This is a genomic window from Bradyrhizobium sp., from assembly GCF_036009065.1.
In the GTDB taxonomy this organism is placed as follows: domain Bacteria; phylum Pseudomonadota; class Alphaproteobacteria; order Rhizobiales; family Xanthobacteraceae; genus Bradyrhizobium.
This window is the reverse complement of record NZ_DASYMN010000250.1, coordinates 1-42110: the sequence shown is the minus strand read 5'-3', so window position 1 is coordinate 42110 and position 42110 is coordinate 1. Positions and strand designations below refer to the sequence as shown.

General features: G+C 62.7%; 35 protein-coding genes. 9 read left to right on the top strand and 26 right to left on the bottom strand.

What is annotated here, in order from left to right; all coding sequences use genetic code 11:
* The 4 genes from VGP39_RS15230 to VGP39_RS15215 form a co-directional block, all read left to right on the top strand.
* The coding region (locus VGP39_RS15230; RefSeq protein WP_327568932.1) for an ATP-binding cassette domain-containing protein at positions 1–396 on the top strand (396 nt) is incomplete at its 5' end.
* Complete coding sequence (locus VGP39_RS15225) at positions 396–1115, top strand: ABC transporter ATP-binding protein (RefSeq protein WP_327568931.1); 720 nt, start codon at positions 396–398, stop codon at positions 1113–1115. The genes VGP39_RS15230 and VGP39_RS15225, both read left to right, overlap by 1 nt.
* 22 nt (positions 1116–1137) lie before the next feature.
* The gene (locus VGP39_RS15220; protein ID WP_327568930.1) at positions 1138–1440 is read left to right on the top strand and encodes a DUF6166 domain-containing protein; all 303 of its coding nucleotides are present in this window, start codon (positions 1138–1140) and stop codon (positions 1438–1440) included.
* Positions 1440–2552 carry a Zn-dependent alcohol dehydrogenase gene (locus VGP39_RS15215; protein ID WP_327568929.1) on the top strand — a complete coding sequence of 371 codons (1113 nt, stop codon included), beginning with the start codon at positions 1440–1442 and terminating at the stop codon, positions 2550–2552. Before VGP39_RS15220 ends, VGP39_RS15215 begins: the two co-directional genes overlap by 1 nt.
* A 193-nt stretch (positions 2553–2745) precedes the next feature.
* Here the strand turns inward: VGP39_RS15215 and VGP39_RS15210 are convergent, their stop codons facing one another.
* From VGP39_RS15210 to VGP39_RS15135, 16 genes are all read right to left on the bottom strand, one after another.
* Positions 2746–3429, bottom strand: a complete 684-nt coding sequence (locus VGP39_RS15210) for a GntR family transcriptional regulator (RefSeq protein WP_327568928.1) — start codon at positions 3427–3429, stop codon at positions 2746–2748.
* A 70-nt stretch (positions 3430–3499) separates the two neighbouring features.
* Positions 3500–3967 (bottom strand): NUDIX domain-containing protein, encoded by a 468-nt coding sequence (locus VGP39_RS15205; protein WP_327568927.1) that lies wholly within the window; start codon positions 3965–3967, stop codon positions 3500–3502.
* Between the two features lie 4 nt (positions 3968–3971).
* On the bottom strand, positions 3972–5231 hold the full coding sequence (locus VGP39_RS15200; RefSeq protein WP_327568926.1) for a DUF763 domain-containing protein: 1260 nt from the start codon (positions 5229–5231) through the stop codon (positions 3972–3974).
* Between the two features lie 54 nt (positions 5232–5285).
* Positions 5286–5789 carry an alpha-ketoglutarate-dependent dioxygenase AlkB gene (locus VGP39_RS15195; RefSeq protein ID WP_327568925.1) on the bottom strand — a complete coding sequence of 168 codons (504 nt, stop codon included), beginning with the start codon at positions 5787–5789 and terminating at the stop codon, positions 5286–5288.
* A 149-nt stretch (positions 5790–5938) separates the two neighbouring features.
* The gene (locus VGP39_RS15190) at positions 5939–6829 is read right to left on the bottom strand and encodes a hypothetical protein (RefSeq protein WP_327568924.1); all 891 of its coding nucleotides are present in this window, start codon (positions 6827–6829) and stop codon (positions 5939–5941) included.
* 24 nt (positions 6830–6853) lie between these two features.
* Positions 6854–7585 (bottom strand): hypothetical protein, encoded by a 732-nt coding sequence (locus VGP39_RS15185; RefSeq protein WP_327568923.1) that lies wholly within the window; start codon positions 7583–7585, stop codon positions 6854–6856.
* A gap of 8 nt (positions 7586–7593) precedes the next feature.
* A complete protein-coding gene (locus VGP39_RS15180) occupies positions 7594–8448 on the bottom strand; it encodes an MBL fold metallo-hydrolase (RefSeq protein ID WP_327568922.1) in 855 nt (284 codons plus the stop codon).
* Between the two features lie 22 nt (positions 8449–8470).
* Positions 8471–9487 carry a hypothetical protein gene (locus VGP39_RS15175; RefSeq protein ID WP_327568921.1) on the bottom strand — a complete coding sequence of 339 codons (1017 nt, stop codon included), beginning with the start codon at positions 9485–9487 and terminating at the stop codon, positions 8471–8473.
* A 144-nt stretch (positions 9488–9631) separates the two neighbouring features.
* Positions 9632–11272: a hypothetical protein gene (locus tag VGP39_RS15170; RefSeq protein WP_327568920.1), complete on the bottom strand. Its 1641-nt coding sequence runs from the start codon at positions 11270–11272 to the stop codon at positions 9632–9634.
* 61 nt (positions 11273–11333) lie between these two features.
* Positions 11334–13700 (bottom strand): hypothetical protein, encoded by a 2367-nt coding sequence (locus VGP39_RS15165; protein ID WP_327568919.1) that lies wholly within the window; start codon positions 13698–13700, stop codon positions 11334–11336.
* Positions 13675–14730, bottom strand: coding sequence for a caspase family protein (locus VGP39_RS15160; RefSeq protein WP_327568918.1), 1056 nt, complete (start codon positions 14728–14730; stop codon positions 13675–13677). Before VGP39_RS15160 ends, VGP39_RS15165 begins: the two co-directional genes overlap by 26 nt.
* A gap of 28 nt (positions 14731–14758) precedes the next feature.
* Positions 14759–15142: a hypothetical protein gene (locus VGP39_RS15155; protein ID WP_327568917.1), complete on the bottom strand. Its 384-nt coding sequence runs from the start codon at positions 15140–15142 to the stop codon at positions 14759–14761.
* Positions 15143–15165: 23 nt separating this feature from the next.
* The gene (locus VGP39_RS15150; RefSeq protein WP_327568933.1) at positions 15166–15873 is read right to left on the bottom strand and encodes a M12 family metallopeptidase; all 708 of its coding nucleotides are present in this window, start codon (positions 15871–15873) and stop codon (positions 15166–15168) included.
* A gap of 277 nt (positions 15874–16150) precedes the next feature.
* On the bottom strand, positions 16151–17254 hold the full coding sequence (locus VGP39_RS15145) for a tryptophan 7-halogenase (RefSeq protein WP_327568916.1): 1104 nt from the start codon (positions 17252–17254) through the stop codon (positions 16151–16153).
* Between the two features lie 9 nt (positions 17255–17263).
* Positions 17264–18793 (bottom strand): LodA/GoxA family CTQ-dependent oxidase, encoded by a 1530-nt coding sequence (locus VGP39_RS15140; protein ID WP_327568915.1) that lies wholly within the window; start codon positions 18791–18793, stop codon positions 17264–17266.
* A 113-nt stretch (positions 18794–18906) separates the two neighbouring features.
* Entirely contained in the window at positions 18907–20316 is a 1410-nt protein-coding gene (locus VGP39_RS15135; protein ID WP_327568914.1) for a ferritin-like domain-containing protein, read from the bottom strand.
* A gap of 411 nt (positions 20317–20727) precedes the next feature.
* Here VGP39_RS15135 and VGP39_RS15130 point away from each other — a divergent pair, with 411 nt between their 5' ends.
* From VGP39_RS15130 to VGP39_RS15115, 4 genes are all read left to right on the top strand, one after another.
* Entirely contained in the window at positions 20728–20982 is a 255-nt protein-coding gene (locus VGP39_RS15130) for a hypothetical protein (RefSeq protein WP_327568913.1), read from the top strand.
* Positions 20983–21106: 124 nt separating this feature from the next.
* Positions 21107–22708 (top strand): tetratricopeptide repeat protein, encoded by a 1602-nt coding sequence (locus VGP39_RS15125; protein ID WP_327568912.1) that lies wholly within the window; start codon positions 21107–21109, stop codon positions 22706–22708.
* A 20-nt stretch (positions 22709–22728) separates the two neighbouring features.
* On the top strand, positions 22729–23859 hold the full coding sequence (locus tag VGP39_RS15120) for a vanadium-dependent haloperoxidase (protein WP_327568911.1): 1131 nt from the start codon (positions 22729–22731) through the stop codon (positions 23857–23859).
* A complete protein-coding gene (locus VGP39_RS15115; protein ID WP_327568910.1) occupies positions 23852–26224 on the top strand; it encodes a hypothetical protein in 2373 nt (790 codons plus the stop codon). Before VGP39_RS15120 ends, VGP39_RS15115 begins: the two co-directional genes overlap by 8 nt.
* 3 nt (positions 26225–26227) lie before the next feature.
* Here VGP39_RS15115 and VGP39_RS15110 read toward each other — a convergent pair whose 3' ends face one another.
* From VGP39_RS15110 to VGP39_RS15095, 4 genes are all read right to left on the bottom strand, one after another.
* Positions 26228–26962 (bottom strand): class I SAM-dependent methyltransferase, encoded by a 735-nt coding sequence (locus VGP39_RS15110; protein WP_327568909.1) that lies wholly within the window; start codon positions 26960–26962, stop codon positions 26228–26230.
* Positions 26955–27893 carry a glycosyltransferase family 2 protein gene (locus VGP39_RS15105; protein WP_327568908.1) on the bottom strand — a complete coding sequence of 313 codons (939 nt, stop codon included), beginning with the start codon at positions 27891–27893 and terminating at the stop codon, positions 26955–26957. The genes VGP39_RS15110 and VGP39_RS15105 overlap by 8 nt, the downstream gene beginning before the upstream one ends.
* A 41-nt stretch (positions 27894–27934) precedes the next feature.
* Positions 27935–29524, bottom strand: a complete 1590-nt coding sequence (locus VGP39_RS15100; protein WP_327568907.1) for a WbqC family protein — start codon at positions 29522–29524, stop codon at positions 27935–27937.
* Positions 29525–29703: 179 nt separating this feature from the next.
* Positions 29704–30501 (bottom strand): intradiol ring-cleavage dioxygenase, encoded by a 798-nt coding sequence (locus VGP39_RS15095; RefSeq protein ID WP_327568906.1) that lies wholly within the window; start codon positions 30499–30501, stop codon positions 29704–29706.
* Between the two features lie 695 nt (positions 30502–31196).
* On the opposite strand from VGP39_RS15095, the gene VGP39_RS15090 reads away from it, so the two are divergent.
* A complete protein-coding gene (locus VGP39_RS15090) occupies positions 31197–33347 on the top strand; it encodes a PBP1A family penicillin-binding protein (RefSeq protein WP_327568905.1) in 2151 nt (716 codons plus the stop codon).
* A gap of 221 nt (positions 33348–33568) precedes the next feature.
* On the opposite strand, the gene VGP39_RS15085 is transcribed toward VGP39_RS15090, so the two are convergent.
* The 6 genes from VGP39_RS15085 to VGP39_RS15060 all read right to left on the bottom strand — a co-directional run.
* Complete coding sequence (locus VGP39_RS15085) at positions 33569–35119, bottom strand: AMP-binding protein (RefSeq protein WP_327568904.1); 1551 nt, start codon at positions 35117–35119, stop codon at positions 33569–33571.
* A gap of 62 nt (positions 35120–35181) precedes the next feature.
* Complete coding sequence (locus VGP39_RS15080; protein WP_327568903.1) at positions 35182–35964, bottom strand: alpha/beta hydrolase; 783 nt, start codon at positions 35962–35964, stop codon at positions 35182–35184.
* Between the two features lie 3 nt (positions 35965–35967).
* The gene (locus tag VGP39_RS15075; RefSeq protein ID WP_327568902.1) at positions 35968–37263 is read right to left on the bottom strand and encodes an O-acetylhomoserine aminocarboxypropyltransferase; all 1296 of its coding nucleotides are present in this window, start codon (positions 37261–37263) and stop codon (positions 35968–35970) included.
* 327 nt (positions 37264–37590) lie between these two features.
* On the bottom strand, positions 37591–39819 hold the full coding sequence (locus tag VGP39_RS15070; RefSeq protein WP_327568901.1) for an acetate--CoA ligase family protein: 2229 nt from the start codon (positions 39817–39819) through the stop codon (positions 37591–37593).
* 76 nt (positions 39820–39895) lie between these two features.
* Positions 39896–41689 (bottom strand): acyl-CoA dehydrogenase family protein, encoded by a 1794-nt coding sequence (locus VGP39_RS15065; protein WP_327568900.1) that lies wholly within the window; start codon positions 41687–41689, stop codon positions 39896–39898.
* Between the two features lie 28 nt (positions 41690–41717).
* Positions 41718–42110: Bug family tripartite tricarboxylate transporter substrate binding protein (locus VGP39_RS15060; RefSeq protein ID WP_327568899.1), on the bottom strand; the 393-nt coding region annotated here is incomplete at its 5' end.

Sequence of the window (42110 nt, the reverse complement as noted above, 5' to 3'; positions counted from 1 at the left end):
GCCGAGCGCGTCGCGGAAGTTCTGGGGCTGCGCGCCCGGCTCGAAACCCTGGCTTCGACGCTGTCGCAGGGCGAGAAGAAACTGCTGGATATCGCCAGCGCATTTGCGCTCAATCCGTCGGTGATCCTGCTGGACGAGCCGACCAGCGGCGTCTCGACCGGCGAGAAGCACGCGATCATGGAGGTGCTTGTTGCAGCGGCGAAGGCCGCGGGCGTACGCGGCATCGTCCAGGTCGAACACGACATGGACCTCGTCGAGCGGTATTCGCATCGCATTGTCGCATTGCAGGAAGGCACCGTGATGGCCGACATGGCGCCGGACGCGTTCTTCGCCGATCCGGCCATGATTGCCGCCGTGGTGGGAACGCGCCCGCAAGCTCACAGGAAGCTGCCCTGATGTTGAATCTGTCGAACCTGAAAGTCGATATCGACGGCAGCCGCATCCTGGGCGGCATCAACCTGTCGGTGGCCGCGGGCGAACTCGTATGTCTGGTCGGACGCAACGGCGCCGGCAAGACCACGACGTTTCGCAGCATCATGGGATATCGCCGCGCGCAGTCCGGCGGCATCGATTTCGAGGGCGCCGACCTGACCAGACTGCCGACCTGGCAGATCGCGCAGCGCGGCATCGGGTTTTCGCCCGAGGAGTCCGAAGTCTATGCGGATCTGACGGTGGCCGAGAATATCGAGCTTTCGACCTGGACACGGCCCTCCGGTCGCCCGGCCGGCGTTCGCATCGAAGAAGCCTATGCAGTGTTTCCCAAGCTGCGCCAATATCTCGCGCGCGGCGGCGGGCAGCTTTCCGGCGGCGAACGCAAGATGGTCTCGATCGCCCGGGCACTGACGCTCGATCCCAAACTGTTGCTGCTCGACGAGCCGTTCGAGGGTCTTTCCCCGGCAATCATTCCCCTGATCGCGGAGGGCGTCGCTTCGATCCGTGCGATGGGCAAGGGGGTTCTGATCGCGGAATCCAACGTTCATCACATTCCCGACTACGTCGACCGCATCTATGTCCTGGAGCGCGGCGAGGTGATGTTCTCAGGCACGCTGGCGCAGGCGTACCGGGACCGCGACGTCATGCGCGTGATCGCAGGCCAGATCGAAGTCGCCTCGTGACGACCAACCCGGGGAGAGCAGCATGAAGCACTATATGGGAGACCGGACCATCGACGGCGTAAAGGTGACCGTCGATGGCGCGCCGCTCGATCCATGCATGAACGTGATGGAGTTCACCAAGAACGGTTTTGAGTGGAGTTATGAGGGTCCGGAGCCGCGCCAGCTCGCGCTGGCCCTGCTGGTCGATCACCTCGGCGACAAGGCTAAGGCCAAGGCTGCGGTGGAGCCTTTCATGCAGGCGGTGGTCGCCAATTTCGGCAATGAATGGGAGATGACGTCGGCTGACCTCGATGAGGCGCTGGCAGCGCTTGGCAAGGCAGCCTGATGACGTTGCGATATCGTGCCGCGGTGCTGCATGGCGCGCAAACGCCGATGTCGATCGAAACCATCGCGGCCACGGAATTGAAGCCTGCCGACGTGTTGGTTCGAATCCGCGCCGCCGGACTTTGCCACACCGATCTTGAAGTGATCGAGGGCGCGCTGCGCTACCCCATGCCGATCGTGCTCGGACACGAGGCGGCGGGGGTGGTCGAACGGATTGGCTCGGCCGCGCGCGGCGTGAAGATCGGCGACCACGTGGTGCTGTCCTGGAATCCGCATTGCGGGCATTGCTTTTATTGCGACCGCGACGCGCCGATCCTGTGCGAGCAGTATCTTTGCGAAGGGCCGAAGGGCGTGTCGTTCGACGGCGAAAGCCGCGCCAGGCTGGCCGACGGCCGGCAGTTGCAGCAACTGATGTTCCTAGGGGCGTTCGGCGAATATTGCATCGTGTCGGATCAACAGGCGATTGCCGTTCCGAAGGAGATCCCGTTCGACCGCGCCTGCCTGATCGGCTGCGGGGTCATGACCGGCGTTGGCGCAGCGCTCAATCTCGGCGCGATCGCGCATGGCGAGTGCGTGATGGTGATCGGCTGCGGCGCGGTGGGCTTAGCTGCCGTGCAGGGCGCGCGGCTGGCCGGCGCCGGCGCGATTATCGCGGTCGACATCGACCCGGCGAAACTGGTGCTCGCGGCGAAAATGGGTGCAACCCATGGCGTGGATGCCTCGAAGGACGACGCGGTCGCCATCGGAAAACGCGAAACCGGCGGCCGCGGCGTCGACCTCGTCATCGAGGCGGCCGGCAGCGCGTCCGCTTTTCGGATGACCTCCGAGGCGGTGCGGCCCGGCGGTCAACTGATCTGGCTCGGCAAGATCGACGTCAACGCGGATGTGGCGTTTCGCTGGGGGTCGCTGATGCAGGAAAAACGCATCCGCCGTGTCAGCTATGGAAACGCGCGCCCGCGGCGGGATTTTCCGTTGCTGGCGCGCGCCTATCTCGACGGTTCGCTGCTGCTCGACGAGTTGATCTCCCGCCGCATCGCGCTTGACGAAATCAACGATGGTTTTGCGGCACTGAAGCGGGGCGAAACCATTCGCAGCGTCATTACGTTCGATTAGCATGATGAAATCAGGGTTGAAGCGGCTCCTCACCTCTCCCCGCAGGGGAGAGGTCGAAGCCGGAGCGCAGCGCAGGCTTCGGGTGAGGGGTCTCTTCAGGCGTTTGGACTCGCGGAAGCTCCCCTCACCCGGATCGCATCTGGCGATGCGATCCGACCTCTCCCCTGCGGGGAGAGGTGACCAGTCCTCTTGGTCAGGTGTCCAGCGTCTTGCGCGCAAAATCCTCGATGTAATCGATCAGCTGGTCCGATGCGGTCGCCGCTGCCTTGACCTTTTTCTGTGCAACTGCGTTCGCGACCGCGGCGTGCAGCTTGGCGGCGAGCGGAAGGTCCGCGACTTCCTGGTAATGCTGATACCAGAACCGGCGCGACAGCGCGTTCATCAATCCCATGGATCGCCGGGCGAACTCGTTGCGCGCCGCCGTCGCGATCAGGATATTGAAGCGCTGGTCGAGGCGCATGAAGGCGATGTCATCGGCCTTGGCGGCCGCCGCCAGCATGGCTTGCGCCACTTCGGCGAATTCGCGGCGTTCGTCTGACGTGGCGCGCTCGGCCGCCAAGCTCGCCATCAGGCGCTCCAACTCGCGCCGGACCTCGAGCAGCCGCAGCTGCAGCCTCAAATTGATCTCGGAGACCATGATGCCGCGCCTCGGCATGATCACGACCAGGCCGTCCCTTGCGAGGCGTTGCAGCGCTTCCCGGATCGGGGTGCGGCCGATCTTCAGGCGAACCGCAAGCGCCTGTTCCGACAACACCGTTCCAGGCGAGAGTTGCAGCGTAACGATCATCTCTTCAAGTTCGCGGTAGGCGCGATCGGTCAGCGTGCCATCCTCGGTCCCGGTCCCCCGCGAGCGGCGGTTTACTGGCGTTTTTGTCAACTGTTTCCCCATACCGGCAAGCGTCAGCCGGCTCAGCGCACATTCATCCCAAGTGTATATTTACAATATATCACCCCGAATCGGCTGCAAGTTGTTCCAGACGATCAAGCAGGGGGAGCTGGCTCTCGAGGATTTTTGCGCGAGCAACCGGTAGCGAGAACCACTCGGCGCGATCTACCTCCGGGAACGTACGAAGCCGTCCGCTTTTCGGAGGCCATTCCATTTCGAACGTGTTGCTCTGCATGGTCCGGATATCCAGGTCGCCTTCCACAGCGAAGGCGTGAACGCGCTTGCCGCCGCGCTGGCGTATCTCGCCGAGCGGCCGCAGCGGTCCGGCCGGAGCGCTGCCGAGCTCTTCGATGAATTCCCGCCGCGCGACCTGTTCGGGATTTTCACCGGCGCCGATTTCGCCCTTCGGGATCGACCAGGCCCCGTCATCCTTGTTGCGCCAGAACGGGCCGCCGGGATGGACGAGCAACACCTCGAAAGAGGGCCCGCTGCCCCGGTACATCAGGATTCCGGCGCTCGACGCGGCCACGAGGTTAGCGCCGGCCGCGCGGGATAGTGGATTTTTCCGGCATGGCCAGGTCGCGCTCCCATCCGAACACCGAACGGCCGTCCAGCGCCGGCGATGCGGCGCGTTCGGCGGCGATGAAGGATTGCAGCGATGGCCCGTCGGCGGCTCGCTCGAGCCGGCGCGCCTGGTCGTCGAGACGTTTCAGCGCGCCCATCGCTTCATCGCGTCCAAGCTTCGCGTTCTGGACGGCGGATTTCAGGACGCGAATGGTCTCGTCGTAGACCTTGATCGGGACCGGGTAGGGATGCCGGTCCTTGCCGCCATGCGCCAGCGAGAAGCGCGCCGGGTCGCCGAAGCGATAGGGCGCGCCGTGGACGACCTCCGCCACCATCGCAAGCGAGCGCACCGTGCGCGCGCCGACGCCCGGGGTGAGCAGCAATTCCGGAAAATCCACCGGGCCGCGCTCGGCCGCTGCGGCCAGCGTGCCAAGCAGGCGCCTGGAAAACACGTCGCTCGATCGCACGTCGTGATGCGCAGGCATGACCAGATGCGGCAGCATGCCCTGCGCCGGGGTTTGCCCGGTCAGAGCGGCAAGCTCGCAGACGATGCGATCAGGACCGAACCCGGTCAGCAGCTCAAGTTGCGCGGTGCGTGAAATGCCGGCCCGCTTGTCGGTGAGGTTGACGATCTCGCCCTGCGCCGGCCCGTCGATGGCGCTGTGCGGCTCGTCGACGAAACTTGTAAAATTCTCCGAATGCCAGTGGTAGCGGCGCGCCTGTTTCTTGTCGCCGTTCATGCCCTGCTGCACGACGGTCCATTTGCCATCATCGGTGACAAAGAAGCCGTGCAGATAGAGATCGAATCCGTCCTGAACGGCGGCGCTGTCGACCTTGGCAACCAGCCGGCTGGCGCGGGTCAGCTTCGCGCCATCGAAACCGATGCGCTCACCGAGCAGGCGCAATTCGTCGGGCGTCTTGCGCGAGTGCTGGCCACGGCCGCCACAGACATGGATGCCGAGCTCGCTCTCGAGCGGCTTCAGGCCGCGCTTCAGCGCGCCAATCACGCTGGTGGTGATGCCGGAGGAGTGCCAGTCCATTCCCATCACGGCGCCAAACGACTGGAACCAGAACGGATGCGACAGCCGCTGCAGGAATTCGTCGCGGCCGTAATGGTACACGATCGCCTGGGTGATGATGGCGCCGAGCGACGACATGCGCGTCGCCAGCCAAGGCGGCACGCGCCCGCCATGGAGAGGAAGATCGGCACTGCCGGTGCGTCTTGCCATTCGATTCCGAAATTTCTTGATCGCTAGAAGTCTATCAGGCGATTCGTCTGAAGGTCAGGAGTTCCGTTCAGCCATGGTCCGGAACGTGATCGAATACCGCGGCGCCTGCACCGCGGGGATGCTGTGTTCCCACACTTGCCGCGAGGGGCCGGACATCATGTAGAGCGACCGCGGCTCGGCACTCAGCGTAAAACGCCGCCACTTCTCTGCCGCCGTCCTGCGAAACCGGAACTTGCAGGCGGACCCCAGCGACAGTCCGAACACACGGTCGAAATGCGGTTTATCGCGGTGCCAGCCGATGCCGACGCCTGTGTCGTATTCGGTGCAAAGCACCTGGCCGATCCGGGTGCCCGGGCCGCCGAACGCCTCGACCGCGTTGATGGCCGGCCGCAGCCACGCCGGAATCGGATCGGCGTCCTGCAAGCGCCGCAAGCTGTAGTCGTAGCGGAACCCGAACGACGCAACCCGCCGCTTGCCCTCGTATTGGCCGAACTGAAACGGCTGCAGCGGCAGCGCCGCGACTCGCGCGATCAGCTCCCTTTCGGTCTCGGATGACACGAATTCGGGAGCGTAACGAAGTCCCTCGGGTTCGAGGGATGATGGTGCAAAAAAAGCAAGTTGCTCGGACAAACCGGCGGCCCTTCGACGATGCGTTGATCTGCCCAATATGGGATGGCAGCCGCCCGATCGAAAGGTGCCGACGGTCTTCAGAGCGGCAGCGGCACGCGCCAGACTTCTTCGAGGAAGAAGCTGCACATCCAGACCGCACCGTGCCCGACCCTGAGCGCGTCGCCGCCCTTGCCGACATACTGGGCGACCACCTTGTTGGTGGCGGGGTCAATCTGGGTCAGCGGGATGTCGATCATGGTGACCCATACGAATCCCTCGCCAACCGCTATGTCACCGCCTTTGCCGGGAACTCCGGCATCGATGGTCGCGACGACCTTGTTGGTCGCGGCGTCGATACGTGAAACCGTGCCATCGCCCTGATTGAGCACCCAGACATCGGTGGCGGTGCAGGCCATGAACCGCGGTGACGGGCCCACGGGGATGGTGGCGGCGATCGCGGGTTGCGTCGGCTCGATCCGGGAAACCAGGTTGTGCTCTGTTGATGAAACCCAGACGGCTCCTGCGCCGGCGACAGGCACGAAGGAGCCGCTGGCGAGTTGTACATGGCCGTCGATCTTGTTGAGCGCGCTGTCGATCCGCACCAGCTTGCCCTGGCGGTCGGCAACCAGCCAGACAGCCCCGGCCCCCGCCGCGATGCCTCCCTCGCTGTCGCCGATCGGGGTCGGCACCTGGGCCTCGATCGTATTGGACTGCAGGCTGACCCGATCGATGCGATTGTCCTTGCAACTGGGCGACCAGACGGCGCCGAACCCGAGAGCGATGCCCGAGCACGGCCGGCGGCTCACGGCAACGGTCTTCGCGATCTTGTTCGTGGCCGGGTTGATCCGCGCCAGGCTGTCGGCGCGGGCGTTGGAAATCCATACGGAATCCGCCCCAATGCCTACCCAGTCAGGGCTGCCTGGAACGCTGATCTTCGCCGCGATCGGCAGCGTCGAGATCGGCCGCTGTACCGCCGAAAGGTCTGCCATCGGTGCCGTCTCCTGTCTTTCGCGTCAGTTCGCAAGGTCGCCGGTCTCGAGATAAAATTCCGTGGGCAGGGAGAGCGTGAAGGTCTCCGCCGCCTGATTGTCCAGCCGCGTCACCTGGACCTCGGCGCCTTGCTGCAACGGCACGCCGGGCGAATGGCCCGTGCCCGCGACCCCTAGCTCGATCGCCGCGCCATCCCATGCCTTGAGCCAGTCCGGCGCAGGAGTCGTGAATTTCGCTGCCATTATCTGGTCGAAGTCCGGCGCGCGAGCGATCCGATGCGCCACGAAGGCCTCCGCGGGACTGCCGAATATGAGATAGCGAAGATCGGCGGGCGGCGGGGTTTCGGGGGTGAGGCGGCGCGCGTAAAGCACACGCGTGACTTTGGCCTCGACGTCGTCCGCGGTGATGGCGACGCCGCCGCGTTCGAAATGACCGCGGAAGATGCTGCCCATCATCGTCAGCGGAGCCGGCGGATTGGCGGCCAGAACCGAAAGCTGAAAGGGCTTGGGCACCCAGGTGTAGACCTTCTCCATCGAGGCCTTGCGGTCCTTGAGATAGGTCTTGAACGGATCCGACCCCGGCGCTGACAAGGTGGTCTCCAGCAGCATTTGATAGTCGTGCGGCGAGTGAAACATCGGCAGGTGAGACATCAGCACCCGTATCTCGCCGACGATCAGCATGCCATGGACGGCTGGATGTTCACCGTGCGGATGCGCCTGCGGGGAAGAGGCGCCATGGTCGTGTTCGTGCGGCATCGTCATTCCTACGGGTTATCGATGATGAAGTCGTCGTGCACATCGACATGGGGATCGTCAGCCATGGCTTCGCAGGCGTTGTGAAACTCCTCGATATGCGCCGCGGTCAGCGGCAGTACATGCTCGTCCGGCTGGAAGGTCGTGCCGATCTTATAGAGCTGGCCGGGCAGATTTTTCATTTCGATGTGATTGCCGAGCACATGGATGATTTCGTGCGCGTTGGCGAACTTGGCGAGGCGGGTGGCGCTATCGCGATAGTCAGACCATATCTCGATCGTCAGCTTGCCCGCATACAGGGTGTCGCCCGTCAGCAGCCACTTGTTGCGCGGGTCATAGACGGCGATGTGCGACTCCTGGTGGCCCGGGAGGGGAAGGATGGTCAACTCGCGGCTCCCGAGCTGCAGCGTCGCCTCGCCGTTCGGCCAGTTGGGCAGCCCGAAAAAGGTTTTTACAGATTGCAGCGAAGGCCTGACGATGGTGGTGCGCGGACGGTTGTCGAACTCGCGGTCCCAATGGCTGTGGTCGTCGTGGCCGTGGGTGTGCGCCACCACCAGGTCGATGGCTTCGAGGCCGCGTTTCTTCAGCCAGCCGTCGACGATGCCGTCGACGGTCTGGCGAATCGGCAGCACCTTGCCGATGTTCTGCGGCGTCGGCGGGTTGGGTGGCCCGCCGGTGTCGAAAATGATGGCCTTGTTGTCGCCGAACAGCAGGTAGGTGAAGTTGCCCTCGTAGCTGTAACACTTGCTTATTCGCAGGATGAAGCTGTCGTCGTCGAACGCATGCACCTGGATCAGCGGGTCGGTGCTCTGCGCGCAGTCAGGCGCCCCGTGAATCCACTTCACGGCTTCCAGCGGTGTCGTCATTGCCTTTCCTTTCCTGCTGTCCCTAGCGGCCGACGCGCAACGGCCGGTCGACAACATCTCGGACTGAAAGCTCCCTGAGGGCAGGAAGGTCGCCCGAAACCTGCTGCCGGCGACGGCATCCCTGCATCGGCTTCACCTTGCTCTGGCCAAAGCGGGTCGCGACCCCGATAAGCTTGATGTTGATGAAGTCCACGATCTGTGCCGCGAACTCGATCGCGCGCCCCTGGATCGTGATGTCGCCAACCACAAAACCTTTGTCCTGCGGTACTTCATACACGGCGCGGACGGGCTTTTCCGCTGTGCCGCGCAGATAGCGCCAGTACGACATCGGATCCGATCCATCCGGCGTCGCCCATCCGGCGGTCGACAGGCCTGCAAAGTAGAGCCCGACCGGGTTGTCGAGCGTGACATCTGCTTTCTGCCGCGTCAGGCTGTTAACCTGCCCGCCGATGTGCGGATCGCTGTGACGCTCTTCGCCGCCGTACCGACCGCATGCGATCAGCTCCGCTTCGCTCGTCAGCAACCGGCCATCGATCTCGCGCACAACGCTCGAACCGCCCGCAAGCTCGATCTCGGCGCCGAGCGAGTTGTTGATCTGAATGAGGTGCATGGCGCCGCTGGTAGTGCTCGCGTTCCACTTGTTGCGGGCGTTGTAGCGCCCGTTCGCGAGAAAGAGATCTTCGCGTTTGACCTGTGGGCTGATAAATTGCTGATACAGCGCGAGCGCCTTGGCCGGCGCCGTTTCGGCGAGAAAGCTCCAGTATTCCGGGCCTTCGCAGGTGAACGTTACTCGCGTGATCTTGTCGCTCTGGGAGTCCCGTTCGATGCTCCACTCGCAATATTCGTCCTGGACGTCCCGGCTTGCGTCGGCCCGGCGCCAGCGCTGCCGGTCGCCGACCGAGCCGAGGGTGACGTTGCGGGGAAAGGCGACCCACGAGATGTCAAGCCTCTGCGCGTCGGCGGCGGTCTCGACTTTGGTTGGATTGTAGAACTGCTCGCGGGGGCCGTCGAATTCGAATTCGTCGGGATTGCCCCGCACGGCATCATCGAAGGCATCGCTGATGAAATTACTCCAGGCGCGGCGCTGCTCGTCGGTGAAATCATCGAGAAAACCGGGGGGATCAAATTTTTGTAGAAGTGGCATTTATTTCTCTCCTGTGTGAAATGCTCGTATATTTCGATTTCAGTGCAATTCCGCGACGGTTCCATCCTCACGCATCTCAAGAACCGGCGCGTCCAGCGGAATGTTCGTGACCGGCAACGTCAGGCGGAATTCGGCGAGCGGGCGGCGGGAGAATTCGCGCCGCCGGGACTCGGCCAGCCGCACCCAGCCATCGAAGCCGCTCTCCGTCGCTCCTTGAGCGGCGAGCGCTGCGAAATAGGCCTCGATCCGGCGCGCGAACACACTACGCCATTGATCATCCGGAACGCGCCAGTTCTGCAGAAACGCCGTCGCGGCGCCGTCCGCCGGATCGCCCGCCGCCGCACCTTCCGCCGATTTGACGAACAGCGCCTCCAGATTGCTGACGGGTCCGCCGACTGTGGACGGCGCCAGCTGACAGACCGCCGGAACATGGTTCATCAGCGCCTGCCGCCGCGGCGAGAAGATCGGATTTTGAAAGTCGATCATCAACAGGCAGGCGACGAAGCGCTGGCTGACGATCCGCTCACGCAGCAGCAGTGAGAGAACATTGATGTCCTCGAACGCCGGCTCCGGCACCAGAAAGGCAAAATACGTATCACCAGGCTGCCGGTAACCTTGACCATCGGTCAGGGCGAAGCCGTAACGCGTCAGGCTGGTCCGATAGAATGCGCCGGACACAGTCACGGGTGCGATGCCGGGCTCGAGCCCGATCTCATCGATGAAAGCATCGCTGTTGAGAAAGAACGTGGTCGGAAGGCTAAGGCGCTCTTCGTCGCGCACCAGGGCACTTTGCTTGGCAGCACTCACGAGGTTCACAGTGGTGCTTTCCAGCAGCTGTCGCAGGAAGAACGGGACGTCTCGCAACGTGCCGTCCCCGGATTTGGCTCCGGCCATCCGCGCCTTGTTCCAGCGCGCGATGCCTTCGCGGACGACGTCCTGTTCGAGAAAATGTGCGCTTTCACGGTTAACGAAGATGGGCTCGGTACGCAGCGGGTCGTCCGGCGCCAAGGTGGCGTCGGTTATCGACGCTGCCATGCTGTGCCAGTTATTCCATGGCACCCGCAGTTCCTTCATGACCATCGATCCATTGACGTGGCTGTCGAATGGTCCTTGACCGCGTGTCGCAGGCTGCAGGGCATGGTGGGAGTTGCCGGCCCAGATCCAGGTGCCGCCGCGCCGTTCGTAAAAATTGTAGGCCAAATTGGCCGGGTCCCAAGCGATCACCTGAAGGAACTGAGAGGAAGAATCGGGGACCGAGCTCGCGCTGACCATGATCTGCACCTGCCCGGCGCGTGCCCGCACGACAGCGAACCGGAACTGGCGCGCCAGTTGAGCGGTCGCTTCAGACCAGGGGATTTGCCCGCCATCGGCGACCAGGAACGAGTGCTGCTCGGGCAGTCCGCCCGGCTCCCCATTCATCGCATCGAGCGCGGCGAGCAACGCGCGCAACGTGAGCGGGAACGTGCCGGACTTGAGCAGCAGCCCCGCGAACGGGTCGCGCAGCATGGTGCCGACTTCCTCCGCCGCCATTGGTCGCGGCATCTGGTCCAGTCCGAGCACGAAGGCGTGCATGGTGTTCGCGGCAAGGTTGGCTTGCGGCGCTGCGTCGGCCTCCGCAACTGCCGAGCGATACGGGTAGTTGCGGGTCGGAAAATATTGGCGTTCACGCACGACGGCCATACTTCTTGCCTTTCCTTCACAGTTCATGCGCTCAAGACTGACGAATCCCGGCGCAACCGGTTCAACCCACCGCGTCGTTTTTGCCGGGAGCGCTGACGCCACTGGCGAGTGTCTCAAGATTCTTGCTCAGTTGGTCCAGCGCCTCCAGCGACTTGCGGCGCCGTTCTTCGGAGCCATACGCGACGAAGGACGAGTGCAGCGTGATCTCGTTCAGAAGCGGTTCGATCTGAGCCATTGCGTCCGACGCTAGCGGGCGTTTAGCCTCCGGACGCAGAATGTTGACATAGGCCTGCGTGCTGTCATCCGCTTCGTCCGCAAGGGCCGTACGCTGCAGATTCCAAGAGCGCTTGGTGTCCGGGGCAAGCGTCTTCAGCTTGCTGACGCCGAGCGGCCGGGCGGCAATCACCTTTTCCCAACCCCGCTTGGCGCCGCGCCGCTTGTTGTTGCTGCTGAGGTGAGACATGAGCTGCGAAAATGCTCCATTGCCGTAGAGCAACTTCCCGTCCGGATCGGTGATGGATACGAAGTCGGCGTGAGCGAGCAGTTTCTCAGCGGATTTCAACAAGCGTGTCGCCAGCTTCTCGGTCTGTTGTCCCACCTTTCTCGGCTGCTTGGTGTCGGACAGCGATTCCGACAGCCTGCTCGCCTCGGCCTGAAGGCGAGCGACGGATTCCTCGATCGTCAGCGCGTGGCCTGCCAGCTCGGTCGCGTTGACGGCCGGTGTGTCGGACGCCGCGCCGGCAGCCGCATCCGCCGCAGCGGCAGTATTCTGCTGCGTGCCGCCGATCGCCTCTTTCAGCGCGCTCGCCGCGATCATACGTTGAGTGGCCACCGCGGCTGGCGGCGTACCGGCTGTAGTCGCTTCGCTGCGTAGTCGTTCCAGTCCGTCCTCGACGCGCGCGAGCGGCATACCCGTGGCCTGACTGAGGTCGAGGGGTTTGGCTCCCGACAGGATCGAATCATACGCGAGTGTCACGCGGTCGGGGAGGCTATTCAGATCGCTGCCCGGCGTGAGGTCGTAGGCGGCCCTGATCAGGGCCGCATCGCGGAAAAAATCCGCCGGCTGGATCGGTGCTATAATGCCTCTTGGGCCGGCTGCGCCGAGGTTCACGGGCCGAAAGACAGGGGCGCTCGGCGGCAGGGCTGTCGCGAGCGCCGGCACAACGACCATCGAAGCACCCGGCGTTGGGGCGGCGGGGCTCGCGCCGGCTGCGCCCGCCTCCAGATTGCGCCACGCCGTCCACGGGGCGTTGGTGATGACGTGCTTCAAGACCCGGTCGGTCAGGCTGCCGACCGATACCGTTTTAGCGAATTTCATCGCGTTCCGCTTCACGCGGAGCAGCCCCGCTATCATGAGCGGCGGATGGGGAAACGGCGCTTCAGGCTCCTCATTGTCACGCAAGCAGAGCGCGCGGACATCCGGATGGTCTCCGATGGTTTGCTGCAAAAATGTGAGGACGTCCTCGCGAAAGCCCGCCCGAGCCAGGCCTTGCCCGTCGCTTTCGTCCGAACTCTGGAAACGCTGTGACCGCTGCCAGGCCGAAAGGGCATAGCAGGCAAGAATCCCGAGCCAGGGATTCTTGTATTTGCCGTGCAAGAGTTGGCTCAGCCTGCTGCTCTGAACCACGCCGTCGATTTCATCCTCGTGGTAAAGCGCATGCAGAACCGCTTCCGTGGCCGCGGTGATTTGGTCATCGTGACGGAAACCTTGCCCGAACGGCGCCATGCTCACGACCATGGTGCGAAGCGAAGGCTTCCTACGAGAGGTCATGAACAGCTGAGTCTCCCAGCCAGCGGACAGAAAGATCGGCTGGTGCCGCACCCGAACACCCGGGCGAGAGCGGCGCACGATATAGTATCCGGGCGGCAGGTCCGCATTGAACGCCATCCAACCCGCCTGCTGATCGCATTTGGCAGCAGTCAACAGGTCGACGAGCACGGTCTCGTCATCGCGAAGCAGCGAAAGCCCCTCGGCGAAGCGCGGATTAATCGTCGAATCCAGCGATCTTACGAACACAAACAGGCGCGCGGTGCCGCCCGGTGCCGCGGCCCAGGTCGACTGTCGGCTCCACGTCTCGGCAGGTTCGATATGCGCGGCGCGGTCCGATTTCCAATCCTCCAGCGGCGCGGTGGGCGCGGCTTTCAATTGATCCCAATGGTCGGCGGCAATTCGCGTCGTCTTGCCGGGCCGGACCGACGCCCAGTCGCTCTGGTCCTGTCCCCAAAGCGCGACCTGGACCTGATAAACGCCGGGCGCCAGCTCGGTTTCGATCTCATAGCGTCCGGGCGCATCGGCGAGTTCCTTTGGCGCGCCGATGGCCGTCACCGGACGGTACAGGTTGTCCGAGATACGAACGTTCGCCGCCCAATGGGGCAGCTCGACCACCAGCGTGCCAGGAGTTTCATGGTCGGGGGAAAGTGAAGACATAGGGCTCTTCCTTCGCCTTTGCTGGATCGATGATCACGGCGATGTCACTGTCGACATGTTCGAGCTCATAGCGGCTATTGACGAGCAGGTCTTCCGTCCAAGGGTTGTCGGCGCGGGCCTGTTCGGCATTGCGGCGGCCAACTTCGCGCCGGCCGCCGTCGCGCAAAACGAACTCGCCGCCAACTTCCGCTGGCACCACGATGTGTACGCGCACGCGCTTGAGGGTCGCCGGGTCCAGCGTGCGGAAGACGATCTCCGCCGTCGGCGGCGGACACTCAGCATCCTGGACCAACTTTTCAATCTTCGCCAGCGCCGGTACTCGCTCCTTAAGATATTGGCTCAGGCTCGTCGCAGTGATCCGTCCCTCGGCGTCGACGGCGCGCGGCGCACCACGAAGCCCCTCGAGCAAAGCCTTGGTGAGAAGGCCGCGCCGCTCGTTGGTCTCCCTCTCCACCGGTGCAAAGGCTTTTTCGCCATAGCTGCTGGCCATGACGACGAAGTCGACCACAGGCTTGCCGTCCTGCGCCACCAGTTTTTTGTCGAAGCCGGGTGGCATCGTGTCGTCCTTGAACTCGCGGTCGCGGCAACAATCGAGCAGGAACACGACCTCATCGAACCGCTTCGTCTCATAAAAATAGTCGCGAAACGGACGCAGTCCGATGTTCTCGGTCAGGGCGCCCATGGCGGCATTGGCCATCAGCATGCCGACATTGTCGAAACTCGGACCGAATCCGTGTCCGGCGAAATAGAAGTACAGCCGGTCGCCAAGGCGCCTGTTCTGCTCGACGCCGAAATCGCGCAGGGCGCGATCGATCTCGAGGCGGATCGGCCGCGCGTCGAAACGATCGCCGGGCATCTTGGGCAGTGACGGGATAAATTTGAGGTTCTGCTCGGGCAGGTTTCCGCCGTCAGCCGAGAGGAGCCACTCGCAGAATGCAGTGGCGTCACGCACTGACGCCGTCAGCCGGCGCAAGCTCGGGTAAGTGTCGATCCCGATCGCGATGGCGTAGTGCCGGTCGTTCTTGGCCAAGGGGTGCCCCCGAATTGAGGTGGTGCTCTCATCTTTGAGTCAGTGTAATCGTAACCTCCGAACCGAAGCTCCTGGTCAGGACGCGATGGCTCTGATCGCTCCACAGGTCCCCCGAGGCGGCACGTCCGTCACTGTCGCGATCGATCCAGACCCGCACGGCATAATCATGGGCAGGGTCGATGGGCATGTGCGCTTCGATCGAGAATGCCAGTTCGGTGGCGGCGCGGTCCGGCTGCGGCACATGATCGACATTTGCTAACGCGACCTCTCCGACCACCACGGCTTTCCGATCAGCATAACTCACGTCCTCAAGCCAGACATGCGCGCACGCACCATGGAATTCCGACACCGAAGCAGGCACCAGAATGCGGCCCGTGATAGCGGAGCCGGTGTATTCACACAGCGCGTCCACCCCCCTCGATTGCTCGCCCGACCTTACGCCCAAGGTAGATCGGGATACATCAGCTTGAGCCCGGCAACGTCTCCGTCGCTCAGACCGTTTCTCTGCCCGATCGGCGTCCCGTTTTTGGCCCGGATCGTGGGTTGCTGGTTCTTGCTGAATGCGTTTTCCGGATAGTGCATGATCGAGCCGTGATCGTAGGCGCCGAAATCCTGCCCGTCCTGGATATGCTTGTCGAAATTATGCGCGAACTGATCGTCAATGTTGTCCCATATAATCTCGATGAAATCGTCGCGGTCGGACCGGCTCTGCTCGTGCCACAACCCGATTGCGTGGCCGATCTCGTGGATAGCGGAACCGAGCCCGCAACCGGGCCCAAGCGAAATCACTTGTTTGCCGCCTTGCCGGCCGACGCGCGACCAGCAGCCGTCGCGCCGTTCAAAGGAAATGAAATCAACCTCGTTGGTGCGCGGAACGAACTTGAATGGCGTGCGGCTTTGCCAATGTTCGATCGCCGCCTTGACCTTCGGGCGCAATGCCTCCTCGGCGACGTAGGCAACCGTGCCGTCCTGCCACCGGTACTGCGCGCCGATGATCCCGATACTCTTGGACTCCGCGCCCAAGGCTGCGGCGCGGGCGTCAGCGGCCGTTGCCAGCACGATGTCGCCCTCGAACAGGGCATTCTCCCCGACCTCGGTGTATTCCAGGTCGACGTTCACTGCGCCCTGAATGCGGCGCTGCATCACCGCGGTAATTTGCTTCTTCTGCGATCCCGAGCGGAACATGCCGCCGGGCAGGTCGAGGCTATCCTCGCCGCCCGCTGTCGCGTCCGAACAGCCCTCGGAGGAATTGGTTTCGTGGTCCGACATCGAGCCTCCACTTCACAACTTCGTGAGTTAAACACAACCAAAACCAACAAACAACAATCCTTGATTTGCGCTGGGGACATCCAACTCGAAGCCGATAATACCGAATCTGTTTTTTGCGAGCTGTGAGATAAGCGTGAATTCGCCTCGTTCCTCAAAACCGCTCCTGCGCCGCAACGCTCCGGCGCTTCCAGAACAGGTTCTGGGGCCATCGCGCCTCGCGACGATAGTGCGCCAGATAGCCCGCAATATACTGTTCGTATTCGCGGTTGCCGGCATCGGTGAATTCTTCGTTGGCGTGTTCGCCGCACAAGTCGAGTGAAATAGCTGCAGCGCCGCGCAACGCCGATGAAAGCGCTTTGGATATGCCTTGCCCGGACAGAGGATCGTAAAACTGACTCGCATCTCCGATCGCAAGCCAGTTCTGTCCTGTGCTCGGCAGCGAGCGTCCGCTGGACGCGGCCACGGTATGGACGGGCGACTCGACATTCGAACCCGGATAGATTTTTGCGATCAGCTGCGTTTGCGCCAGCGTTCGAGACCACAGGCGCGCGCGATCCGGTGCGCTGCGCGGCAGCAGGTCGGCATCGGTGAAGAACGCCGCCACCGCGCGGCTTTGCGGCAAGGCCGCGGCATACCACCATCCGTCCGGGCAGGCCTCGATCATCGTCCGCGGTTCGCCGAGGCCGGCGACGGGTGCAAACCGAACCAGCGCGACCTGGCGGTCCATGCGATGGCGCTTCGCACCGAGCCGCCGTCCCAGCCATGCGGCCCTGCCGGTGGCGTCGACCAGCCAGTGCGCCGCCAGCGTGTCGCCGCGGCCGCGGTTTTGGATCACAACTTTCCACTTGCTGCCGCACGCGCGGGCGCAGTCCCGGGCCGGAGCATCGAGGATCTCGGCGCCGGCCGTCTGCGCGGCCGCGAGCAGCATCGCGTCGAAGCGCGCGCGGTCGAGATGCCAGCCGGGACCGTAGGGATTGAAAATGAAATCCTTTTCGTGAGGCTGCTCACCGCCCCAGATCGATACGATGCCCGGCGCTTCGCTGTGTTGCGCGGCCAGAAATTCGTTCCACAGGCCGAGCCGCGCCAGCGGACGCACGATTGCAGGCGGCACGGTTTCGCCGACCCGCGGAATCTCGCCGCCGGGCTTGGCAAGGATTGCGACCGCCACGCCCTTCTGTGCGAGTGCAAGGGCGGCGGCCGCGCCGGCCGGGCCGCCGCCGATGACGATCACATCGTAGTCGCGCCGGCGCGGCACGGCGCGGCTTCAGCCCTTGATCGCGGTAGGAACCTTTTTCTTACTTGCCATCGCCATCAACTGGGCTCTCGAATATTGCGGGTCGCGGTCCTGTTCGACGAAGACCGGCTTTCCGGCGTTGTCGGTAGCGGCCACGACAAAACCCAGCTGCATTGCATGTTTGACCATTTCCTCATGATCGAAAATGGCCATGGGGGCCGCCCATTCGGCCTGGCTGCCGGGAATATCGTCGGCGTCGATCATCGCAATGTCGGGCCGTTGCGACGGCCACCAATCCTGTTGGTCGCACTCGATGAAATCAGCCTGCCATGGCACCGCCATGATCTCGGAGAGGCAGCCGGGAAACACTTTGCCGAGATTGGTATGATCGAGGCGGAATGGGCGGGCGTAGATATCCTTGTCGCGCAGCGTGAGGCTCGCCTCGATCCCGGGATAGAAATTGTTACCGACACAAGCATCGAGCGCGGCGCGATCGAGCTGGTCCGGTATGGGCGCGGGGGGATCGCTGTCAATGAGGTCGCTGATGAAATCGCCAAGGACCCATTGATTGAGATACTTATCCATGAAGGCGGGCATGATGAACCGAGAGAAGCCCGGATTTTTCAGTTTGCCGGCGATCTTGCTACGCAGCTGGGGGTCGCCTGCCGGATCGGCCAAATCCTTCATGGTGACCGTCGCCATGGACGTCCACTCTTGGAAATTGTGCACCCAGCGCAGGCTAGCGGCGCGCTCGACCAGCGGCTTGATGTGGCGTCGGAATGAGGGCTTCGGCTCCGCGCTCAGCGCTCCCTTATCAATCGCCGCCTGGAACGCGACGTCGTAGAGCGTCACGATCGCCGCGATTGCCGGTGCGAAGTCCGGCGGCGCGACTGTGACCCAGGACGCATGGTGTACGGCAACCGGCTCCTGTTCCGGCAACGTCACCACGGCCGTGACGGGGCCGTCGGAGGCGTCGTCATGCCAACGGTCGTTGTTCATGAACTCATCCAACGGCGCCCCGGCAGGGACGGATTCGCTTTTGCCGCGGCCGCCCAGCACCAGGAGCCGGCCTTTGGCGTCGGTGCGCAGCTCGCCGAGATAGACCGGCTTGTCGAGAAATTTTCCGTCGAACTTTTTGCCGGGCTGGTCCTTGCCTGAAATCACCACTGGCTGCGGATTCCGGATGATCAAGGTGTTGCGGTCGGCGACGTCCATGTTCCGGGGCGCGCCAGGATGACCCGGAGCGGGTGTATGGTCGAGTGCGCCCTTGCGGTTGCAGAGATCGACCTTCCATTCGATCTTGGCCTCGTCGGCCGTCACCTCGCCGACAAGTTGAAGGTTGCCCGAATTATCCTGGTCGAACTTGAAGACGCGAAAGCGCGCCGCCTGCCGCTTGATGCGGCCACCGTCCTTGTAGCGTTTGACCGGCGTCTCGGCGCCATTGGCGCCGATCTCCACACCGGGCGCACCCGGTGTTTCCGGACCGATGAAGAACGCGTCCGGATGATTGCCGACCCGGGCAATCCCGATTGCAGGATGGATCTTATAGACCGTTGCCATGTGAATCTCCCTCGTCGATTGAAGTTCAGTTGAAGCGGTAGCGTCCGCGATCCGAATTCGACGAGCGCTTGCTCAAGCGAGCTTTGCGCTCATCGCCGTGTCGATACTCCCTATCAAGGTGAGCAGACCTTTCTGCTTCGGGGTCGGATTGAACTCGTTCGAATCTGCGTCCGTATCTGGTTCGATTCTGCGATGCGGTCTCGCAGATACTGCAATTGGGCGGCGGTCTCCGACGGCAGGCTCTGATTGGGAAGTTCGTAGGGAATTCCTGCTCGCGGGTCGCTGGAACCGGCTCCCTTGGCGAGCGGCATCTCCCGCAACTCTCCGGTCAATGGCTTGATCGTTCCAAGCATCTCCATAAAGGCCCACCCGTAGAAATTCTTCCGGGTGGCGGTCGTACCAGGTGCGCTGCCGGACTGACCGATCGAGACCGCAAGCGCGATATCCATCAGCAACATCTGGTAGCGGACGTTGGCGAGTTTTGCCCAGATCAGGGACGTCGGGTCGGTGATGGTCGCTGTCCCGCCCAGACCGGTGCGCGGATCGTCGGCCTGGTTGCGTGCGAACGCCGGTGCGCCGCCTTGCGCGTCGACGGCCCGCTGCTCACGATAGATCCGCAAGAACTTGTCGAAATGGGTCAGGCCCTGAGCTTCAACCGGACCCTCACCTTGCAGCGCCACGGCGTAAACCGCTTGCCGGGCGGAGGCTTTGTCGCTCACCTGCGCGACGTAGATCGCTGTATCCGGCGGCCCGTTGGCATCATCGCCGCGCCACTCCGTTGGATCAGCCTGACGGTCCTGATTGAAGCCGATCTTGGCCGGATCGACATGCCAGTCCGGCCAGGTCGGGAATGGATTCTGCAGATCGGGCCATGGCTGCTGGGCCGCATCGCCATCCTGGAACAACCAGAACAATCGCTCATAGATCTGGCCTGCGCGCGGCACCTCGCCGACAACCGCTTTCGCCTTCAGAACTGCTTCATCGAAGTCGGCCTGATCGGCCGCGGTGACCTTGTGCGGCGCCTCGGCGCAAACATATTTTGCCAGCGTCTCCAGCCGCACCGGCTGCAGGCTGAACGGAAACGGATACAGCGGCGACTCAAGTGGAAAGTTCTCGCGATCGAGATGCGGCGCAGCGTCAAGGCTCAGCAACAGGTTCTGCACCGTGATGAGGTGTCCCATCTCCTGCTTGGCGATAGTGCGGATGACGTCGTACCAGTCATCCGACGAGATCGGATGGCCGAACCCCGGAACGTCAACGCTGATGGCCTGCCGCAGCGATCCGGCCGCGAACAGGTACTGCGCCAGCAGCGCGCCTTCGACTTCGGCGGCAACCCCGAGCAGCGCGGCGGCTTCTTCCTCGGCCGTTGCAGGCGGCGGATCGAGCACCGGAGCCGTCCCGGCGCCGGTTGCGATCGCCGCCGGGGACCCGATCGCCAGATCCGTGGAAAACGACTGATCGTGACTAGCTCCCTTGGCATCCTTGGCGGACGTTGCTTTGCCTTTCGGCGTATTTAAAGGCATTGCCGCCAAACCCGGTCCGCCCCAACGAAGCCGGCGTATCGCACCACGTTTCATGTCTACCCCCAATTCGTTGACCGCTCGCGCACTCCCGTAAGAACGCCGCCGCTGCATCGATGCACGACGATATGCACGCCGGCGGCGCGAGCGGCCGGCCAATAGTAATTCCCGGTTCCTCGCCCGCGCCAAAATTCCGATGGTAAAAAAAATTCCGATAGTGAAAAATTCCGGTCGTGAGACGTCGCCGATGACATCCAACGCGATAGTATCGAACAATTCGCTTTGGTCACGTGAGATAAGCGTGAGTTCGCTCGCCGGCCGAACGGACCGGGATCGAGACACCAAGACTTCGCTGGCCAAGGCGCGCAAGGCAGGCGAGGCCCGCCCTCACGGGCGCTTCAAGGGATGCAAGTCATGTTCGCTGATGCGGTCGGCGAGCAGGATCAGCCACTGGATGGTTTGCCGCTCCGAAGCGGAGAGATCGGCGCGATCCGTCAGACGCGTGACCACCAGCCGGAATTCCGGCCAGCGGCGATAAAAATCGATCAGGTCGCGCGGAGCGACCTGGTCGCCTTGCCGATTTTCCGGCTGTTCACCGTCTCCCCCGGATATGCTCATGCCGGAAGGTTAATGCAGGGTGTCGTTCTTGGCGGCGTGAAAAAAGTGTGAGGCCGCTTGGAGGCCCGGCCAAGACGGTGTTAGGTTGAAATATTGCCAGGTTGCACATTGTCTCGCCGTCAGGATTGTTGTGGTGGAAAGCCGGCGCATTGAGATCAACTTATTTGGAGCCTGCGTGGTGCGGTCCACGCGGTTCGGCGGATTTGAGATAACCGGCGCCAAACACAAGGCGCTGTTTGCCCTTCTGGCGACCGCGCCGTTCGGGCGCCGTACCCGTCCCTTCCTGCAGGATACGCTTTGGGGGACGGCATGCTATGACACCGGAAGGCAAAGCCTCAGACGGGCTTTGTCCGATATCAAGCAGATCCTGGGCGACAGTTTCGCCGAAGTTCTGAGCAGCACGAATTCCGACCTCACGCTCGACCTTACGCGGGTCTCCTTCATCGGGCGGCCGGGTTCCGGGGAGCTGCTGGAAGGAATCAACCTTCGGGAAGAGGGTTTCAACCGTTGGCTCGGCGCGATGCGCCTCAATCCACAACAGGTCTATTCGCTCTACAGCCTGTCGTCGCAACCGCCGGCCGCGTCGATGCTTCCGCTGATTGCGGTCTTGCCGTTCCGCACCATCGCCGGATCGCCTGAGCATGCGGTTCTCGGTGACTGGCTGGCCGAGGAAGTATGCCGCTCGCTCTCGCGGTCCAATCTGACCGCCGTAATTTCTCACTGGTCGAGCAGGGCGCTCGACCACCAGACCGTGGACATCGCAACGATTCGTGCGCGTCTCGGCGTCGACTATTCCGTGGTGGGTACGCTTCGCGTCGGCGCCGGGGAAATCGTGCTCGACGCCGATTTTATTGACATGGTGTCGGGACGCATCTTGTGGACGCGGCAGTTTGCCGGGCCGATCGACAACTTTCTCGGCCGCTCCGCAGAAGGAGTTTCGGAAATCGTGCGCGCGGTGGGTGGCACGATTGCCGACGATGCGATCCTGCACGTGTCCGACCGTCAGCTCTCCGACCTGGAGGACCATCGACTTCTGGTGGCCGGGGTGGGGCTCATGCATCGCCCCGCACTGCGCGATTTTGCGAGGTCGCGCGAACTGATCGAGGAGGCCTTGAGGCGCGCTCCCAATGCTGCGGAGGCCCACGCCTGGTTTGGCAAATGGCACATACTGAGCGTGTTCAACAGGTGGAGCACGGATCCTGCGAAGGACACGCGGATCGCTATCGACAGCACGGCGCGCGCGCTCGACATCAATCCCGAGAGCGCCTTTTGTCTGACCATTGACGGCTTCGCCCACAATAATCTGCTGCGCCGCATGGATATCGCAAATACGCGATACGAGGAGGCGTTGCGGCGCAATCCCAATGAATCGCTGGCCTGGCTGCTCAAGGGAGCGCTGCATGCGTTCCGGGATGAGGCGGCGACTGCGGTCCAGGCTGCGGAGAAGGCGCGGTGTCTCTCGCCGATCGATCCTTTCCAGTATTATTACGAGTCGCTCGGCGCGACCGCGTTGTTGGCCGCCGGCCGCTACCAGGAGGCGCTCGACCTCGCCGAACGCTCGCTGCTCCGTCACGACCGGCACATCTCCACGCTTCGGGCGAAAATCACCGCGCTCCATCAACTCGGCCGCGACCGCGAGGCCGTGGCGGCCGGCCGAGAGGTTCTGCGGCGGCAGCCGAGTTTCACAGTCGCAAGCTATCTTCGCGAACATCCGGCGGGTGAACAGGAATTCGGCCGTCGGGTCGCAACTGCGTTACGCGCCGCCGGCATTCCATAGGCACACAGGAGGAATTGCAAATGGGCCAGTTGGGGGGCGCGGGGGGCGCAGGAGGAGCCGGGGGGGCCGGTGGAGCGGGAGGTGCTGGTGGCGCCGGGGGGGCCGGTGGCGCCGGAAATCTCAGCTTCACCGGTCTCGGCTCTTTCCTTTTTGCCGGAGCGGATCCGGTTTACGACCCGCTGCTGGTGCAGGGACTGCAGATCACCGAACAGGCGATCACCCACGTCGCGAACGGCTTCCCACCGGGTCGCCCGGTGCAACTCGGCTTTTCCTCACCGGCCAACATGGCGCTATGGGCTGACTGGGTTCGAGCGTCGCTGTACCTGACCGACTTCATGAAAGACTTCGGTTGGGATGTAGACCGCGACCAGGAGAGCGTGACGCTGACTTATTGCGGCAATTCCTTCGGAGCCATTCATCGGCCCGGCCTCGAATGCTTCCAGGATCAGTTGCTGTTCATGCGATCGTATCTGGACCAGCGGCCGGACCGAACGGCGGAGATCCTCAGCCAGCTCGGTTTCCCGACGCCCTACTTCATGATGATACTCGGGCTGCAAGCCACGCCTAACCACTATACGCTGGAACTCATCGCGGCCACCCAGGTGCTGGCCGCGCATGTGGCGATGCGCGCGAAGCATCATCTGGCCTGTCGCCGGCCAGACCGCCTCGGCGCTCAGGTCATGCCGATGATCCCGACGCCGGCCCATAGCAGTTTCCCGAGCGCACATTCGACGGAAGCGTTCGCGGTGGCAGAGGTACTGCGAGGATTTGTCGGACATCGCCGGCGGCACTATACCGACTTCGAGAGCCGGCAGGCGCTGATCAGCAAGCTGGCGGAACGCATCGCCGTCAACCGGACCGTTGCCGGCGTGCATTTTCCAATCGATACCTGGGCAGGGGCCGTTCTGGGACGCGCGGTCGGCCAGATTATCCTGGCCAAATGCGGCATCGGCAAAGACGTGCAAGGCTATTCGTATAACGCAAAAGGCGATCGCGACTTTTTCGTTAACGAGTTTTGCAAGGGCGCGAACTCGGATTTCGGCGTCGAGGAAATCGATTGTTTCAAGGTCGATTCAAGCCCACTGTTCGAGTTCCTCCTGGACAAGGCCAACGACGAGTTCGATCTGCACCAGAGTTCACGCGATGGATAGTTCAGAGAAGACCGACGAACCGCAAGACCCCGGTAAGCTTCCCATGTACCTTAGCCCGTACGAGGCTTGGAACTTCGGGCCGGGTAAAGGCTATGCTTTTCCGGCCATCCGCAAATTTTCGAAACATATTTCGGCTGTTGCCGAAGTCAGGCCTTCTCCCGCGGCGCGTGGTCGCGTCTATGAAATTGTGAGCGCGAAGGGCAAGCTGCCGACGCTGTGGAAGGACCCCGCACTGACATTTGTTCCCTTCGTCGTTGAAAATCCCTTTGGTCGCGCGATCAAGGGCCCGGAAGAGCTCAAGAACCTGCTTCTGGATGCCCTCACTCAGGTCCGGCCGCAATTTGAGGCGGCCGAGGCCTTGCTTCAGTCGGTACAGCCTCCGCCTGAGGCAAAGTTTGTCGACATTAGTAATCCGCGTTTCCGTGTCGCCTTTCCGATTCCGGATCGAGCGATGAATGAGAAACTGAACGACGGGTCGGGGCCGCCGGACTGGGAGTGCGACGACGGACTGCAAGCGCGCATCGGAGCGAACAAGCGCATCACCATCATGGCCGTGATCGACGACGGCCTGCCGTTCGCGCACCGTAACTTCCGCGACGCCAGCGGATGCCGTACCCGGATCGAGTTCTGCTGGCTGCAGTCTGTTGCAATTGACGAAAAACAGAAGAGCGTGCTGTTCGGTCGCGAGTACACGCGCAAGCAGATTGACGGTTATATCAAAAAATACGGCGACGATGAAGATACGCTCTATCGCGAGGCCGGGGCCACGGCCGATGCCGAAGACCTCGGCAGCATGATCGCACGCCATGCCACGCATGGCGCGCACATCATGGATCTTGCCACCGGCTACGCAGCCGAGCGCGGCGACATCGCGCCGGAAGAAATCCGTATCGTCGCCGTACAGCTGCCGAACACCATCGCCCTGGACACATCCGGGTTCGGCAAGGATATGTATATGCTGGCGGCATTCCACTACATCTTCAACCGCGTCGACCTGATCGCTGAAAAGTACGGGATCGAATGTCCGCGCCTGGTTATCAACTTCAGCTACGGCTTCTCGGGAGGTCGTCACGATGGCGGTACCGAACTTGAGGCTGCCATCAATCAGATGGTTGAAAGGCGCCGCGCCAGCAAGGGTCCGACGGCGCTGGTTGTTCCGGCCGGAAACTCATTTCTTTCGGGCCTGCATGGCAGGCTTCGCGATACCGATTTCGATAACGACGAAGCAAAATTCCGGTGGCGCATTCAGCCCAACGATCGGACTCCCTGCTATCTTGAACTCTGGTTTCCGCAAGATTTCGATCCGTCCGGCTATGTGGTCGAACTGTACGATCCCTGGAAGCATTGCCGGTTGTATTTCAAGATCGAAGTCGGCGCACCGAAAGATGGTTACGATCCCGGAAAGGTCGTCGCTCTATACAATGCGCACGGAAAGCAGGTCGGCCAGGTCAGCGCGGACCAGCACAGGGCCGATCATCGCAATGACGAACACAAGACCGGTCGCTGGCGTGTCCTTGTCATCATGGCGCCGACCGAGCCGGAAGACCCCCGCCTTCCTGGCGTCGAGTCCGGCGAGTGGATTGTTGTTCTCAAGCGGGGTGTCGAAGCGGCGCGACTGCAGGATTACCCAATTCATTGCTGGATCCAGCGTTCCGCGGACCCAGACGATCTCCGCTCAGGAAGCCGTCAAAGCTATTTCGACGATCCCAAGGATGTTGGCTACGGCTGCGATGGAGATTTGAACGAAGAGGACACCAGGGATGCATTCGTGCAACGTTTCGGCAGCCTGAACGGGCTCGCGACCGGCTGCACCTCGCTGGTCGTCGCGGGATACAGGTTGGGCGCCGGCCTCGGCTCGACGCTCAGCCAAGCCCGACCGGCGCTCTACAGCTCCGCAGGAACGCTCGATCCTGGGTGGCCTGAAGCGAAGGTGGCGTGCTCGTCGATGTCCGACCGCTCCAGGGTTCTGACCGGCACCATTGCCGCGGGCGTGCGCAGCGGCTCGCTGTCATACGTTCAAGGCACCAGCAATGCGGCCCCGTTTGTTGCAAGACGACTGGCGGCGATCTTTGTCGACGCTGAAAACGGCGAGGTTAAAGCGGCCGAGGACGACAACTATCGTCCGCTGCTTTCGGGCTATTGCGATCCCAAGGCAAGCAGGCACGGACCGAACGCGGACGACCTTGCAACGGCCCGGCTTGGAATCGTGCGCGTTGCCCCGCATTGGCAGCCGGGCATTGAAGTCGAGTTGCTTGAAGGCAACGACTGGGAAGCCGGGCCGCGGCCTGATGCCGGACCGGGCGCAGGCGTCGCTGATTGCGTTGATCGTCAAGGTAACGTCGCCGACAACGGAGTGCGAGTGTGATGCTCAGTCCCGATCGATGATCGAAGACCTTGCGCCAAAGCGGCCGTCGCCTTGGCGAAAATATTTCTTAAGATCGTCATGACCGTAAAACGTGGAAAGATAGTTCTTGTTGAAAACCGTCACGGTGCATTCGTAGAGCGGGTAGCCCGCGTCCAGATGGATGAAGCGGGACAGGTTCCTGGTGACAAAATCGAACATTTCCGCCGGATCGAAATAATACAATAACGGGTCGGAGAACGTGCGGTAGGACGAGAGAAAATTGAATGCGATTGCATTGTTCGCATGCGCGTACATTTTTTTGATCAGGGCGAGACACATTGCCTTCCATTCATCGCCCTCCACCCCCGCAAGAAGATTGAGCGTGCCGCTGAGCAGGACGAAGTCGTACTGCTCGTCGGCGCCGCACTCCAGGAAATTGCGATTGCAAAGCGTTACTTCGGGATATTTCTGTGCGGCGTGATCGATCATCTCCTGCACGATTTCCGTGCCCGAATAGGTTATCCGCCGGTTGAGGCCGCTTGATTTCAGGAATCCATAGAGATCGCACAGCCCCGAGCCGACTTCGTGAATGCTGGTGCCCGCTCGAAGATGAGGCGCGAGGTTCCTCAGCAATGCCTCGAAGCGCATGTCGAGGCTGGTCCGGTCGCCCTGATGGGTGCCGAGCGGCGTATCGCCGTGCTTGACGAATTCAGCGCGATAGGCGTTTCGCTGCGCGGCGATGATTGCAAGGTCATCCATGAGATGCGGTCTCTTCAGCGATCAGAAAAAGCGGCCGGCGGCGGACTTCCGTATAGATATTGGCCAGATACACGCCGACGATCCCGAACAGCAGCGTCGTCAGGGTTCCGAACAGGCACACCGCAAGCAAGATCGCCGTGACCCCCGAGACGACCGGATGAAACAGCGCCATCGTCAGGAAATAAATCGAGGCCGCCAGCGACACGATGAAGCCGGCAAGACCGAGATAGATCAGAATCTTCAGCGGGGCCACCGCGATCGAAAGGATCATGTCGATCATGAGGTCGAAGCGTTGGAAAAATCCGTAGTTGCTCCTGCCTTCGCCGCGTCGTGCGTTCTCGACCTCGATGACGGCGTGCTTGAAGCCGATGTCACCGACGATGCCGGCCACCGTTCGGGTAGCTTCGGGATAGCTCTGATAGATCCGGGCGATTCTCGACGTCATGCCCTTCATCATCAGCTGATTTTCAACGACACGAACCCTGAAAATCTTCGTCAACACAAACCAGAACAGCCGCGACGTCGTGGCGTCACGCGCGTTGTTGCGAACCTTGGAAACCGTATAAACCAGTTCGTTGCCTGATTTGAGAGCAGCAAGGATTTTCGGGATGGCCGATGCGGGATGCTGCAGATCGCAGTCCATCACCACGACGTATTCCCGGCGGGCCTGGCAAATTCCGGCACTCACGGCGATCTGCTGGCCAAAGTTTCGGCTCAGCCGCAGTCCTTTGACGAAGGGATAACGGGAGGCGGCGCCGACGATTGCCTGCCAGCTGGAATCCTGGCTGCCGTCCTCGACCAGCAGCAGTTCATAGGGTTCGCCGCTACCCTCGAGCGGCGCGGCAACATCCTGCACCAGCCGTTCGATCAGCGAAGCGCCGTTGTAAACCGCAACGACCACGGAAATACCGGACAGCGTTTCAGCCTGCATTTGTTTGCGCTCCGTAATGCGACGCTAAGGATCGGCCCCTGTTACGCGGTAACCGTGGAGATTTCCTCAACACCCACGCTGGGTGCTCCGGCCCGCTTGAGATAGCGCGGCGCATCCGGTCCCGTGTTGAACAGCAGGTCAAGCACCGAAACCGCATGTTCGAAGCCACCGTGCAGCTGCGGATATTCCGGGTAGCCCTGATAATCCATCCACTCGGTCGTCACCCCGACTGCTTTGAACGCCGACTCGTCGAAATAGGCCCGGGCCGAGGGGCCGCTGAGATAACGATCGGCGCCGGCGGCGCGGACTATTCCAAGCAGACGTTCGGTCTTGACGCCCTGTATCGGATAGGCGGTGTCACGCGTGATCTTTGTCTTCAGTCCGAGCATTTCACAAATGCCGCGCAGGAAGATGGCATTGACGTCGGTGAGCAGGGCTTTCTTGTCGGCCAATTCATACCAGCCCTTTATCGTGGGTGCATACCGCTCAAAAAACGGGGCGCGTTTATAGGCGAGCTCCAGCGCGCGCCAATGCTTGTCCGCCCAGGGTTTTTCGATGGCCACCTCGTCGATCGGTTGCTCGAACCGGCCCTTGGAAACCACGGGGATGGTCAGCCATTCGACGCCGTTCGCGGTCTTGATGCGGTTGCGGTTGTGCCAGTGCCGCTTCACATATTGCACGCTGTCGAAGATGACGTATTCGTCGCACTGTCCGATCAGGTCGAAAAAACCCTTCCATGGCACGTAATTGGACTGAACGATGGATACTCGCCGCGATTTTAGGGGATGCGCCGAGAGCGCCGGGCCGTGTCGGTTGCGACCCGACCCTTGCAGGGGCACCAGCGTCGGACGTGGTTCGGCCTCGCGGCCTCGGGCCGGCACCGGACTTGAAATGCCGGGCGATACAGCGGGTCTTGGAGGCTCGGATTTGAGAAAAGCTGGAGCGTCAGGTCCCTGATTCAGGATCAGATCCAGCACTGTCACGCCATGCGCGAACGGTCCATGCAATTGCGAATAGCGCGGATATCTCGAATAATCCATCCACTCCAGACCGACCGCGGATCTGGCGAACTTCTCTTCCTCGATGTAGGCCTTGGCGGAGGGACCCGACAAATAGACGTTGGCGCCGATCTCCCGGCAGATATTCACAAGCCTTTCGGTGGGTGCGCCTCGCGCGTTGAGGTCGCGCGACGAAATGATTTCAGTGCGGATGCCGAGTTCCTCACACAGGACCTTGAGAAACAGAACATTGACGGCGCTGAGATTCTCGAGACTTCCGGCGACCTTGAAACAATGCTCCAGTCTTTCCGAATATTTCCTGAAAAACGGCGCCTTGGCGTAGGACTGGGCAATGCTGCGCCAATGCTTGTGTGCAAACGGACGCGCGATATGCATGTTGTCTATCGAATCGATCTTTTCGCGGCTTCGAGAGACAGGCACCGTGAGCCATTTCAGGCCGTGCTGGGTCTTGATCAGGTTGCGATTATGCCAATGGTTCTTGCTGTACTTGACGTCGTCATAGACGACGAAGACGTCGACCATTGCGATGATGTCGAAATAACCCTTCCACGGGATATAGCACGACTGCAGAATCGCAGCACGACGCTCTTTCTGACGCTCGGGGAGGTTCACTTAATCTTGCCAGGTCCGCGATCCGCACTGTCCGGGAGTGCGCGTCCGATTATGTCAGCACCGGGGTATCATGCCAACCGGGTCGGTGGCGGCAAAAACCGCCGTTTGGACGCCTTGCTGGGCTCGGGCGAGCAAAGCCTGGCGATCCGCCGGGCGCGGTCTGGCCGGATCGCCTGACGTCAGATCAAGCCGGGTATCAACATCCGCGTGCGTTCAACGGCCGGACGCGGCGGAGCGTCATCCTGGGGCGGCGGCCGTTTCGCTTTTGCGACGGCGGAACGATCGACGCCCAGAACGAGCGACACGGCATAGCACTCGCGCTCCTCCTTGATGGCGCAGAAGCTGAGCCGGTTCGGATCGTCGAAGGTCGCGAAGCGGTCGTTGGCGTTGACGACCGCGCGCGGGTTCAGGCGCTCGCCATAGGCCGGAATATTGGCATAGATGAACTCGTTCACCGCGTCGGGAAAATACATTTGCCCGGTGAGCACGTTGCGGTCTTCGAGCAGCACCTTGAAGTGGATATGCGTGGCGCGGCCCTCGTACCAGCCCGGATAGATCGTCTCGAACCGCACCGCACCCTTGCCGTCGGCGAATTGCGTGCCGCGCAGGAACGTCTGCCCGACGGTCGAAAGGTCCTGCTTGTCGCCCTGGCCCTGGTAGCCCGAATAGATGCCCCGCGCATCGGCGTGCCAGATGTCGACGCGGGCCCGGGCGTTCGGTTTGCAGGTAGCGCCGTCCATGACGCGCAAATCGACCCGCAGCGGGACGCCGGCCCGGCCCTCGGCGATTTTCGCGCGGACCAGCCGCGGATCGAGATAGAACGGTCCCTCGATGGATTGCGGCGTCAGCAGGCAGACATCGCGAGGCGGTGCGGCGTCCGCAACCGGCGCCGCCCGCGCCGCGCTCAAGGCGCTGACCGCGGGGAGCGAAAGCGCCGCGAGCGCTGCGCGGCGCGACAGCACAGGGGTCTTCAGCATCTTCTCCTCCTCTGATCGCCTGCCCGGTCCGAAGCGTAGTTGCAGGGGTTTGCAGCACCAAATCAATTCGCGGTAACCTCGCCGGAATTTATGCCGGTTGAATCGAAGGTGGCAGCGGGCTAAGCCGCCGCCCGGCCGCGCCAAACGCGCGATCGGGAACTTTGAGGGCGATAATTCGTTTTCCGTCGCATTACCCAGCCGGTGCCTTGCGAATATTGGTCGGGTGCAAAGCCGTAACCCCGCGGTCCTGCTTGCATTGAACGGTCTTTCGATCGTCGTAAACGGAGACTCCGCTGCAACACCGTGAAGAGATCGCATCCAATGCTGACCGCGATCCGGCGTCAGGCGACGAGGCTCGCGTTACGCCGGGACAGATTCGCGACTCCTTGCGCACCCTGGCACGACAGATCGCCGGTCTTGCACGAACGGTGGTGCTGAATGCGGTACGTCGCGTGCGGATCTGGTGGCAACACCGTCGATCATCCGTGCTTGCCGGCAAGGAATATTTCACGAGGCGGTGGCCGGAAATAACCGCGCGGTTGCCGTCATCGGTGCGAAATCTGCGCCGGCCAGGACTCAACCTGAAATCTCGATTTGAAAATCTGCGACAAGCCGCAGAGCCTTCGAGTTCGACATGGCGCCGGCGGCTGCATCGCGCAAGACTTCGTCCGAAATATCTTGCGGCAGCTTTCGCGGTGGGATCGGTCCTTGTCATCGGATTTGTCCTTTACAGCGTTGCGACGCTTCCGGTCAGCGGCGGCCTTCAGGTTGAAGCAACCCAGAGCGCGCTGACGTTCGAGGGCGCTCAAGGCGAGGCGTTCGCGACACGCGGTGTATTCAAAGGCGACAAGCTGACGGCCGCGGACCTTCCGGTGCATCTGGCGCAGGCGATCATCGCCATTGAAGATCGAAGGTTTTACCAGCATCACGGCGTCGATTTTCGCGGAATATTACGGGCTGGCTGGCGGAATACGCAGGCCGGCAGCACGCGGGAAGGCGGCAGCACGATAACGCAGCAGCTCGCGCGCCTGATGTTTCTCTCGCCGGAACGGACGTTCCGCCGCAAGGTGCAGGAAGCGCTGCTTGCGATGTGGCTGGAGAGCCAGCTCGGCAAGGAGGATATCCTGCTTCGATATCTGAACACCGCTTACTTCGGAGCCGGCGCCTATGGCGTCGATGCTGCCGCAAGGAGATATTTCGGAAAGAAGGCCGGCGGACTGTCTTTGGCTGAGGCTGCGATGCTGGCCGGCCTGGTGCGCGCGCCGTCGCAACTGGCACCGACCCGCAATTTCGGCGGAGCCAAGGAGCGGCAGGAGATCGTCCTGCAAAGCATGGTGGAAACCAAGGCCATCACCGCCGCAGAAGCGGAAACCGCCCGCGCGCAATCGGTAAATTTGCGCACCCCGCCGGAGACGCCGCCCGGCAGCAACTATTTTGTCGACATGGTGGCGGGCGACGTCCGCCGGCTTTTCGGGTCGTCATCGGGTGACCTGACGCTTCGCACCACGCTCAATCTGGAGCTGCAGCGCCTTGCGGAGGGGGTCATCGAGCGGCGGCTGGAGGCGGAGGGTGCGAAGAAAAACGTCTCGCAGGCGGCTCTGGTCGCGCTTGGCAGGGACGGCGCCGTGCTGGCCATGGTCGGCGGGCGCGACTACGAAGCCAGCCAGTTCAACCGCGCCACCCAGGCCAAGCGGCAGGCAGGATCCTCGTTCAAGCTTTTCGTCTACATGACCGCGCTGCAGCGTGGTTATACGCCGCAATCGGTCGTGGTCGACAGGCCAACGCAGATCGGGGAGTGGGAGCCGCAAAACTATAGCGGAGGCTTTCGCGGCAGCATGACCGTGCGGTCCGCGTTTGCCCATTCGGTCAACACGATCGCGGCTCAATTGGGCGATGAGGTCGGGGTACAAGCGGTCATCGATACGGCAAAGCGCATGGGCATACAGTCGGCGCTGCCGGCTGTGCCGAGCCTGGCGCTGGGTTCCGCCGAGGTCACCCTGATCGAGATGACAAGGGCGTTCGGCTCGGTCGCAGCGAACGTTCAGTCCATCGAACCCCATTCAATTCGCTCGGTTGCAGGCAGCTCTCAACAGGCGCTCTACACCAGACCCGGCGCCGGTACGGAAGTTTCGGGCCAGCTGGGTGTCAGCCGCGCGATGATGATCGACCTGCTGCAGAGCGTCGTGAGCGAGGGGACCGGAAAGGCGGCGCGTATTCCGAATGTTCCCATTGGGGGAAAAACCGGCACCACGCAGGAATACCGGGACGCCTGGTTCATCGGATTCACGCCGGACATTACCGTAGGCGTATGGGTGGGCAATGACGACAACACCCCGACCAACCGGGTTACCGGCGGCGATCTTCCCGCGAATATCTGGCGCGATTTTGTCAGCCGCGCGCTTGCGATTGTTTCCAAGCCGTCCGGACCGACCGCCCGGCGAAATTCAGACGGCTTCAATCCGATGAATCTTGCGCCGAACCCCGCAAGCCCTGCCGCGGGCGTTGCGGTGGCGGCCAGCTCGGATGCGGGCGCGCGCGGGCCGGCAGAGGTCCTCGATACCGCGACGTTGGCGATCCGTGGCAGAAAAATACAGCTGGAGGGCATTGTCGGGGATGACGATCGCCGCGCGCTTCGATCATTGGCGCGGTTTCTCAGGCGACGCGACGTAAGCTGCGAGCCAAGCGGATCGCCGGACCGTTATCGCTGCAGTGTCGAGGGGCAAAATCTGTCGGAGATCATTTTGAGCAATGGCGGCGCCAGGGCTACCCCCGATGCGCCGGCGGAATTGCTGGCGGCCGAAGACGAAGCCAGATCCGCCCGGCTCGGTATCTGGCGGCGCATGTAAGACGCCAGGGTGTTGAATTTAGGTTAAGCGGCTCGCGTCACCTCTCCCCGCAGGGGAGAGGTCGAAGCCGGAGCGCAGCGCAGGCTTCGGGTGAGGGGTCTTTCCACACGCTCGTACTTGCGGATAGGCCCCTCACCCGGATCGCATCTGACGATGCGATCCGACCTCTCCCCTGCGGGGAGAGGTAAGAAGGAGCTGCTTTGACCTGAATTCGGCACGCGCTAAATAATCCTGCTTTTGCGGTCGCCCCAATAGCGGTCGCGCAGCACGCGCTTGTAGAGTTTGCCGGTCGGGAGCCGCGGAAGCTCGGCTTCGAAATCGATCGAGCGCGGGCACTTCTGGCGCGACAGATGTTTTGCGCAGAACGCGGTCAATTCGTCCGCCAGATCTGCGTCGGCGGCGACGCCGGGCATCGCCTGCACGACGGCCTTCACTTCTTCGCCGAGATCCTCGTTCGGCACGCCGAATACCGCGGCGTCGGCGACCTTGGGATGGGTGATCAGCAGGTTTTCGCACTCCTGCGGATAGATGTTGACGCCGCCGCACACGATCATGAAGGTGGCGCGGTCGGTGAGATGCAGGAAACCGTCGTCATCGACGTAACCGACATCGCCGACCGTGCTCATCGATCCGTCAGCCGATCGCGCCTCGGCCGTCCGCGCTGGATCGTTGAAATATTCGAACGGCGTCGCGGTCTTGAACCAGAGCGTGCCGGAGGTGCCCTTGGGGCAGGGCTGCATGTTCTCGTCCAGCACATGCAGGTCGCCGAGCATCACCTTGCCGACGGTGCCGCGATGCGCAAGCCACTCGGCGCTGTCGCATGCGGCGAAACCCAATCCCTCGGTCGCGCCGTAATATTCGTGGATGATCGGGCCCAACCAGCCGATCATCTGCTCTTTCACCTGCGGCGGGCAGGGCGCCGCCGCATGGATGACGACTTCGAGCGACGACAGGTCGTAGCGCGAACGCACGCCTTCCGGCAGTTTCAGCATGCGCGAGAACATCGTCGGCACCAGCTGGCTATGGGTCGGCCGGTATTTCTCGACCAGTTGCAAATAGCGCTCCGGATCGAAGCTTTCCATGATGATGGCGGTGCCGCCGTTGCGGATGACGAGATTGACGGCCGCCTGCGGCGCCGAGTGATAGAGCGGGGCGGGCGACAGGTACACCAGGCCCTCGCGATACCGCCACAGCTTTTGCAGGAAATCGAACAGCGGCAGCTGCTGCGACGGCGGCTGTCCGGCCAATGGCCGGATGATGCCTTTCGGACGGCCGGTGGTGCCCGACGAATACAGCATCCCCGTGCCGGCCGATTCGTCCGGGATCGGCGTGTCGGGCAGTTGCGATGTCGCCTCGTCGAGATTGAGGATGCGCATCCCATCCCCCGGTCCGTCCGCCACCAGGCTGACCTCGACATTCGGGCACTGCCGCAACGCCTCCATGGCAACGGCGCGCATGCTTTCCGAAAAGATCAGCACCCTGGATTCGCTGTTGTTGACGATGTAAGCGAGTTCATCCGGTGTCAGGAACGAATTGATGCAGGTGTAATACAGGCCGGAGCGCTCGCCGGCGCCGCAGCACTCGATGTAGCGCGCGTTGTTTTCCATGAAGATCGAATAGTGGTCGAGGCGTTCCAGGCCGCGGCCTCGCAGAAAATGCGCCAGCCTGTTGGTGCGTGCCTCGAGTTCGGCGTAGGTAACCGCTTCGCCGGTCCGCGCCATGATGAAGGCCGCCTGGCCGGCTCTCGTCTTGGCGTGAGTCCCTGGATACATTGCTGTTGCTCCCCAAAAGGTTTCGCCGAATTGACTTCGGTCTGAACGAGAATCGGCCGCGATCAGTCCTGCAACGCCGCCAGCAGTTCGTCGGGCTGTTCGACCATCATCATATGGCCCGCGCCGCGCAGCACCACCGTGCGTGAATTCGGCAGCGCGGCGGCAAGCGCCTTGCCGGCCTTTGCCGGGGTCATCATGTCGCGTTCGCCGAGAATGAAAGTAGCCGGGACCGTGATCTGCGCGGCGGCGGCGAGGGCGTCTCGATAGGCGTTGCAGGCGGTGAGGTCGTTGAACAGCACGCCCGGCCGGCACTGTTCGAGAACACGCTGCGCGCCGCTGTGCATCCACAATCCGGGCGCCAGGCTTCCGCCGAGTTCCGCCTGAAAACCGAGGCCCCAGATCGAGACCATATCGACGGCCGAATGATCGTTGGCCTCGGCGGCCTTGAGCAGATCGGGTCCCACGGTCATGGCCGCCGCCGTTCCAATCAGGCTCAGCGCCGAGACTTTTGCCGGATGCCGCGCCGCGGTCTCGAGCGCGACCAGCGATCCCATGGAATGGCCGACCAGCCGCGCCTTGACGGCGCCGGCGGCATCCAGCAGCGACGCCGTCCAGTCGGCCATGCCGGCGATCGTGGAGATCGGCGCGCCGATCGAACGTCCATGGCCCGGCAAATCCGGAGCCAATACGCCGTAGCCGTGATGGGCAAACCACCGGCTGTGCAGCGCCCAGGTGGTATGATCGAAGCCGGCGCCGTGCAGAAGCACGATGGTCGGCTGCGACGCATCGAATTCGCGTCCGCCGGTGGCGACGAATGTCTCAAACCCGTTCACGGACAACTGCATGGCTCAGCCCTTCTGCGACAGCCGGAGCGCCTGGCCGAGGTCATCGATGATGTCGGCGACCGATTCGATGCCGACCGACAGCCGTACCAGTTCCTCACCGATCCCAGCGGATTCAAGCTGGGCAGCGTCCATCTGCTGATGCGTGGTGCTGGCGGGATGGATCACCAGCGTCTTGGCATCGCCGACATTGGCCAGATGGCTGATCATGCGCAGCGCTTCGATGAATTTCTTCCCCGCAGGGCGGCCGCCCTTGATGCCGAAGCTGACGATGGACCCCGTGCCGCGCGGCAGCAATCGTTTTGCCAGTTCATAATCGGGATGATTCTGCAGCGAGGGGTGCAGCACCCAGCCGACTGCCTTGTTTGATGTCAGGAACTCAAGCACCGCGAGGGTATTGGCGATGTGGCGGTCCATGCGGATGCCCAGCGTCTCGACGCCCTGCAGCAGTTGAAAGGCATTGGTGGGCGACAGGCACGCACCGAAGTCGCGCAGGCCTTCGGTGCGCGCCCGCATGATGAACGCGGCCGGGCCGAACTGCTCGTCGAAGACGATGCCGTGATATCCGGCATACGGCTCCGTCAAGGCCGCAAACTTGCCCGAGCCGCGCCAGTCGAACCGGCCGCCATCGACGATCACGCCGCCGATGGCGATGCCATGGCCGCCGATCCATTTGGTCGCCGAGTGCATGACGAGATCGGCGCCAAGCTCGATCGGGCGGCTGAGATAGGGGGTTGCAAAGGTGTTGTCGATCAGCAGCGGGATTTTCGCGTCATGCGCGATTGCCGCGACGGCAGGAATGTCCAGTACTTCGAGACCGGGGTTGCCGATGGTCTCTCCGATCACCAGACGGGTGTTGGGCTTGATTGCGGAGCGGAATTGGTCCAGCGCCCGTGGCTTCACGAACGTCGTGGTGATCCCAAAACGCGGCAGCGTATGCGCAAGCAGGTTGATGGTGCCGCCATAGAGCGAGGATGAGGCGACGATGTGGTCGCCGGCATTGAGCAGCGTCGCGATCGCCAGATGCAAGGCGGCCATGCCGCTCGCCGTGCAGATCGCGCCGACGCCGCCCTCGAGCGCGGCCAGCCGTTCTTCGAGCACCGCCGTCGTCGGATTCGAAATCCGCGTGTAGATGTGCCCGGCGCGTTCGAGGTTGAACAGCGCCGCCGCGTGCTCCGAATCCTGAAACACGTAGGATGTGGTCTGATAGATCGGCACTGCCCGCGCACCGGTGACCGGATCCGGATGCTGCCCCGCATGGAGGCTGAGGGTTTCGAACGCGGGCGGCTTTGGCGGGGGCATGTCGAACTCGAAATCGGTTGGATGGACTTGCGAAGGCGGCTGATGGTTTCTGCCACAAATCTCGATTGGCCGTTAGCCTTGATACATCTAGGTAGAGCGTGATGAATTTAGGTTGAAGCGGCTCGCGTTACCTCTCCCCGCAGGGGAGAGGTCGAAGCCGGAGCGCAGCGCAGGCTTCCGGTGAGGGGCCTTGCCTCACCCTCGTACTCGCGGATAGGCCCCTCACCCGGATCGCATCTGCGATGCGATCCGACCTCTCCCTGCGGGGAGAGGTGACCCGAACGTCATGGCGATTTGACCTAAAGCCATCATGCTCTACTTCATGCTCTACTTCCCGGAATCTTCGCGCGGCTGGTTGGCGGCGGCGTTGTTGAGGACGATCAGTCCATCGACGGCGACGCCGGTCCTGGTATTGATCAGGAACGGATTGACGTCGATCGAGGCGATGCGGGTGCCGGCGTCGGCCATCAGGTTGGACAGGCCGACGATCGCCTTCACCACGGAGGCCTCGTGCAACGCCGGCTTGCCGCGATAGCCCTTCAGCTTCACGCCGGCCTTGGTGCGCCCGATCAGCTGTTTCGCCTCGGCCGCGTCGAGCGGAGCACCGGCTAGAGCGACGTCCTTCATCAGTTCGATATCGACGCCGCCGGTTCCGAACAACACCACCGGTCCCATCTCGGCGTCGAGCGACGCACCGACGACCAGTTCGAGGTCGGCCTTGACCTGCTGCGCGATCAGGATGCCCTCGAGCCTTGGCTTGTTCTTCAGTTTCCTCACCCGCGCGGTGATGTCGCCAAAGGCTTTCTTGACCTCCGCAGCGCTATTGAGGTTCAACACCACGCCGCCAATGTCGGATTTGTGCAGGATGTCCGCGCTGACAACCTTGGCGACCACGGGAAATCCGATCCTTTTGGCGATTTTCATGGCGCCCGCCGCATCATGCGCGATCTCTTCCTTCGACACCGGGATGCCGTAAGCCTTCAGCAGCTTCTTCGACGCGACCTCGTCGAGCGCCGCGCCGCTGGCATTCCTGAGGGTCCGCTCCAGGGTCGCGCGCGCCGAGGCGCTCGAACTGGAGATCACATCGGGCACTTCCTTGCGCAGCGAGGCATAGGCGATCAACGACTTGATCGCGTCCACCGCCCGGTCCAGTCCCTGCATGACGGCAATGTGCGGCAGCGACTTGCGCAACCCCTTGGTGAATTCCGTAAAACCGATCGACATGGTGCTGATATAGACCACTGGCTTGCTGGCGGCTCCCGCCATCTCGTTGACGATGCGCAAATTCCGCTCGCGCATTTCATGCGGCGCCTTCGGCAGTTCGGAGTCGATAATGACGATGTCGGTATCGGGGTCGTCGATCATGACTTTGATCGACTGCATATAGACCGACGGATCGACCACGGCCGCAAACCCCGCGTCGAGCGGATTGCCGACGATGCTGCCGGGCCCGAGCATTTTTGCAAGCTTGCCGCTGGCGTCCTCGCTGAGCGGGGCGAAATTCAAGCCCGCCGACGAGAACGCGTCGAGCAGAAGACCGCGCTTGCCGCCCGACAAGGTCACTGCGGCGAGCCGGGCAGCTTTCGGCGGGTCGGCGTGGACGAAGCATTCGGTGGTTTCGATCAATTCGTCCAGGCCGCGTACGCGGATGACGCCTTCGCGGGTCGAGATCGCATCGAATGTTTCGATCGAGCCGGCGAGCGCGCCGGTATGCGCCATCGCCGCGGCGCGTCCGCCTTCGGAAGACCCCAGCTTGAGCGCGATCACGGGCTTGCCGGCCGCCCGCGCGGCTTTGCAGGCCGCGCGAAAAACTTTGGTGTTACGCACGCCTTCGAGATAGACCACGATGACGCGGATAGAGGGATCGGCGGCGAAATAGGCCATCAGGTCCGGCGTCTCGAGGCCGGCCTCGTTTCCGGTGGTCACCATGTAGCCGACCCCGACCCCGCGATCTTCCAGGGCCTGGCGGATCGCCATCACGATGGCGCCGGATTGGCCGGCGATCGCCACGGGACCTGCTTCCATGGTGACGATGCGGTCGTCGATGTTGGTGAACAATTTTTCGCCGGCGCTGAGATTGCCGAGGCAGTTCGGGCCGGTGACGGCCATGCCGGTCTCGCGGATAGTTCGTTGCAGCTCGGCGGCGAGCCTCTGGCTGTCCTCATCCTGCAACTCGCTGAAGCCCGAGGTAACGATGGTGGCGGAGCGCGCGCCGGCCGCCGCCGCGTCGCGGATGACCTGGACCGCGAAACGCGCCGGCACCAGCACCAGCACGTGATCGGGCTTGTCCGGCAGGCTGACGAAATCCTTGTAGCAGGGCACGCCCCAGATGGTTTCGCGCTTGGAATTGACCGGATAAAGCCCGCCTTCGTAGTTGTATTTGATCAGGTTGGTCCAGATGCGCTCGGCGTAGTTGCCCGGCTTGTCCGTCGCTCCGACCAGCACGATGTTGCGCGGATGCAGCATCGCATGAATGCTTTTGACGAGTTCGCTTGCCTCCGGCGGGGGCGACCATTTGCCGGCCGGACCGGACGCGGCATTTACCTGAGCTTCCATACGCGCAACCTCACCCCTTCTTTATTCCGCGAGACAGAAGATCGATCGACGATCCAGCCGCGGCTTTGCATTGTTGTTATTGAGAATCGAGGAGGGTGGCAACTCGCGCCGCTGCGGCCGGCTGGTCGGTAAGAACGATGTCGGTAGCCTCGCGTTCCCAATCGCCGCTTACGGGGGCCAGCGGATCGCGCACCGTCAGCCGGTGTTCCAGAACGAAGCCTGCCAGCAGCGCCCGGCGCGCATCGACCCCAGGCTGGCTGCTTTCCCAGGCGAGCAGGATAGCGCTGGTAACGTGATAAAGCGCGCTGGCGGCCAGCCGAGCGCTTGCCTCGGCGTCCGGTTCGGCCGCCACCCGTTCCGCGAATGCGAGCGCTCTTTCCAATGCGAGCGTCAGGCGATCTCGAAAACTCTTCGGCAGGCTTGCTGCTTCATCGAGCCGGCGCTTCAGTGCGGCGCCCAAAATCCGATGCGCGCCGCTTTTTCCGACCGCCCGCCTGACGATATCGAGCGCATTGATGTTGCTGGTGCCTTCCCAGAGCACCCCGATGTGCGCGTCGCGGACCAGGCGGGCATGCACCCACTCCTCGATGTAGCCGTTACCGCCGCGTACTTCCATCGCGCCGGTCGCGACCGGAATGTTGTCGCGGCAGGCGCGGAATTTTAAGAGGGGCGTCAGGATGCGGACCAGGCTTTGCGCCTCGATGGACCCGGCATTGACCTGGTCCATCGAGCCTGCGGCAAACAACATCACCGACAGCGCCTGCTCGGTCGGCACCACGAGTTTCAAAAGCTGGCGGCGCAGCAGGGGATAGTTGACGATCGTCTCGCCAAACGCGACTCGCGTCTGCGCCGCTATCATCGCCTCGTTCACGCAACGCCGCATCATCGCCGCGGCGCGCACGCCATGCGAGAGCCTCGATAAATTGACCTGCTCCATCATCTGCTTGAGGCCGCGCTCCCTATCGCCGACCAGATAGGCGACGGCGCCTTCCAGGCGAATTTCGCCTGAGGCCATCGAGCGGGTGCCGAGTTTGTCCTTGAGACGCACAATCTTGTAAGTATTCCGCCGGCCGTCCTTCAGCCGCCGCGGCAAGGCGAACAGCGCCAGTCCCTTGGTGCCGGGCGGCGCTCCCTCGGGGCGCGCCAGCAGCAGCGCCACGTCGGCATCGGCATGCGAACAGAACCATTTCTCTCCGGTGAGCCGCCAGACGCCATCTTCGAGCCGCGCAACCGTCTCGATCGCGCCGACGTCGGAGCCGCCGGCGCGTTCGGTCATGAACTGCGTGCCCTTCCAGAGCGTCGCAAGCTCCCCTGAAAGCATTTTTGGCAGCAGATAATCCCTGAGTTCCGCGCTGGCGAACTTGCGAATGAGGTGAATGGAGGTGTCGGTCACGCTGATCGGACACATCAGCCCGAACTCGGCCTGCACGAAAAGGTACTGCAAGGCATATTTTGCGACGGCGGGCAGTAGCCCGCTGGCCCCAAGCGCGCCACCGCGATGGCTCATGGCGTGAAACTGGAAGTCGCCGAAGGCGATGCTCTCCATCTCGCGATAGGCGGGGTGATAATCGATCCAGTCCTCGTCGCGGCCGAAGCGATCGCGGGCATGAAGCACCGGCGGATTCTGGTCGGCGATCCGCGCCAGCTCGTCGAGCCGGCCGCCGGCGAGGTGACCGAGCCGATGGAAATGCGGCTGCAGGTGCCGGTAGTCGTCCTCGGCCAGATAAAGCGGCAGCAGATCGCGCAGGCCGCGGTCGATCTCGTAAAAATTCAGGCCCGCGCAATCGCCCGCAATATGGCTCGCGCCGTCGGCAGGCTCCGATTCGGCCGTAAAATCCTCGATCGGCCGGATTGGTTGCGGGCCATGCATGGCTTCCTCCTCACGCGTTGGCCGAACGTTATTCCGGCTTGGCGCCGGCCGCCTTGATGACCGGCCACCACTTTTCCGTCTCCGCCTTGTGAAAGGCGCGTAGCGCATCCGGTGTGCGCTGGTTGTCCGGCGCAACATCGAGACCGAAGTCCGTCAACCGCTGGTGAACCGCGGGATCCAATAACGCCTCGGCGACCGCAGCATTGAGTTTTGCGATGATGTCGCGTGGCGTGCCCTTCGGCGCCCAAAAACCCTGTAGCCACGGAATATGCGCACCCGGGACGCCGGACTCCTCCAGAGTGGGCACGTCGGGCGCTGCGGACCAACGCTTTTCGGCCAAAAGACCAAAGGCCTTGATTTTGCCGGCACGCAAATGCTCGACCGTTGCCGACCGCTCGGCGCACATCATGTCGATGTGGCC

Coding starts and splice junctions, on each gene's coding strand:
- VGP39_RS15225 (WP_327568931.1), top strand. CDS start 396: ATGTTGAATCTGTCGAACCTGAAAGTCGATATCGACGGCAGCCGCATC.
- VGP39_RS15220 (WP_327568930.1), top strand. CDS start 1,138: ATGAAGCACTATATGGGAGACCGGACCATCGACGGCGTAAAGGTGACC.
- VGP39_RS15215 (WP_327568929.1), top strand. CDS start 1,440: ATGACGTTGCGATATCGTGCCGCGGTGCTGCATGGCGCGCAAACGCCG.
- VGP39_RS15200 (WP_327568926.1), bottom strand. CDS start 5,231: ATGGCAAGACGCACCGGCAGTGCCGATCTTCCTCTCCATGGCGGGCGC.
- VGP39_RS15190 (WP_327568924.1), bottom strand. CDS start 6,829: ATGGCAGACCTTTCGGCGGTACAGCGGCCGATCTCGACGCTGCCGATC.
- VGP39_RS15185 (WP_327568923.1), bottom strand. CDS start 7,585: ATGCCGCACGAACACGACCATGGCGCCTCTTCCCCGCAGGCGCATCCG.
- VGP39_RS15180 (WP_327568922.1), bottom strand. CDS start 8,448: ATGACGACACCGCTGGAAGCCGTGAAGTGGATTCACGGGGCGCCTGAC.
- VGP39_RS15170 (WP_327568920.1), bottom strand. CDS start 11,272: ATGGCCGTCGTGCGTGAACGCCAATATTTTCCGACCCGCAACTACCCG.
- VGP39_RS15165 (WP_327568919.1), bottom strand. CDS start 13,700: ATGTCTTCACTTTCCCCCGACCATGAAACTCCTGGCACGCTGGTGGTC.
- VGP39_RS15150 (WP_327568933.1), bottom strand. CDS start 15,873: ATGCAGCGCCGCATTCAGGGCGCAGTGAACGTCGACCTGGAATACACC.
- VGP39_RS15140 (WP_327568915.1), bottom strand. CDS start 18,793: ATGGCAACGGTCTATAAGATCCATCCTGCAATCGGGATTGCCCGGGTC.
- VGP39_RS15135 (WP_327568914.1), bottom strand. CDS start 20,316: ATGCCTTTAAATACGCCGAAAGGCAAAGCAACGTCCGCCAAGGATGCC.
- VGP39_RS15130 (WP_327568913.1), top strand. CDS start 20,728: ATGTTCGCTGATGCGGTCGGCGAGCAGGATCAGCCACTGGATGGTTTG.
- VGP39_RS15120 (WP_327568911.1), top strand. CDS start 22,729: ATGGGCCAGTTGGGGGGCGCGGGGGGCGCAGGAGGAGCCGGGGGGGCC.
- VGP39_RS15115 (WP_327568910.1), top strand. CDS start 23,852: ATGGATAGTTCAGAGAAGACCGACGAACCGCAAGACCCCGGTAAGCTT.
- VGP39_RS15110 (WP_327568909.1), bottom strand. CDS start 26,962: ATGGATGACCTTGCAATCATCGCCGCGCAGCGAAACGCCTATCGCGCT.
- VGP39_RS15105 (WP_327568908.1), bottom strand. CDS start 27,893: ATGCAGGCTGAAACGCTGTCCGGTATTTCCGTGGTCGTTGCGGTTTAC.
- VGP39_RS15095 (WP_327568906.1), bottom strand. CDS start 30,501: ATGCTGAAGACCCCTGTGCTGTCGCGCCGCGCAGCGCTCGCGGCGCTT.
- VGP39_RS15085 (WP_327568904.1), bottom strand. CDS start 35,119: ATGTATCCAGGGACTCACGCCAAGACGAGAGCCGGCCAGGCGGCCTTC.
- VGP39_RS15080 (WP_327568903.1), bottom strand. CDS start 35,964: ATGCAGTTGTCCGTGAACGGGTTTGAGACATTCGTCGCCACCGGCGGA.
- VGP39_RS15075 (WP_327568902.1), bottom strand. CDS start 37,263: ATGCCCCCGCCAAAGCCGCCCGCGTTCGAAACCCTCAGCCTCCATGCG.
- VGP39_RS15070 (WP_327568901.1), bottom strand. CDS start 39,819: ATGGAAGCTCAGGTAAATGCCGCGTCCGGTCCGGCCGGCAAATGGTCG.
- VGP39_RS15065 (WP_327568900.1), bottom strand. CDS start 41,689: ATGCATGGCCCGCAACCAATCCGGCCGATCGAGGATTTTACGGCCGAA.